A 57,671-nucleotide genomic window follows, 5' to 3' on the forward strand; every position below is an offset into this window, starting at 1 on the left:
TCTATTAACCGTAAGGAATATCCATGCGTCATTACGAAATCGTATTCATGGTTCACCCTGATCAGAGTGAGCAAGTATCTGGTATGATCGAACGTTATACTGGTTCTATCACTGAAGCTGGTGGTACTATCCACCGTCTTGAAGACTGGGGCCGTCGTCAACTGGCTTACCCAATCAACAAGCTTCATAAAGCTCATTATGTTCTTATGAACGTTGAAGCACCAACTGAAGTAATCAGCGAGCTAGAAACTACTTTCCGCTACAACGATGCAGTGCTTCGTAACTTAGTTATGCGTACTAAAAACGCTGTAACTGAAGCGTCTCCTCTTGTAAGAGAAGAGAAGAAAGAAGCACCAGCTGCTTAATTGTTTTGAGTCCTAGCATGGCACGTAGTCAGCAGTTACTATAATGGTTAGCCCATATACGAATCAGCTGGTTATATCGGGGGTTGTTTGTAAAACACCCAAGTTTAGCCAAAGCCCCGCGGGCATACCGCATTGTATTTTTGTTGTAGAACATAAATCAATGCAAGTTGAAGCAGATCTTAACCGTAATAGTTATGTGAGGCTTCAGGTAGTTGCCAGTGGTAAGCAAATGCAACAACAGACTCAACATTTGCACGTTGGGCAGGCATTGCAAGTGAGTGGTTTTTTAAATCGCCACGAAGGTCGTAACGGCCTTAGCCAATTGGTTTTGCATGCTCAGCATATAGAAAGAATTATTTGAGGAATTAATCTCATGGCACGTTATTTCAGACGTCGTAAGTTCTGCCGCTTTAAAGCGGAAGGCGTACAACAAATCGATTACAAAGATCTAGCTACTCTTAGAAACTATGTTACAGAAAGTGGCAAAATCGTACCTAGCCGTATCACAGGTACTAGCGCTAAATACCAGCGCCAGCTAGCAACTGCTATTAAGCGTGCTCGCTACTTAGCCCTTCTTCCATACACTGACTTACATAAGTAAGCAGCGGATTAACACGTTTTTAAAAGGTGTAGAAACATGCAAGTTATTCTACTAGATAAGATCGCTAACCTAGGTGGCCTAGGTGACCAGGTTGTTGTTAAATCTGGCTTCGCACGTAACTTCCTTTTCCCACAAGGTAAGGCAGTTCCTGCAACTAAAGCAAACATTGAAACGTTTGACGCACGTCGCGCAGAACTAGAAGCAAAAATCGCTGAACAGTTAACTGCAGCACAAGCACGCGCTGACAAACTTGAAGCATTAGCAGAAGTTACATTAGTATCTAAAGCTGGTGATGAAGGTAAATTATTCGGTTCAATCGGTACTCGTGACATCGCTGACGCTATCTCAGCTGTTGGTGTTGAAGTTGCTAAATCAGAAGTTCGTTTACCTCTAGGTACTATCCGTGAGACTGGCGAATTTGACGTTGCAATCGCAGTACACTCAGACGTAACAGCTACTATTAAAGTAATCGTTATTGCTGAAGCTTAATTTTTAAAATTAAGTTAAAAAAAACCGTGCTTTGCACGGTTTTTTTGTATCTAAAATTTATAACCCAAAGTAATAAATTGTTTGTTGTGGATTAAATCAAACACTTTTCTAAGTTAAACCTTTATTTTCAAAAAAAATTTTATTTCATTTAAACCTTTCTATTTCTCCTCGCGTCTAATAAGTTAAATTGCAATTATATAATTATAAACAGGAAAAATTTGCGATGTTAATGGACGCTAATCAGCCAATAACTGATCAAGTGCAGCAAATGCTTATTGATCAAGTTAAAAACGGCGACCAGTTAGCCTATAAAGCGCTCTATGACATGCATAAAGCAAAAGTTTATGGCTTATGCCTGAGGCTAATTGCCGATGAGGGGCATGCGCAAGATGCAACTCAAGAAGTATTTGTACAGGTATGGCACAAAATAGCGCAATTTGATGGGCGTTCGCAATTTTCTACCTGGCTTTACAGTGTCACCAGTAATATTGCTATTAGCTATGTGCGTAAGCAAAAACATTGGCTTAATAAAGTTATTAGCTTTGAACAAAGCGGTATGGATGAGCAATCTGCAAATGACTGCAATGGCTTAAATAGCTTAGATAAATTAATCGTTAGGCTGCCTGAGCGCGCAAGAATGGTATTTGTACTGTATGCCGTTGAAGGTTATAGGCATGAAGAAATAGCAACCTTGCTAGGCATGGCTGTAGGCTCTAGTAAGGCGCAATATCATCGTGCAAGGCAATTATTAAAACAGTGGTACGAAAATGAGTAAAACAAATTTTGATGACTACTTAAATGAGTCGCTAACACAATTAAATAAAAATATAACACCCGATAAAGAGCTCTGGGATGGGATTGAGCGCGCCATAATGACTAATAAGCAGGCAAGTACAGTTAAGAGTGTAGTTTGGCCGAAGCTAACTGCTATTGCGGCATGTTGTGTGGCTGCTTTGGTTAGCACTATGGTGTTTTTTACATCTCCAGAGACAAATACCGCTGTGGCGATGAGTGATTTTTTTACTAAGCAAAAACAAAGTTTACTTGTTCAATACCAAAGCCAAGCGGCACTAACAGATAACTGGCAAGTGCAGCTACAAGAACTTGAAGATGCTGAGCAGGCTATAAAGCAAACACTTGAAAATGAACCACAAAATAAGGCGCTACTGTCTATGTTAGCGCAAGTATATCAACAACAGCTCGACTTAATTAACAAGGTGCATGCACCGCGTTGGCAACAAATCTAGGAGAAATAAATGAAAGCAATAATACTTGGAATCGCTTTATTACCAATGGCTGTATTTGCCGGTGAAAAAATAGAACAACAAATTGAAGTACCAAACGGTGGCGTTATTCATATAGAAAATCAGCGCGGCAATGTAAATATTATGGGCTGGGAGAAAAATCAATTTAAAGTGAGCGGCGAGCTTGATGATAAAGCACAAGGCTACACTCTTAAAACACAGGGTAATAAAACTCAGTTTATTGTAAAAATGCCTGATCTTTCAAACTGGGATAATAACAATAATGGCTCAACGCTAACTATTTTCATGCCGCAAAGCAGTGCGCTGGAGTATGTTGGGGTTAACGCTTCGGTAACTGCAAAAGAGTTAAAAAGAGGCACTGAAATTGATGTAGTCAATGGCGCCATTACAGTAAATGATCTTAACGGCGATATTAAGCTTACTAGTGTTAACGGTGACATCAACGCAAAAAACCTCAGTGGTAAAGTGCAATTTGAAACTGTAAATGGCGCAATTGATGATCAGCAATCTAACGGAGAAGTTCGTTTTAATGCGGTTAATGGGAATATAAAATCAAACTCGACTGCCAATGATATTCGCTTAGAAAACGTAAACGGTGATATCAATCTTACCTTCGATGCAATCAAAGAGTTACAAATAAGCACTGTAAATGGCGAAGTTGAAGTGCGTATTAATCGCCTTTTAAGTGATGCTGATGTAAGTTTTGAATCTGTAAGTGGCAATGCTGAGTTTTACTTTCCAGCTGATTTATCGGCACAATTTGAAGTGCAAGCCCATGCCGGCGGTAAAATTGACAACCAGCTAACGAGCGACCAAGTGCAAAAAGCCAAATATGGCCCAGCAAGTGGAATTAAGTTTAATACTAATGGCACCGATGCCAGTGTAGAAATGAATACCATAAGTGGGACGATTGGACTTAAGCGTCAATAATCATCCATTTTATTTTAAGTTACAAAAAGCAGGAAAGATTTCCTGCTTTGCTATTTGCACAGCCCCGCCAAGTCGATAGAATAGAGCCATTCAATTTTAGTACTGTGAAGTTATGGCCAAACCAGATAAGCAAGTCGACACTCTTAAAGTTCCTCCCCATTCAATAGAAGCTGAACAATCTGTTTTAGGTGGTTTAATGCTTGATAATCAAGCATTTGATCGCGTAGCTGAACTTGTTGTGTCACAGGACTTTTATACCCGTACCCATAAGCTTATTTTTGAGGCAATGACAGCACTGGCTGAAATTGGCGATCCGATTGATTTAATTACTATTTCTGAAAGTTTAGAAAAAAATAATCAGCTTTCAGGGATTGGTGGCTTTGCGTATTTAGCCGAAATAGCTAAAAACACCCCAAGTGCTGCTAATATTGATGCTTACGCTAGCATTGTACGCGAGCGTGCAGTTGTGCGTGAAATGATTGGTGTCGCCAATGAAATTGCTGAGGCAGGCTTTAACCCAGAAGGGCGCACAAGTCACGATTTACTCGACTTTGCTGAGAGCAAAGTATTTAAAATTGCTGAGCAACGTACAAAAAGTAGTGATGGCCCGCAAAGCATTCACAACATACTTGAAAAAACCGTTGATAAAATAGAAGAGCTTTATCAATCGCCACAAGATGGTGTTACCGGTGTAAGCACAGGTTACGCTGATTTAGATAAAATGACGACTGGTCTGCAGCCCTCAGATTTAATTATTGTAGCAGCACGTCCATCGATGGGTAAAACTACCTTTGCGATGAACCTTGCTGAGCATGCAGCAATGACCCAAGACAAGCCTGTACTTATCTACTCACTAGAGATGCCCTCTGAACAAATTATGATGAGGATGCTGGCGTCCCTTGGCCGAATTAACCAAACCAAAGTACGTACTGGTCAGCTAGATGACGATGACTGGGCGCGCCTTTCATCAACCATGGGGTTACTCATGGAAAAAGGCAAAATGTATGTTGATGACGCCTCAGGCTTAACACCCACTGATGTACGTTCACGTGCACGTCGTATTGCCCGCGATCATGGTGGTATTAGTATGATCATGGTCGATTACCTACAATTAATGCGCGTACCTAGCTTGTCAGATAATCGTACCTTAGAAATTGCCGAAATTTCACGTTCACTTAAAGCATTAGCAAAAGAATTACAGTGTCCGGTTGTTGCACTATCGCAGCTTAACCGTACCCTAGAGCAACGTGCTGATAAACGCCCAATTAACTCAGATTTGCGTGAGTCGGGCTCTATTGAGCAAGATGCCGATTTAATCATGTTTATTTATCGTGACGAAGTATACAACGAAGACAGTACTGATAAAGGTGTTGCAGAAATTATCATCGGTAAACAGCGTAACGGTCCGATTGGTAAAGTGCGCCTAACCTTCCAAGGTCAATTCTCTCGCTTTGATAATTACGCGGGGCCTGCTGTAGATGATGATTACTAATGCGCTTAGCTATTGCCGAAATTAACTTACAAGCACTTGCTCATAATTTAGCGCAAGTGCGACAGTTTGCGCCTAACAGTAAAGTTATGGCGGTATTAAAAGCCAATGCTTATGGCCATGGTTTAGTTAAAATAGCGCAGCACCTTAATGATGCCGACGCATTTGCAGTGGCACGAATAGATGAAGCGCTCGCACTTCGAGCAGGCGGGCTGACCAAGCCTATTGTGTTGTTGGAAGGTTTTTTCCATCAAGATGACTTGCCGATTTTATTAGCCAATAACTTTCAAACCATAATCCATGATGAAAACCAGCTCAGAGCACTTGAAAATGCAAAGCTCGATGCACCAATCAGTTGCTGGTTAAAAATCAATACGGGTATGCATCGTTTAGGGGTTGCACCAACGCAATTGAATGATTTTTATCAGCGCTTGCAAGCGACTAATAACGCTAAAGATACAATCAATTTAATGACGCACTTTTCCAGTGCCGATGATGTTAATGATCCCAAAACAGCTGAGCAAATTGCTTTGTTTGATTCATTAGTGCAAGGCAAACAACAAGCACATTGTTTAGCAAATTCGGCCGGTATTATTGCTTGGCCTGCCGGTCATGGCGAGTGGGTGCGTCCAGGCTTGATGATGTATGGTGTATCACCAATGCTTAACACTTCAGGCAAAGATCATCAGCTTAAGCCGGTGATGCGCTTAACCACTAAGGTTATTGCAATTCGCGATGTTGATGCTGCGCAAGGTGTTGGTTATGGTGGTAGTTGGCAAAGTGCTCAGCCGACTAAGCTTGCAGTGGTTGCTATGGGCTATGGTGATGGTTATCCGCGTCATGCTAAACATGGTACCCCAGTAGTGATTGCTGGCAAACGTTATGGTATTGCTGGCAACATCTCTATGGATATGATCAGTGTTGATATTGGTGAAAATGCTGATGGCATCAAAGTCGGCGATGAGGTAGTAATGTGGGGCCCTGAGTTGCCGGTAGAAGAAATTGCACAATGTGCTGATACTATATCTTACGAGTTATTGTGTAATATTACACCGCGCGTAAGTTATGAGTACCAGCGCTAATATTTATTTTAAAAATACCCATTAAGTTTACATTGCTAGAATGATCGTGATGCTCACTTAATCGGTATCGTTACTCTTTTATAAAGTAAATATCGCTAAAGCCCATGCGAGCAAATTCTTGATCACGAAAGTTACGCACTGCCGATGACCCTTTAGAGGTCATTTCAATTTGGCGTACCATGTTTAAGTAGTTAGTTAAATCGATACCTTCGGCAGCCGCAATAGCCTGATACATATCGTGGTATTTATCTTTGGCGAAGTTAATTTCGCGCGGTTGATTTTTAAAAGTGTAGGTAATTCTGCGTGCCATAATGAGCTCATTTAAGTTGAGTGTTAGTGTAATTTTACACTGTATTTAAGTTGCGTTGAATGATTAGTTGAAATCAAATAATTAAAAAGGTGAGTTTGAAATGAAGTTATCAGTAGAGATCAGTAAATACCCGCTCCACCAAGATTACATTCCTTTTATTAAAGGCTTTATCGACAGAGTTAATGCCTACGAAGAACTCAAAGTGATCACTAATACGATGTCGACCCAAATATTTGGTGATTATGATCTAGTTATGCAAGTGATCAGCACAGAAATTAAACATTCATATGAGCAATTTGGTAAAGCTATATTTGTGTGTAAATTTATTTCGGGCGATTTATCTCCCGAATAACCTCTTAACAAACACGGTCGTTTTATAATGATGGATTTTGTAACGCAAATACTCAGTGGTTTTACTGCTATGTCGCATTGGGAATATATTGCGGTTGCTTTGTCGATGGCGTATTTATTACTGGCCATTAAAGAGAACTTATGGTGCTGGCCTGCGGCTTTTTTTAGTACGCTTATTTATACCATTATGTATTGGAATGGCGCGCTGCTAATGGAGTCGTTACTAAACTTTTATTATATGTATATGGCGGTGTTTGGTTGGGTCGTGTGGCGCAAAGGCAAGGCTAATCAAGCGCAGCGACTAATTACATCCTGGCCGGTAAACCGACATATTATTTTAATTGTACTGACTACATTAGTGTCATTAGCAATTGGCTATGTAATGCAAAACTATACGCATGCAGATTTTGCGTATCTTGATAGTTTCACAACTTGCTTTGCTGTGGTTACTACGTATCTGGTAGCTAAAAAAGTACTAGAAAATTGGCTCTATTGGATAGTCATTGATGCGGCCTCTATGTATTTGTACTATGAAAAAGGCTATTACCCAACCCTTGTTTTATTTGTATTTTATACCGTTATGGCAGCATGGGGATTTAAAACGTGGTACGAAGAATACGAGCAAAGCCAAGCCAAGCCCATGGCGCAACTTTAATCTATGAACCCGCACTCTCAGTTAGTTAATATTTGTAGCGCGTTTTTAGTACCGAGCACAATAACCTCAACAGAGTATTTGGTTAACGGTTTAAGCAACGATAACTTTTTGATCCGTACTGACAGCCAAGCTTATTTATTAAAGTGTTATAAAGCGTATTGGCCACAAGTAGGGTTACATGCCCAATATGAGCTCAGTAAACAACAAGTTTGCTCTGCTCCCATCTGGCTTGATAAGCAAAATAAGCGCGCAGCTTTTAACTATATTGATGGCGACGTCGCTCAGTCTTATTTGGCGATGCCGCTACTGACTAAACTTGTTAAGCTTCATGCGTATACAACTAATAATGAGGCAATGAATATAGCTTTGGAATTGCAAGCCTATCAGCATTTATTAGTGTTTAAACAGTATGAAAAGCTCATAAACAAGACATTAAAAAGCATAGCCAACATGCCCGTAGATAGCGGCTTTTGCCATAACGACTTAGTCAAAGAAAATATCGTGGTAAACCCGCAAGGCGTTTATTTAATCGATTTTGAGTATGCTCAAACAAATGATGTGTATTTTGATCTTGCTGCGTTAGCGGTTAGTTTTAAATTAGATGCTTCAGGCAAGCAGGCTCTGCTTAACAATTACAAAACGCACACCCTATCAGAACAATTTTATTTATCTATGCATAAACTCAATTGCTATCAGTTAGTTTACTTACTGTTATGTATAGGTTGGTATGAGCAACGCGCTATAAACAATCAGGTTGTTGTATTGCGCGCGCAACTGGACGAGCTTATTGCTTTAATGGAGGGTTAAAGTCCGCCAAAGCGTTCCGCAAGCTCTTTGTATTTTGCTACTTCATCAGCGTCAAATTGCATTTCGCCGTTATCATCTTCTGATTTAGCGATTAATAGGCTTTCTCGAGCAAGGCGTTTAACGCGCTCTGCTTTTACACCTAAAAATTCAGCAACTTGCTCTGTTGACATTAACTTCATAATTACTTCCTCGTGTTTAATCTTTCCGTTCAGTGACAATAATAGATAATATGTGTCTAAAGCGTTACTGTTTTTTTATAGAATATAAACAAATAGCGCTTTTTTTACCTTTTGTGAAGTGATTAGTTTAAATTATAGACATGTAAACTAATCATGCTGGCATTTATACAAAGATGCCTTTATTATTGCGCATGCTAAAGCATTGATATCGCGAGTTGATGTGGCGGCAACAAATGTGCTCTCGTGGTGAAATGGATATCACGTGGCCCTCCGGAGGCTGAGTTGTAGGTTCGATCCCTACCGAGAGCGCCATTTGCGTTTAAAGTATCATTTCCTGTTTCTTCCTCAAAATACCTACAATTATTTAAATTAGTCCGCTGCCTTACATTATTTAATTTTCGATAATAAAATATGTAGCAATCTATTTTATACCTTTAGGCGTATATTCATTGCTGAGCTTATGGTTTATTCTTGCTAGTGCGTATAATTATTGATGTTAATCATTTATTATTACCCTGAACTCAAAAGCTAGACTTTTATAGCTAAATAATGCTATTTAAAGTATATATTCATTAATTATAGAAACCCTCATTTTTATGCTAATCACCTTACCTATATCAGAACTCGTTCCAGGCATGTACGTAAATAGCGTTACTAAGCAGCAGGAGAGTGTGGATGGCATAAAAATTAAAACCAGTGGTTTGGTTCGTGATAAATCAATCATTCAGCGTTTAATTACCGAAGGGGTGCTTGAGCTTCTCATCGACTTTACAAAAAGTGATGTCGCCGTACCAGCTAAATACAAAGAAAAACAAAAACCACAAGCTCCTGTAGCTAAGCAAGATAAGCCAGTTAAGGCAAAGGTTGCTATAAGCTTAGAGCAAGAGTTTGCAAAAGCCAGTGTGAGTTATGATGCGCACAACAGAAAACTACAAAGTATTTTTGGTGACTTAACATCAGGTTTGTCACTTAATATTGAAGCGCTCAATGAAATAAGTAATGAAATAGTGAGCTCTGTATTTCGTAATGAACACGCTATGACTATTTTAACTCGGATCAAAGATAAGCACAGTTACAACTGGCGTCATATGATCAACTGCACCATTTTTACAGCGGTGTTTGCTAAATACTTAGGTTATAAACGCGCTGTTGTGCAAGAGCTTGCAATGGGGGCTTTAATGCATGACTTAGGTCAGGCTAAGTTACCGCAAGGGATATTTTCCAAACCTGGAAAAGTCACGGGTAACGAAATGACGGCAATAAAAAAGCATGTCGCACAAAGCTTAGGATTGTTAAAAGGCGGAAAAGGTATTACGCCTTTAATGCTTGATATGATTGTAAATCATCATGAGCGTCTTGATGGTTCAGGCTATCCAAGAGGTGTAGATGGAAGCAAATTAAGCCGCCCAGCTCGGATCATTGCTATTGTAGACGTATACGATGCATTGACAGCAGATAGACCGCATCAAGAGGGTGATGAGCCAATTAATGCGCTTCGCTATTTGTTGGCTAACAAACAGCTGTTTGATGCAGAGTTAGTACAGTTATTTATTAAGTGTTTAGGTGTACACCCAGTAGGAACTATTGTTAAGTTAACTAATGAGCGTTTGGCGTTGGTGCTAGAGGGCAATCATTCAAACCCTATCAAACCTAAAGTGAAGCTTTTTTACAACGCTAAGCATAACCATCATGTTACCGCAAAAGATATAGATTTAAGCTTAAATAATAACGAGATAAAAATACAGGCAAGTGTTAAACCCGCTGATTATAAGATTAATTTGCCTCGGCTTTTAAAAGAGCATTTACTGCTTTAGCGTTGCATCTTCTTTTTTCGTTTGTTTTAACAGAAATATACCCACCCAAAAAGCAACTCCCCATCAGCGTTAACCACAATAGTGTGCCTAATTCTACATGTAATGCTAAGCAGCAAAAACCTAAAGCAATAAGCGCCATGGCAATGGCTGCGAGCCAATATTGATTGACTGGATTGTCACATTTTCCAGCACGCGTACACGCGCAATAATTTGCCTTATAAAAGAAATAGACACTAATGCCGCAAAAAATAAGCCCAGCAAGAATAAGCAAAATGATCACAGTTTTCTCCCTTTGTGATTTTATTTGCAGTGTAAATTGCAAAGTATTTCAAGTCAATGCAAATAAGAATTAATCTCATTAGAGTATATACTCTAATACCACACTTCTTGTCCGATGAGTTTTAAATAGTTGTTAAATTGTCGTTAAAAAACGTGTTTTTTGGCCTTTTTTAACGTTTTAGTAAGGTTTTTTATAAAAAATTAAGGTAGGGTACGCAGGTTTGAAACTCTAATAACAACACACATAGCTATCCAAACAGTAAGTTTGGCTAAGGACACAACAATGAAATTTACTAAAACTCTTATTGCGGCATCGCTGGCATTTGTTTCAGCTGATACTTTTGCAGCGGCTTTTCAGCTTGCTGAGCAAAACGTATCTGGTTTAGGTCGTGCATACGCAGGTGAAGCATCTGTAGCAGACGATGCGTCTGTGGTTGCACGTAACCCAGCATTAATGACGTTGTTTAAAGAGAAGCAACTTAGTGTTGCAGCTATGGCTGTCATTCCTGATGTGAGCCTTGAAGGTACAGGTACAAATAACGGCATACCTGCTAGTGCATTAAACGATGACAGCATCGCACCAAGCGCGATTATTCCAGCGGGTTATTTCACTATGCCAGTAAACGATAAAGTATCGGTTGGTTTTGGTGCTTTTTCTAACTTTGGTCTAGCGACTGAATTTAATGATGATTACGTAGCTGGCCAAATTGCCGGTGAAACTGAAATTGTTACTGTAAACATGAACGCAAGTGTTGCATATAAAGTATCAGAGCAGTTTAGCTTTGGTATTGGTTTAAACTACATTTATGCTGATGCGACGATAGTACGTAAAGTGGGTGTAAATACACAAATTCCATTCTCAACAAACGTAGTTGACCTAGAGGGTGATGATACTGGTTACGGCTTAAACGTCGGCCTAATGTATCAATTAGATGAAAATAGCCGTTTTGGTTTTAACTACCGTACAGAAACAGATATTACTTTTGAAGGAACATTCTCAAGTCCGGCTCAGTCTATACCAGTTCTTCCTGGGTCAGTAGAAATTACATTACCAGCAATTGCTGAGTTCTCAGGCTCTCATCAGTTAGACGAGAAACTAGGCGTTCACTACAGCGTATTATGGACAGGTTGGAGCAGCTTTGATTCATTAGAAGCACAAGTAACAATGCCTACAGGTGACAAGTTTATTGCATTTGAAAAAACAGAAGACTTCTCTGATGCAATGCGTTACTCAATCGGTGCTGATTACCAGTACAGCGAAAACTTAATGCTTCGTGCCGGGTTTGCGTTTGATGAGTCGCCAGTATCACAACAGCATTTATCAATTTCTATTCCTGATACAGACCGTTTTTGGTTCTCGTTCGGTGGTAACTACGTGATTGATAAAAACTCAAACGTTGATTTAGGTGTGAGTGTATTACGTGGTAAGACACAAAACTTTACTGAAACTGATGATTCAGGCAGCGCGTGGTCTTTTGAATCAAAAGGTCATGCCGTACTTATTGGTGCTCAGTATAACTACACGTTCTAATTCTGCCTAGAGTCTAGAGTCTAGAGTCTAGAGTCTAGAGCCCAGAGCCTAGACACAAAAAAGCCGCTTACTTCAAATGAAGTAAGCAGCTTTTTTTATACTTATAAATTAACTGTTTACGAATGGTATAAGCCATCCGTAACGGTTTAATTATAAGCTTTCAATCTTAGTTTTTTGCTCAAGTAGCTTAGTTTTAGCATCTGTAAATTCAGCAAGTTTAGCATTTTCTTTAGCCAGTACTGCTTCAGGTGCGTTGTTAACAAACTTTTCGTTAGCGAGTTTGTTTTGCACTTGGGCTAGCCCTTTTTCTGCTTTTTCAAGTTGCTTGTTAATTCGTGCAAGCTCGGCTTCAACGTCAATTAAGCCCGCCATTGGGATCATAATCTCAAGGTTGCCAACATAAGAGGTCGTACACGCTGGAGCATCGTCTTTGTTTTCAAGCAGGGTAAACGCTTCAAGCTTAGCTAATGACGCTAGGAATGATTCATTCTCGTTTATACGGCGCACATCATCGCTTGATGCGTTAGCCAGTAAAACGCTAAGTGGTTTACTTGGGCTGATATCCATTTCACCACGGATATTACGAATTGCTAAAATGAATTGCTTAACCCACTCTAAATCGTCCATTGCTTGTGCATCAACATTGGCTTGGTTATAAACAGGGAAACCCTGAACCATAATACTGGTACCCGCTGTTTCAAGGCCAGCAAGTGGTGCAACACGTTGCCAAATCGTTTCAGTGATGTAAGGCATCATTGGGTGCATTAAGCGTAATAAGCTTTCAAGTACGGTAATAAGGGTATGACGTGTACCGCGCTGCTGTGCTTCATTGCCTTTAAATAATACCGGCTTAGTCAGCTCTAAGTACCAATCACAGAACTGATTCCAGGTGAATTCATAAAGCGTGTTCGCCGCTAAATCAAAACGGTAGTTATCAAGGTGCTCGGTGTAGGTTTTAACCGTTGCTTCATATTGGCCTAAAATCCAACGATCAGCTAACGAGTACTGTTTTTCACTGTCGTTAAAGCCACAGTCTTGCTCTTCTGTGTTCATTAATACGTAACGGCTTGCGTTCCATAATTTATTACAGAAGTTACGGTAACCTTCAAGACGGTTCATATCCCAGTTGATATCACGACCGGTTGATGCCATTGCAGCTAAGGTAAAGCGTAGTGCGTCGGTACCGTGTGCTTCAATACCGTTTGCAAATACTTTGCGGGTATCTTTTTCAATTTTAGCGGCAAGTTTAGGCTGCATCATGTTACCAGTACGCTTTTGTACTAAGTCTTCAAGGCCAATGCCGTCAATCATGTCTAGTGGGTCAAGTACGTTACCTTTTGACTTCGACATTTTATCGCCATTATCGTCACGTATTAGGCCAGTTACATAAACCGTTTTGAATGGCACTTGTGGTTTGCCATTTTCATCTTTTATAAAATGCAGCGTCATCATGATCATACGCGCGACCCAGAAGAAAATAATATCAAAACCGGTTACCAACACGTCAGACGGGTGGAAGGTTTTTAAGTCATCAGTATTCTCTGGCCAACCTTGAGTTGAGAATGTCCAAAGTGCAGATGAAAACCAGGTATCAAGAACGTCTTCGTCTTGGCTAAGTGCTACGCTATCTGCAATGTTGTTATCGCGGCGAACTTCCGCTTCATCACGGCCTACGTATACGTTACCTTCGCTGTCGTACCAAGCTGGAATACGGTGACCCCACCAAAGCTGACGTGAAATACACCAATCTTGTACGTCGTTCATCCACGAAAAGTACATGTTTTCGTATTGCTTAGGTACAAACTGAATGTCACCATTTTTAACTGCGTCTTTTGCAGGCTCTGCAAGTGGTGCAACACGTACATACCATTGGTCAGTAAGTAGTGGTTCAATAACAACACCTGAGCGATCTCCGTAAGGAACGGTTAAGCCATGGTCTTCAATTTTTTCAAGTAGGCCTAGCTCTTCAAATTCAGCAACAATCACTTTACGTGCGTCAAAACGGTCAAGGCCATGCAGGCGCTCAGGAATAGGCGCGTCAAATTCAAGTTCTTTACCATCAAAGGTGTATGTTTCACCTTGAGTTAAAATAGCCGCGTCTTTATCGAAGATATTAATCATCGGCATTTGATGACGTTTACCTACTTCGTTATCGTTAAAGTCGTGCGCAGGGGTGATTTTTACACAGCCTGTACCTTTGTCTTTATCGGCATGTTCATCGGCAACAATTTTAATACGACGATTAACAATCGGTAGTAAAATCTCTTTACCGATTAGGTCTTGATAGCGCTCGTCATCTGGGTTTACTGCAACACCTGAGTCACCCAGCATGGTTTCTGGGCGCGTGGTTGCAACAACAATGTAGTCTTTACCGTCTTGTGTCGTTACACCATCAGCAAGTGGGTAACGTAAGTTCCACATGTGACCTTGCTTGTCTTTGTTTTCAACTTCAAGATCAGAAATCGCAGTGTGTAATTTTGGATCCCAGTTTACTAGGCGTTTACCACGGTAAATTAGGTTTTCTTTATGAAGGCGTACAAATACTTCTTTAACAGCTTCTGATAGGCCATCGTCCATGGTAAAGCGTTCACGGTCCCAATCAACAGAAGCACCAAGGCGACGAAGTTGTTTTGTAATCGTGCCACCAGACTCGTTTTTCCATTCCCAAATTTTATCGATGAATGCATCACGGCCTAAATCGTGGCGTGTTTTACCTTCTTCTGCCGCAAGCTTACGCTCTACTAGCATTTGTGTGGCAATACCTGCGTGGTCAGTACCTACTTGCCACAACGTATTGTTACCTTGCATACGTTTAAAGCGCGTTAAGGTATCCATGATAGTATCTTGGAAAGCGTGGCCCATGTGTAAGCTACCCGTGACATTTGGCGGCGGGATCATAATTGAATATGGGGTGCCTTGGCCAGATGGCTTAAAGTAGCCTTTTTGTTCCCAGTCTTGATAGAGAGACTGTTCAATATCTTGCGGATTGTAGGTTTTATCCATTACACAGAACCTTAAATAAGTACTTAAATGAGTTAGTTAGCTTTGTACGCAGTGAGCGTTAGCGATTAATATCTTGCGTGGTGATATTGGCACCGAGTTGGCGTAGTTTTTTAAAGCGCTCACGAGCGGCTTGTTTGGCTACGGGCTCTACGGGTACAAAATCAAAAACTTGGTTAAACCGACGAATAAAATCCGGTAAGTGATTGGCCAAGTTAATTAATACTTTACGATTACCAACGGGTGGTGTTGTGCCTATTTCTACAGGTGCGCCGCCTTTTGGGCCTTCGCCTTGTAAATTGTGAGGTACAAAACTGTCGGCATCAAATGTCCAAATAGTTTCGTCAATGCTGTTGGCGGTTTCTTCGCTATCTACAAAAATAAATACGCGTTGACCAAGCCGATACTGTTGCCCAGCTATTTGAGCTGCTAAAGCAAAGTGATCATCGGCTTTAGCTAATGACTCATCTTGTTGCTTTAAAATGAAAAACTGGGCATTCATGTTCATTGTATCGGGATTTCCCATGACATTGATTGTGCTGTTATTAAATACACACAAATTAAGAAGGGGATTTTGCCATATAACGGGGTTTGCTTCAATTAATACCCAATAAATAAGGCGCTTTAAAAGCGCCTTATTTTATACTCTACATTGAGCTGTGAAGCCCTGTGTTGGTTTGTTAGTCGTGAGTTGCTTCGCTAATACCAGCTCGGTTTAATAAATACTGAGTCAGCATAGGAACAGGACGACCTGTTGCGCCTTTTTTAGCGCCGCTGCGCCATGCAGTACCGGCAATATCTAAATGAGCCCAGTTATACTTTTTAGTAAATTTAGATAAGAAACAGGCCGCGGTAATAGTACCTGCAGCGCGCCCACCTAAATTAGTAAAGTCGGCAAACGGGCTTTCAAGTTGATCTTGATAATCATCCCATAATGGCAGTTGCCATGCACGATCGCCACTTTGCTCAGACGCTTTTAATAAATCATGCGCCAGTGGATTATGATTAGCTAATAAACCCGTAGCATGGGCACCTAAAGCGACAATACACGCACCGGTTAAGGTTGCAACATCAATCACGGTTTCAGGCTCAAAACGTTCAACATAGGTCAGCGCATCACATAATACTAAACGGCCTTCGGCATCGGTGTTAAGTACTTCTACCGTTTGCCCAGACATAGTTGTTAGTATGTCTCCTGGGCGATAGGCGTTTGAGCTTGGCATGTTTTCACAGCCGGCTAAAACACCAATTACGTTTATAGGTAGCTGCATTTGTGCAAGTGAGCGCATAGCGCCAATAACACCAGCTGCGCCCCCCATGTCGTATTTCATTTCATCCATGCCTTCGCCTGGTTTTAATGAAATACCGCCTGAGTCAAAGGTTAAGCCTTTACCAACGAGAACGATAGGCGCTTGGTCATCGCCTGCGCCTTTGTAGTTAATTACCGACATAACTGATTCGTTATCGCTGCCACGACCTACTGCTAGGTATGAGTTCATTCCTAGTTCGGCCATTTTATCTTCGCCAATTAGCTCAACAGTGATGTTATCAAAATTAGCTTCCAGTTCTTTGGCTTGCTCGCCAAGGTACGCTGGATTACAAATATTAGGCGGCATATTAGCAACGTCTTTACACAGCTTACTACCTGCTGCAATCGCTAAACCATGCTCAATGGCACTTTCGCCTATAGTAAGTTCACGGCGAGTAGGGACGTTAAATACCATTTTACGTAGTGGGCGGCGAGGGTCTACTTTTTTACTTTTCAGCTGATTAAAGGTGTAAAGGCAATCTTGTGTTGTTTCCACCGCTTGACGTACTTTCCAATAGGTATCACGCCCTTTAACATGTTGTTCAGTTAAAAAGCACACGGCCTCCATTGAACCCGTTTCGTTTAGCGTGTTGATAGTTTTAGAAATAATTTGCTTATATTGTTTATCGTCAAGCTCGCGTTCTTTACCGCAGCCAACAAGTAAAATACGTTCGCTTAAAATATTGGGCACATGATGCAATAGTAGTACTTGTCCTGGCTTACCTTCTAAGTCGCCACGGCGTAATAAATTAGAGATATAACCATCGCTAATTTTATCAAGTTGTTCACCAATGGGGGATAACCTGCGTGGTTCATATACACCCACAACAATACACGCACTGCGTTGTTTTTCTGGGCTACCACTTTTTACGTTGAATTCCATTGTCACTCCTGATTTTGAGTCATCTATAGAAGCTAAATTGGGACTAAAAATGTGTTTTCTAGTCTTTTTACCTAAATTTTTAGGTCTAGCGCTAATATTAGTAGATTTTACTCGACTCTTACTGTGTATTTGAACTTTATATGCTTAAGGGTAACTAATGCAACATTATATCGTGATGTTAGGTAGGATAATTAATATTGATGGCTTATAATATGTGCTTAATACTCATTTAAAATGAGTGAATTAACTAGTTCACTCATCGTTTTTTATTATTATATTGAAATTCCATGTTTAACAGGGGCGAATGTTGCTAATTTTCCGTTATTTGACCACTGAGGTTTTAAAATCGCAGGTCGCCGTATTTTTAACTTTGATGACCATATTTTTGTCGCAAAAGTTTGTTGTTATTCTTGGTGATGCCTCAGAGGGGAGTATCCCAGCAAAACTCGTGTTCTCAATGATTGCGCTTAAGTTGCCACAGTTAGCATCATTAATTTTACCCCTGAGTTTATTTTTAGGAATTATTTTAGCTTACAGCCGTATTTACGCTGACAGTGAAATGACAGTACTTAAAGCTTGTGGCGTGAGTGAGTGGTATGTGGTGCGCATTACGCTTATTTCTAGTGTCATCTTAGCGTTACTCGCCGCGGTACTTACCTTGTATGTTGCACCTTGGGCTAGCGAGCAAGAATATCAATTAAAAGAGCAAGCAAAGGCGGATGCTGGATTATCGGCGCTTAGAGCTGGGCGTTTTCAACAAACCGGTAACGAAAAAGCCGTGGTATTTATTCATAATATTGAAAATGGCGGCAAAGAACTTAATAAAGTATTTGTTGCGCAGTTACCAGATAGTGAAAAAGGCGATTTAGCGCGTTTAGTATACGCTGAGCAAGGCGTTGTAATTGAAGCACAAAATGGTGAGCAGCAGTTAGTACTTACTGATGGTAAACGCTACGAAACTGATGGCGAAGCGCCTTCGCTTAACTTAACTGAGTTTGATGGTTACAGCGTACAAATTCGCGAACAAGAAATAGAGCATCAACGTCGTAAATTAGAAGCTGTGCCAACCCGTGAACTTATGTCAATTAATACTCCCGAAGCAATTGCACAGTGGCAGTGGCGTTTAGCGATCCCACTTTCCATTCCGTTATTAACTTTGCTGGCCGTGCCTTTGAGTGTAGTAAACCCTCGCCAAGGTAAATTTGCAAAATTGGTACCCGCTATCAGCTTGTATTTAGGCTATTTTATTTTACTTAATGCGGCCAAATTTGCAGTAGAGGATGGCAAAATTCCGCCATCAATTGGACTGTGGTGGATTCATTTAAGTGCATTATTTATTGGTAGCTTATTAATTATTAGAGGTCGTCCATTGGGTGCTTGGCTTAAAGCTGTCGTCACTAAGCGGGAGCAAAACCTATGATGAAGACACTTGATTGGTACTTAGGTCGTAGCATTTTGCAAACCACAGGGTTTGCGTTAATGGTGCTCGTGGGTATTAGTACATTAATAAAGTTTATTGAGCAGCTTAAATCTGTAGGGCGCGGGAGCTACGATATAATGACTGCCATGCTGTACACTATTTACAGTATTCCAGATGATTTAGTGGTGTTTTTTCCTATGGCTGCACTTATTGGTGGCTTAACTGGATTAGGAGCGCTTGCCTCAAATAGTGAGTTGGTAGTAATGCAAGCGGCGGGGATGTCGCGTTTACAAATTATTGGCTCAGTAATGAAAACAGCTATTTTTATGGCATTGTGCGTAATGGCTTTAGGCGAGTGGGGCGCTCCTGCTGCACAGCTGCACGCTAAGGAAATGCGTAATCAAGCGATTCATGGTGGTGATGTGTTTAATGCGCAAAAAGGAGTATGGGCTAAAGATGGTAATAACTTCATTAACATTGAAGATGTTGACCAAAATGGCATGCTGCGCGGCGTTAACATGTATCATTTTGATAAATCGTTATCACTAACACAAATCACCAAAGCAAAAGAAGCCGTAGGGCGAGATAGTGGTTGGCTATTGCGCGATGTAAATAAAGTGATGATCAGCGAAGAGTTAATTACCACTGAACAAGTTTCTGAAGAGTTTTACCCTTCGCAGCTTACCGCCGAAAAGCTAGGCGTGGTATCGGTAAAACCAGAATCACTGTCGTTTTCAGGGCTATGGTCATATTTAGCTTACTTACAACAAAATGAGCAAGACACCAGCACCTATGATTTAGCGCTCTGGCGTAAATTAATGCAGCCCGTGTCTATTGCCGTAATGTTGTTGGTTGCCTTGTCGTTTATATTTGGTCCGCTGCGAACTGTAACTATGGGGGCACGAATTATTATGGGGGTGGTAACCGGTATTGTGTTTCATCTAACCAATGAGATATTTGGGCCTGTGGTAATGGTATATCAAATTCCTGCAATTATAGGCGCCGTTTTGCCGAGCATCTTATTTACAGGGTTTGCAGCTTATTTAATGAATAAGCGGGTATAACTAAATTTAAAGCTTAAATAAAAAACGCGGCCTTTGTAAAAAGCGCCGCGTTTTTTATTCTTTAGATTGAGATTATACCAATTCGCTTAATTAAGTATTATTGCGGATTGATATCATAGTTCGCGATAAACGCGTTTATTTTCTTCTTTGGTGAGCGTAACCACTTCGGTTTTTGATAGGTAATCTTGTAGTGCTTTTTTATTTTTAAAATCCACTAATACCACTAAATTACCTAAACCCAGCAATGCGCTGATACTGCGGATAATGGCTTGTGGCCAGCTAATTAAGTTTCCCTGATGGGTTTGTACTTTTAATCGCCACGCACGCATACCAATTGTTTGCCCGCTTTTAGTCCAAAAATAACCAAAAAACACCAAACCAACCAGAACTAACAGTGAGCTGCGAATCCCTGAAAGTAACAGTGAGTCCTGAATACGTGCTGAGACATCTTCAGCGCCATTAAGAGCAATAACATCAAGGGAAATAAGCCCTTGAATAGCAAATAAATACAATACCACCGTTAGCATCGCAAAAGCGATAATAGCTAATGTATCGTACACCAATGACGCAAAACGGCGCCAAAATCCTGCCCGTGGAAACTCAGCCAACATAAATATACTCTCAATGTTAATGTGCGCGATAGTTTAGCAAATAAGCCGTCAAATACTACCTATTACGCTACGTGCTTAACTCGATATTGGCTCAAATGTTAATGGTTGCCTAAATGTTAAGCGGTTGATCATGCTTAATACATAAAACGCTTGCCGCTTTGCTTATTGTTTGTATAATGCTTAGCAATGAGATGGAAGAGGGTACATAATCTTTCACTCTAAAGTGGTTTTTCTTTATCTTCTCTTGTTTAGAAGGTTAAAGAAAAATGATGCCAGCGTGATGAAATTGGTATACATGGGGGATTCAAAATCCCCTGCCGCAAGGCGTGCCGGTTCAAGTCCGGCCGCTGGTACCACTTTTTATAGCCCCTGCTAGATTTAGCAGGGGTTTTTTTATGCCTCAAATTTGAGTGGCTGAACTTGAGCGGCACGTGAGGTGCCGCTGTTATAAGTAAAAGTCCGGCCGCTGGGTGAGAGTGAACCGAAACGTAGTTTCGCAGTGACTCGAAGTGAGTTCATGGATGAACGATGGATGCAGCTTCAGGGATGAATTATTTATTCAGCTATATACGTTATAGCCCCGACCAAATTGGTTGGGGTTTTTTTATGCCTTAAATTTGAGTGGCTGAACTTGAGCGGCACGTGAGGTGCCGCTGTTATAAGTAAAAGTCCGGCCACTGTGTGAGAGTGAACCGAAACGTAGTTTCGCAGTGACTCGAAGTGAGTTCATGGATGAACGATGGATGCAGCTTCAGGGATGAATTATTTATTCAGCTATATACGTTATAGCCCCGACCAAATTAGTTGGGTTTTTTTTATGCCTTAAATTTGAATAGCCTAAAGCCGCCAGAAATGAGAACACTTATTCCTTATGCTGTTCTTTGCTTCCATTAAGAATGTAATTAACCTAAGCTCAACTATAAAGTTTATTAAGAAGTGCCATTGTTAATGTTTGCAAGTTACCGTAGTCCAAACAGTTTATCTAAAAAAATGATGCGCGTTATTTTCTCTATCTACTTGTTTGTAACCTGCCTCATAACAAGCATGCAGTTTTTAACTGAATACTTAAAAACACAAAACTCAATCTCCTATGAATTAAAACAGTTGCAAGAAACTGTTCAGGGTCCTGTTTCGACGAGTTTGTGGCAATATGACCAAACTCAGTTAGGTGTACTCGTTGATGGGCTTATTAAAATGCCGGTTATTGAGGGAGTTGATGTTTTTGACAAACATGGCAAAAGCATGATTTCTAAACGTTCTTACACTCAAGCCTCACTTCCTCTCTCAATTTTTGAAACTAAATCTGAGTTGTATTGGACGCTTAATGGTACACGGGTTTTTCTTGGCACATTGGTGCTCTATTCATCGTCTGAGGTGGTTTTAGATCGTGTTTTATTTGGTTTTTTCTTAATTGCTATTACGGCAATGATAAAATTATCAATTTTGTTTGGGTTATTTATTTGGGCTTTCGATCGTTACCTAGCCAGGCCTTTAAAAGAATTGATGCAACAAGTTAATGAGGTCCAATCAAGTAAAAATGTACGTAAACGGATCAATCTTTCACATATTGAAAACAACGAGCTCAGCCAGCTCCAAGATCATATGAATACGATGCTCTTTAGTATGGAAAGGGATCGGGAGCGATTACTCGAGGATGAAAAATCTAAACGAGATTGGCTGGAAGAAGCCGTTACAAAACGTACAAAAGATCTACAAGTATTAAATGAAAAACTTAAAACGCTTGCAACAAGAGACTCTCTAACGGGTACTTTAAATCGGGGGAGCTTTTTTGATACAGCAAATCATTTGCTAGAACTTTCTCAGCGACAGAAATTACCCGCATCTTTTATTTTAATTGACTTAGACTACTTTAAAAACATTAACGATACGTATGGACATTTTGTTGGTGATAAGGTGCTTATTCATTTTACCGACACAGTTCAGAGCATGATAAGAGAGTCTGACCTTATTGGTAGAGTGGGTGGAGAGGAGTTTGCACTATTTCTTCCAAACACAGGGCTTGATAACGCATTCAAACTCGCTAGTAAAATAAGAAAGGCTGTGGTTGATTCAACCTTAGAAGTTGATGGTGAGACTGTAATCTATACTGTAAGCCAAGGCGTTGCCTCATCCGAGCTAAAAGACTGCTCAGTTATTGAGTTATTCAAAGTCGCTGACTTGAAGCTTTACTGCGCTAAAGATAAAGGACGTGATCGTGTTGAAAAATAGAATGTTTAAAGGTAAAAAAAAGATCTCTCAAGTGCTGCTTATATCCTTATTGTTAGCATTGGGTATAGGTAACTTTAGTCATGCCAATACATTAAAAGTTTGCTACGACCAATGGCCTCCTATGACCATATTTCCGTCAGAGGGTTTTCCTGCCCGCGGCTTTGTGATTGATATGCTAGAGAAAATATATACATCAAAAGGCTATCAATTAGAATATTACGAAGTGCCTTTGGCAAGGGGACTCGATATGGTTGCGGATGGTCTTTGCGATATGTTGCCAGAATATTTATTTTCGCAAGACACCGAAGTGGGTTTCGAGTACGCCACAGAGGCAACATTTGCATATCCAACTGCTTTTGTTGTTAGGCAGGATGAATCCTGGCGCTATGATGGAATTCAATCCATACAAGGAAAGCGTGTTGCAACAGGGCCTGGGTGGGATTACAGCTCGGTAAGTGTTGATTATCAAAATTATATTGATGATCCAAATAATTCTGATTTAGTGGAAGTAATCGCGGGCTCTAGCGATGTGGTAGAACGGATTTTTCAGATGATTAAAGCGGGAAGAATCGATCTATATGCAGATAATATGTTGGTTTTACAGTACATGTTGAATCGATTTGATTGGAACAATGGATTAAAAATAGTGCGTCCAGGCTTAGAAAGTAAATTGGTTGAAATACCTATTTTTTCAAATAAAATGCCCGCTGAAAGAAGGAAAACGCTAATAAATATATGGAACAGTGGCCGTTTATCTATCAAAGGAGATAAACAAAAAATGCTTCTTAAAAAGTATAATGTGGCTTTATAAGTGCTTTAAAATGCCCCAATAGCACGTGCTAAGAAAGTGAGATATTTAATTTGATTATGATCTTATACTTTTTTTCCCCGTAAATTAATTAGTATTAAATTACTTTGTACTGAGTTTTTTACTCGGATATTATATACTTCAACCTCTTGTTGCGAATAAAACATCATGACTCAATTGACCGCAAAACAGAATATTCAAGCCATTGTTAAAGCGATTAAGGCTGAAGAAGCGCTGCTTCGTCAGAAACATCCATTGTTAATGCATCAAAACACCTTGGGAATGGCTATCTTATTGCTCTCGCTAAGTGCGTTAATTGGGGTGGGTACTTTGTATTACTTTGCCATTATCCCTGCTTGGCTTTGTATTGTATTGGCCGCTATAGCCACCTCTATTTCGCACGAGCTTGAGCACGATCTTATTCATAAGCAGTACTTTAGCAACCAGCCTTTTTTACACAATTTTATGATGTTTACCGTGTGGTTGATGCGCCCTAATACGATTAGCCCGTGGTATCGTCGCAAGATGCATTTGCATCACCACAAAACGTCGGGCACTGAGCAAGATTTAGAAGAACGGTTGGTAGGTAATGGTATTAAAAACCCGTTTTTACGTGCATTGGTGATTGTTGATGGATTGCTTGGTTTATTAATTAACGCAAAACGTTTTAGTAAAGAAATTAAAGGGTTTAGCTTTTTTAAAGTGTTTAACGCAGGTTTTCCAATTACTACTGCTTATTTTGCTATTTTATACAGTGTGATAGGGTTTCATTTAATTAATCTATTTACCCCAATTGCGGCTAACTCACCGGCATTATTGCTCGATGTAATGAATGTGTTCGAGTTTTTAATGGTGGTGCTGATAGTGCCTAACATTGTACGTTCGAGCTCACTTAATTTTGTTACCTCCAGTATGCATTATTACGGCGGTGTTAATAATATGCTTGAGCAAACTCACGTAATTACTAGCCGTTTGTTTATGCCGTTTAATTTGTTTTGCTTTAACTTTGGCCACACCCACACAATTCATCATTTTGTGCCGAATCAGCCGTTTTATTTACGTCAAATGATTAGCAAAAAAATTCTTAAAGTGATGCGCCAGCACGGTGTGCGTTTTAACGATTTTGCTAGCATAAAAAAAGCTAATTTGTATCAATCATAAAGCTTGTTTTTACTCAATCTTCGAGATTGCTGCTTTAGTAACCTTGCCTAGCTTAAGGCTAGGCAATACCCCTAGTAAAGTCAGATAAAGCTTATAAAACTTCCCTTTAATACCAACTTAATCTATTACTCAGACCTTTTTAAATTTAGTCCTTAATTGATCCCACTTAGCGCTTTGTTATGTAATTGAATACTAAGTTTAATTTTTTGATTTTAATTGATTGTTTTTAAAGTTATGGCTTGCCTTATACTCAATTTTTCACCCTTATTTTTTTATGTTATGAATAAAAAAGCACGTTAATCGAATTGAAATATTTCTGTAATATTTAGGTGTTCTAATGCGCTCTGAAACAAAAACGTCATCAAAATGCCATAATCGGTAAGACAAAACTGAGATTTAAACATGAGTGAATCAAAGCGCAATACGCTATTAATAAAAACGCTTAACTGGGCTGCTATCGCCTTTTTAGTCTATTTAGTCCTTGTAGCCGTTGGCACTGTCAGTGGTGGTTTTAAATTAGCGTCGGGCGGTACTGAGGGAGCGAAAGAGATTTTTGCATTCGCAACCAACCCGTTTATCGCATTATTATTAGGTGCTTTAGCAACCGCTTTAGTGCAATCATCATCAACGGTTACCTCAGTTATAGTGGGACTAGTTGCTGGCGGTTTACCGTTAAGTATTGCTATTCCAATGGTGATGGGTGCAAATATTGGTACCACTATTACTAACACCTTAGTGTCTATTGGCCATATTCGCTCTAAAGAAGAATTCCAGCGTGCATTTGCGGCATCAACTGTTCATGATTTCTTTAATTTATTTGCCGTTATTATATTTTTACCGCTAGAAATAATGTTTGGTTTGCTGCAAAAAATGTCTGCTGCTTTATCGCACTTATTTATTGGTGATGCCGACTTATCATTAAAGAGCTACAACTTTATTAAACCACTCGTAAAACCAGCTGTGGGCGTAATAAAAGATGCATTTAGTTTTTTAGATACAAAAATGCTAGGTGCAGCGATGGTTATTGCAGGTATTTGTTTGATTTTATTTGCCGTAACTACATTAGGTAAATTACTTAAAAAAGCGCTGGTTGGCACTGCAAAAGATATACTGCATGGAGCCATTGGGCGCGGGCCTATCGCGGGTATCACATCAGGTGCGGCAGTAACAATTATGGTTCAGTCATCATCAACGACAACCAGTTTGATGATCCCACTTGCTGGAAGTGGTGTGTTTACTACGCGTCAAATTTACCCATTCACACTGGGAGCTAACATTGGTACAACCATTACTGCTTTATTAGCGGCCACATCAATTACAGGGCCTATGGCTGAGGTTGCGCTAACAATTGCATTGGTACACGTTATGTTTAATGTATTTGCAGTTGCACTTATTTACGGCGTTCCTGTGCTGCGTGAAATACCGCTTAAACTTGCTGAAAAGCTAGCCGAAATTGGTACAAATAATAAATCAGCAGCATTAGGCTATATACTAGGATCGTTCTTTGTGGTGCCTGGTTTAATTGTACTGGCCGTTCGATAAGCAGAAATAAACGTATAAAAGGAATGCGCTATATAATTTATATAGCGCATTTTTTGTTTTACCACTGGTAACTTACAGACAACATGGCATTACGTGGTTTACCTGGGAAGTAACGATCCCCAGTAAAGCTGGTGTAATCGGCGCGCTCAGCGTAGGCTGTGTTAGTTAAGTTTATAATTCGGGCACTCAGTAATAGCTGTGGACTAATTTGCCACTGGCCGCGCAAGCTTAAAATATCGTGGCCTTGATATTCATGTAAGTTTTCAGGGTCGGAAAAGTAGCGGCTCACATAGTGCCATTGCAGCGCAAGGCTAATACTCTCGTTGGCTTGCCAGTTAAAATCGATATTAGCAACCTTTCGAGGTGCGGTATCAATATCGTTACCTTTAATATTAATGCTGCCAATAACTTGCTCATTCGAGTACGTATGCTTGGCATAGGTGCCTGCAAAATTAACAGATAAGTGCTGATTAAAGCTATGCGCTAATTCAAGCTCAATACCGCGATGCCGAGTTTGGCCGTCATTAACAGTAAAAAAGTCACTGTCGCGGTAGATGGTATTGTGCTTGCTCATCGCATACATCGATAAGCCATAGCGAGTATTGTTGTACACCCCTTTAATACCCAGCTCAGCATTATTAGCTATTTCTGCGTCTAAGTCGGCAGTACTTTGCTCGCGTTGTAATTGATAGAGCTCAGCCGCTTGGGGGGCTCGATAGCCTCTTGAAAAATTAGCGTATAATGTATTGTTAGTATTAAGCTGATAGCTCACCCCGAGTTTTGGCGAAAGATTACTAAAGCTATTTTTAGTGCTTTCGGGGCGGCTATAACGACAGCCACCAAAACCACATTCGTTGCCATCCTCTTTTGTACGCCCTGCAAGCATATTATTTTGATAGTCATATTGCATGTGCTCATAACGCAGCCCAGCGCTAATAAGCCAGTCATTAAGCTGCCAATCAATAGCGGCAAATGGAGCGTATAAGGTGGCATCGACTTGGTAATCGTAATGTTTACCTTGCGGCACAGTGGCCACTAAAAACGCAGAGCCTTGGGTGGGGTTATCTTGGGTTTGTAAAAAATCGGCTTGGGTAAACTCACCATCAAAGCCAAGCTTTAAGTTCGTATTGTCGTTCACATAATGTTGATAAAGCGATTGTAGACCAAACCCCGTTTGACTGTTTTTTTCGAGCGGAGTACCGGGTAAAAAGTGTTTAAAAAAGTCCACGCTTTGGTCACGAATATAAGGAGTAACAACAAGCGTGTTCTCACCTAATTGCCAGCTTGCTTTACTCCAAGCCCTAAGCGAGCGGGCTTTTCTAAAGGCGTCAGGATCAAAATTTTGCTGTGCAATATCTTCATCTTTATAGCTTTGAAAGCCGCTAATATATCCTGCGGTTTGTTGGTCTAAGTCGGTATAGGTCAACCCCGATATTAAACTTAAGTTGTTGTTAGCGTATCGATGTCGCACATTTATTTTTTGTTGTTTAACGCTTTCATCATCTCGGTAACCGCCATCATCGGTAAAGCTGGCATTAATACCGAACCCTGAATTATCCATAGCATGGCCTGCACGCAATTTATAGCGAGCATAACCGTAAGAGCCATAATCAACACCCAGCAAACCACCACCTTGGGTCGTGTCTGGTGTAATGACGTTAATTACGCCATGCACTGCATTTGAGCCATACAGTGCAGAGCCTGGGCCTTTTAATACTTCAATACGCTGTGCCATCTCACTATGTGCTTCAAACAGCTCATTAATATTACAAAACCCAGCTGCACGAAGTGCAATACCATCTTCAGCAGTTAAAATCCCTCCACAAGCCCCCGTACCAGAAAGCACCTGCGAGCGCAGGGCGGGTAAATATTCTTGACCATTACCACGTTGTACATTGGCACCTGCAACGCGTTGCAGTGCTTCTTCTACATGGGTAGGGGCAATAAGCTCAAGCTGTGATTCACTTAATACACTGATCACCAAAGGTAATGGGGTGGAAAGCGCTTCACTACGTGATGCTGTGGTGGTGATACGTTCAATTGATTGCGCGGTATCTTCAGCACTCGCACTATTAATTAAACCTAACTGACTGCATAACAATAACGGGGGTAAATAGTAATATTTCATAAATTTCAGCACAATGGCAAGTTGATAAGTTTAGGGTAGGGGATTTTGTGAATTGGTTAAAGCACACTCAACCGATAAACCCGATAAGTAATCGATAAAACAATACAAAAAATGCCGGGCACAACTAAAGTCAGCACTGAGTAATGTTTAAATAGCAATACGCCTACCACTCCGCCGGTTAAAAAACCGGCAATAATTAATACAAAAACAATGCACTTTCTAGTATCGAATGTTTGTTCTTTTAGGGCTTTTCCAAACATTAACCCTAGGTCGGTAAATATACCGGTTAAATGAGTGGTACGCACTACAGCGCCGCTGTAGTTAGTGGCTAAAGCATTTTGTAAGCCGCAGGCAGCAGAGGCAAGTGTAAGTGCGTAAGGGTAAGAATATTGAAGTAGCTGTGCGCTTAACAGCAGTAAAATACCCTCAATAAATAAGAGCGTATCGTAATGGCGGCCTAGCTTAAGTGAACCGCCTGAAAGCATTAAGCCTGTTAATGCCGAGCCAAATATAAAACTCAGTACAATCGCAACTAAAAATAACGCCGCCTTGATGTTGGTAGTAAGTTCAATAGCTAATGAAGTCACTGACCCTGAAACGTGAGAAATTGCTTGCTGTTCAAACCCTAATAAACCTACTGCGTTTACCATACCGGCAATAAAAGCGAGGGTAAATGCACCATATTCAACCCACTTAGGTAGTTTTGTAAACATCCTTTAAGCCCCAGTTTCAGTATGTAGGTTTATCATACACTTAATTAAAGTTAATAAATAAAAAGAGGTTATATTTTTAACATCACAAGCAAGTGATGATCGCTAAATTTAACTTTTGCGTATTAACCCAATTTGGAATAAATATGTTTAACCAAGAACAGCAATCACGGATTATAGAAATGGCATGGGAAGATAGAACACCGTTTGAAGCCATTGAAAATCTTTATGGGCTAAATTACTCTCAGTTAGTTAATTTCATGCGTGACCACATATCTAGCGGCTCATTTAAAGTGTGGCGTAAGCGCCATGCCGGGCGTAAAACTAAACACCTAAAGTTGCGCGACCCCGCGATTATGCGCAGTCATTGTAAAACACAGTACAAACAGCGCTAACTTTAGGGTTTCATGTGTTGTTCAGGCTTAAGCGTTAATAATCTTCAGTAATAACCACACTGGAGAACAGCCATGAAAACACTAATAAGTATTTTATTAATGGTTTTTACGCTAACGGCAACAAACGCATTTGCAGTGCCACACAAAGACAAACATGAAAATAAGCATGCGAATAAACACCACTGGAAAAAGCATAAATATAACCAATACCATGACAAAAAACGAATCTCTAAAAAACAAGCAAGGCATTTAATTCGCCAAGGGTGGACTCCACCAGGATGGCACACCCGTTATCATCAAGGCGATATCCTCGAGCATGATATTTATAAGCGTGCTAGAGTAATAGACCGAGAAAGAGACACAGTGCGAATAGAAGTTGATCGCACTATTATTCATCTAGTGCACGACACTCGTGAAATTCTCTCTATTTTACAGCGCCATTAGGTACCATATAAGGACTTATAAATGCTCATAGTGTTGGCGGTAATTACTGGCTTTTTGTTGTTAATAACCTTATTGCCGCTGTCATACAGTCAGCATTATTTAGTCCGTAGCTGCGATTTTGTGCGCTTGCAGGTGTGTTACCTAGCAAGCGCTGTAATTATCGTTGCACTAATAGGTATGTGGCAAATCGACTTTATTGCATACTCATTAATAGCGGCTGTTGCTTTAATTATTTGTGCGCTTCAAGCTAAGTGGATTTATCCTTATACATGGCTTGCTAAAAAAGAGGTGCAAAGCGCACCGGAAAATATCAACCACAGCATTCGTATTATGTCGGCTAATGTACTTATGTCGAACCACAATAGTGAGCAGCTCATTAGCCTTGTTAATACCTATGAACCCGACCTACTCATCACTCTAGAAAGCGATAGCTGGTGGCAAGATAAGTTATCTGTGCTTAAAAAAAACTACCCTTATCAAGTACAGTGCCCAAAAGATAACCGCTACGGCATGCATGTCTTTAGTAAATTTAACATACTCGATGCACAAATTTGTGAACTCATAGAAGATAATATTCCCTCTATTCATATTTTGTTTGAAAATCATCAAGGGCTAAAAATGCAAGGCCACTTTATTCATCCTGCCCCACCAAGCCCAACCGAAGAAGATTCATCGCGTCCGCGCGATAGCGAACTAATAATGGTGGCTAAAGCGCTTAAAAATCCAAGCCGCCCGACGATAGTCGCCGGCGATTTAAATGATGTAGCTTGGTCACGCAGCACCCGTTTATTTATGCAAATCAGTGGCTTTTTAGACCCACGTAAAGGACGGGGCTTTTATAACACTTTTCATGCTGGTTACTTTTTTATGCGCTGGCCGCTCGATCACTTATTCCACTCTACAGGTTTTACTGTAAAGCGTATCAAACGTCTTGCTAAATATGGCTCCGATCACTTTGCTCTGCTTACCGAACTTGTTTATGAAGATGCTAATCAGCAATCACTCGAAACAAAGCCCAGCGAGCTTAAACAGCAAGACATACAAGAGCTTGCTATGAGCAAAGCCGATAAACGTAAAGTGCCTAGGTTTGAAAAAGGCTAGATGAAGTACAGGTATTAGGTTAAAGGCTTTAGGCGAAAGGCAAAATTAATACATTAGGGGCGTGCTTTTAAATTTGCGGGATTTTATATAGCGAGCTATTTAGTTGAGTGTTAATTAGCAAAGAGATTCATTATGTTTAATAAAATTATCTACTTTTGGTTTACAGAGCTTGAGCCTAAGCAGTGGTGGCAAAAAGATGAGGCGTTTGATTTGATGATTCAGGCTCGTTTTGGCCAATTACACCAGCAAGCGAGTGCGAGTGAGTTATTTCAATGGCGTGAGAGTGCATTAGGCAACCTAGCTGAAATTATCGTGCTTGATCAGTTCTCGCGCAATATTTATCGTGACAAGCCAGCATCATTCGCCTGTGATTCAATGGCTTTAGCGTTAGCACAATCGGCCATTACAAAAGGGTTTGATAAGAAGTTGACGGATGAGCAGCGAGTATTTTTGTATATGCCTTTTATGCACAGCGAATCGAAGTTAATTCATAAGGAAGCGGTTAAGTTATATAAGGGATTAGGTATTCAAAATAACTTAGACTTTGAGTATCAACATAAAGCGATTATCGATAAATTTAATCGTTACCCGCATCGTAATAAAATACTGGGGCGGGAGTCTACAGAAGAAGAACGCGAGTTTTTAAAACAGCCCAATTCAGGTTTTTAGATTCATCAGACAAAAAAACACCGCGCTTATTACAAGCGCGGTGTTTAGTTTTATTAACCAGATACCTGATATTAGCTATTAATCATGATGCTTTTAACATTCACAAACTCGCGAATACCAAAGCCGCCATGTTCTCTGCCATAGCCACTGTCTTTAACACCGCCAAATGGTAAGTTCGGTTGTGCCAGTCCGTAACCGTTTATGTTGATCATACCGGTATCAAAATGCTTTTTAGCCAGCTCAATGGCTTTTTTCTCATCTTTTGAAAAGATACCGCCGCCTAGTCCATAACGGGAGTCGTTGGCAATACGCATAGCGTCATCATTATCTTTGGCTTTAATCAAAGATGCGACAGGGCCAAATAATTCGTCATCATATGCAGGCATCCCTGGTGATAAATTTTCTAACACGGTAGGCGGGTAGTAATAGCCTGTTTGCTGCGGAATTTCGCCGCCTACAATTACTTTTGCGCCTGCATTTACCGAGTCTTGCACTTGCTGATGAATTTTGTCGCGTAAATCTTCGCGTGCCATAGGACCCAGTTCCGTATCTTTATCCATAGGGTCGCCCATTTTAATTGCTTTAAATTGCTGGCTCAGCGCTTCTTTAAAGTCATTGTATAATGAGTCAACTACCACAAAGCGCTTGGCAGCCACACAGGTTTGCCCATTGTTAATAATGCGGCCCTGCAAACAGGTTTTAACTGCCAGTGCGAGGTCGGCATCATCAAGTACAACATAAGCATCGTTACTGCCAAGCTCCAATACCGTTTTTTTAACGTGCTTACCGGCCTGCTCAGCTACTTTTTTACCTGTGCCATCACTTCCTGTGAAGGTAACGCCACTAATGTGTTTATGAGAGATAAGTGCGCTGGCTGTTTTTCCGTCAATTAGTAAGTTACTAAAGCAATGCTCAGGGAACCCAGCTTGTTTAAATAAGGTATCTATTTTTTCTGCCATACCAAATACATTGCCCGCGTGTTTTAATACCGTGGTATTACCCGCCATAATATTTGCGGCACTGTATCTAATAACTTGATAAAGTGGGAAGTTCCATGGCTGAATACCTAGCAACACGCCAGTGGGGCGATAACTTATAATTGCACGACCGCCTTGCATATCGCGTTCTTCGTCGCTCAGCATATCGGCGCCATGTTCTGCGGTATAACGGCAAATGTCTGCACAAAGCTGCACTTCTTGAAAGCCTTGTTCGTACACTTTACCCATTTCTTCGGTCATCAGTTTAGCAAGCGCTTCTTTTTGCTCTTCAAATAAAGAGGCTAGCTTATTCAGGTATTTAGCGCGCTCAGTAAACGAGGTTAATCGCCATGTTAAGTATGTTTCATGAGACTTTTCGATCACTTGTTCTGCTTGAGCTTGAGAAAACAGCGTATAGCTATTGATGACTTGCTCGGTTGCGGGATTGATCGTATCTACTGTGTTACTCATTTTACCTCCTAACAAATTATGTAATAGGGTAGGTGCAAAACCAAAGCCAGTTGGGCAATAGTTTATAAAAATTCATAACTTTTTGTTAATAATGCTTTTTATATTACTTTATACAAAAATCTAGATTTTGTTTGTTCGTTGTTTTTGCTATGGTTCTGTAAATACTGCAAGTTGTTGAAAAAGTTACAGGGAGTAGTTAGATGATACAGTCATTGTTTAATATCGATTTACCTCTTATTCAAGCGCCTATGGCGGGCGTACAAAACGTTGAATTGGCTGCAAGCGTTTGTGAAGCTGGCGGGCTAGGGTCGTTGCCTTGCGCTATGTTATCGCCAGCACAGTTAGTTGAACAGCTCGACTTACTTACTCAAAAAACAGATAAACCATTTAATCTAAACTTTTTTTGTCACACGGTTACTGATTACACCAGCCAACAAAAGCAGCAATGGCATAATATGCTAACCCCTTATTTTGCAGAGTATGAAATTGACCCGCAAAGTTTAACCGCAGGGGCATCCCGTCAGCCTATAAACCAAGCCGTTGTTGATATTATTGCACCCTATAAACCGGCGGTTGTGAGTTTTCATTTTGGTTTACCTAAGCACGCTATTGTGGCGCAAATAAAAAGCTGGGGCACTAAAGTAATTTCAACGGCGACCACTTTAGATGAAGCTATTTGGCTCAGTGAAAATGGCGCTGATGCTGTTATTGCTCAGGGTTTAGAAGCTGGAGGGCATCGAGGGCATTTTTTATCAATGGATTTAAGCTTGCAACAAACCACTGAGCAGTTAGTTAAGCGTTGTGTTGAGCATTTATCATTACCGATTATTGCTGCAGGAGGTATTGCAACGCCAGATGATGTAAAGCATATGAAAGCGCTGGGAGCCAGTGGAGTTCAAGTTGGTAGCGCTTATTTATTATGTAAAGAGGCAAAAACATCTGCTTTACATCAGCAAGCTATTTTAGAGCAGGCTCAAGATAGCACCGCACTAACTACTTTGTTTTCAGGTCGAGCCGCGCGGGGTATTCAAAACCGCGTCATGCTCGAGTTAGGTACTATGCCAAATGGGGTTCCTGCGTTTCCACACGCTAGCAGTGCAATAACAGCTTTAAGAAACCGAGCTGAAAAAAGTGCTAAAAGTGATTTTTCGCCTTTATGGTGTGGTCAAAAGTATGTGCCTCGGGTGGGGGTATCAGCTGCGGATATTACGCATATTTTAATGGAAAAATGGTAATGTTTAATGTCTGACAACCCACTTTTATCGCTTGGCGATAGTTACGAAGTGCTTATAAATAAGCTTAAAATGCAATTGGCAGATATTTACCCTCAACAGCTTGTCGCGCGCAATACCGTGTTATTGCCCCAAGGCGATGTACAGCGTTATGGCTATTTAATTGTGGAGGGGGTTTTAGGTGCTATTCATGATGATATTGATGGCGGGCAAAAATGCAAAGAGTTTTATTTTAAAAATGAGTTTGCATTGCTGTTTGCCAATTGGATGACCTCAAGCCCCGCTTTTTACCAATTAAAAGTAATTAATGAGGCAAGTGTAATTAAAGTACCGCTAACACTATTTGAGCAAGCACAGTACCAACTCATTAAGCAGCAACTCATTGCGCAGCAACTAATATTTAAAGAAGCCAAAGAAGCATTTTTATTACTCAACAGCCCCGAGCAGCGATACTGTTACTTGCTTAAACATAAACCGCATTGGTTGGCGCAGTTAAGCTTAAGCCAAGTGGCTATGTATATAGGTATTTCGGCCATTTCGTTATCACGAATTCGTAAGCGACTTAACTTAAGTTAAGTGCTGTTTATATAAAGCACTATACACTCCTCATTTTTATGCCTTAAGTGCCTTGGAGTGTTATGTTTTTAATTGCCCAATCATTGGTTGCCGTCGCGACTTTACTCGACTTAGCTTCATTTCAGTTTAAGTCCCGACGCATTATCTTATGTTGTTTATTTACCTCTGTGTTATTAACCTCAGTCCACTTTTTTATTTTGGGTTATAACAGTGCCGGCTGCTTAATGCTTATTGCCGCGTTACGTTATTTTTACTGCATATACTTTAAGCATACTTGGGCCATGTTTGGATTTATGGCAGTGAGTTGTTTAGCCGTTTATTTAACATGGCAAGATTGGTTTAGTGGCTTTGCGCTGGTGGCGACATTAATACAAACCATTGCTTCATTTCAAAATAGAGACTTGCACTTGAGGTTATGTATGGTGGTGGGAACCTCTTTTTGGATAACGCATAATATTTTTGCTGGCTCCCCTGTGGCAATAATTATGGAAAGCCTATTTTTAAGTAGTAACTTATTTGGTTTATATCGATTTTATATTAGTAAAAAAGTCTTGCTGAACCTCAAGTAGGAACGTAAAATGCAGCAATGTAAACTTATTAAAAGAACTGTTTGGCAATTTCTTTTAATAAAAAGGTTTCTCGAATAATCGACAATCCTTGTTTATCGCTATTAGCTAATGTGCGTTCGTTGTGAGCTATCGCCTCAAAAATATTTACCCATTTAGCTTGCATACCATTTTGTTGCTCATAGTGCTCAAGCTGTGCTTGGCCGAGTTGTTCGTTAATTTCGCATACATAACAGTATGACTTTATATGAATAATATCAAAGTCATCTTTGTACCAAGGACGATATTCTTCATAGAGGCCAAACTCACTGCAGATTTTTATATTTTGCGCGCCAGTTTCTTCATTAAGCTCTCTGATAAGTCCTTGTTCAATGCTTTCGTGTAAGTCTACGCCACCACCGGGTAAACTAAAATCGTCATAGCGCTGAGTGTACATTAATAAAATGTACTGCTGTTTAAATACAATTGCGCGAGCAGTAGGGCGAGTAAACTGACGACCATGAGTAATATTAATAGTGGGGTGAATAGTGGTTTTTAATAGGCGCATAACGACTCCAGCAATAAAGGTAAATTATATCAGTTGGTTGTATTAATTACTTCATTGTTAAAAAGTAATTAACTGAAAAGATTGTTAATTTAAGCGTTTATACATATATCTGTAGTTATAATGGCGAACTATTAAAAAATAAAATGTCATTGTTTTAGTCCTGCTCTGAATACCTTTCATTTGTTTAAAGGGGTGAGTAGAATAATAAAAAAGCATAGGGATTAATCATGTTAAATATACTTTTAGTTGATGACGACATCGAATTTAGTGATGTTATTTGTCATATTGTTGAGTTTCTTGGGCATAATATTCAAACTGCAACCAGTTTAGAAGAAGCGCATCAGTGGTTTGAGAATAATTCCTTTGATCATGTATTACTGGATTTCATGTTACCCGATGGTAGCGGCTTGCATTTATTAGATCATTTAAAAATGATTGGTCAATCTCCTAAAGTCACTCTTATTTCAGGGCACCCATCGGTTAAGGGGATTTTAGCCGATATGTGTGAGCCCAATGTAACGCATTTATTAAAGCCGCTGCAGCGAGAAGATTTAGAACTGGTTTTAAATGGTCCTAAAAAAACTGTTAAAAAAGCTAAGAAAAACGCTATCACCCATCATTTTGATACCTTAATTGGTGAATCTGAGGCAATGCAAAAGCTCTATACTATGATAGAGCGCGTAGCTAAAACCAATGCTAACGTTATGCTTATGGGTGAAAGCGGAGCAGGTAAAGAGGTGGTAGCGCAAGCTATTCATAATGCCAGTCAATGCGAAGGACCTTTAGTTGCTAGCAACTGTGGCGCCCTTTCAAAAGAGCTTATTGGCAGTGAATTATTTGGTCACGAAAAAGGCGCATTTACCGGTGCCATTGCCCGTAAAGAGGGCGTGTTTGAACAAGCCGATGGCGGAACGTTATTTCTTGATGAAGTCACTGAAATGCCGATTGATATGCAGCCTAATTTACTGCGTGTACTTGAAACTAAAAAAGTAACACGGGTTGGCGGTAATCGTGAGTTACCAGTAAATTGCCGTGTTATTTCAGCGACTAATCGCTCCCTTACCGATTTAGCGCAGAATAATATTTTACGTGAAGATATTTACTTTAGGCTCGCTGTTTTTCCAATTGATATACCGCCACTACGAGAGCGAAAAGAAGATATTCCATTACTCTCAAAAGCATTTTTAGAGCAGTTGAACGATGAAAATGGTACAGCGTTTGCTTGGGCTAACGAGCAACTTAAAGAGCTGCAAACGTACGACTGGCCAGGTAATGTACGTGAACTTCGTCATGCAATTCATCGCGCTTTTATTATGAGCGATCCACAAACAAGCGATGTGGCACTGCCTGATAACCTAGAGTCACCTTTTTCACGAGTAAATAATCAAGCTCAGGAAAATCAGGTTTCTGCAGGACAAACCATTGAAGAAGTTGAAAAAGAGCTTATTCATGCAACACTCGATAAAGTACAAGGTAATAAAACATTGGCTGCACAAATGTTAGGTATAAGTACTAAAACGCTTTATAACCGCCTTAACGCATATGGTGGCATTGGCGAATATAAATAAAATAACATGAGGATAGTATGGCATTAACTAAACAAATAAAGCCTTTAAACGAATTAGTACATGATGCGCGGGCACCGTTAAATCGTATTTCAATGAATGCTGAGCTTATCAAGCTAGTACTTGAAAACGATATGCCCGTCGAAAAAGCACTCGCCGCACTCGATAAAATAATTGTTAATTGCCAAGCATGTAGTGACAGTTTACAGCTTATTTCAGACTCAAAATAATAAAAACCAGGACGATAAATGATTAAACGCAAACAGCAAGGCAAAGCAAATGTAGTATGGGCGTTATTTATCTCCATAATACTATGCATTATTGTAGGTAATGCATTTTTAGCGGTTAATACCATACAAGGCTTAACGCGTACTCAGCAAAGTTTAGATAACACTAATATGTTAAGCACGGCGATAGAGCAATTGCACCTTTCGGTAGTGCAAGCTGAGTCGGGGCAGCGTGGGTATTTATTAACTCAAACGGATGATTATTTAGTGCCTTACTACGATGCTATCGCACAAATAAAGTCTCAAACGAACCATGTGAGCGCCTTACATTCTGAAATTGACGGGCAGGCTGAGCGTATTGCACAGCTGTTACTCTTGGTTGAAGCTAAAATAGCTGAGCTTAAAAAAACGGTTAAATTAGCATTACATGATAAAGAGCAGCGCGCCTTACTAATACTTAATTCACATGAAGGACGCGACTTATATAGAGAAATTCGTGAGCGAGTTAATGATATTCAAGAGCGCGAACTACTGTTTAAAGTCAGTCACTTTTCGAAATTAGCGCAAATTAAAAAAGAAGCAAAGATCACTTTTGGTATTACTGCAGTTACCAGCGCATTATTGATTTTGGGTATGTTTTTATTGGCGAGGCTGAATTTAAAAAATGCGGCCGTGTATCGCGCCGAGCTGGAAATGCAAAATGAAACCTTAGCGAGTAAAGTAACTGAACGTACCCAAGAGCTTACCTTGTATTCTGATGAATTAAGTCGCAGTAACCGAGAGTTAGAAGAGTTTGCCTTTGTTGCCAGCCATGACTTGCAAGAGCCGCTAAGAAAAATCCAAGCATTTAGTGATCGGCTTGAAAGCATGTTTAAAGACGAGTTGGGCGAAAAAGGCGCAGATTACATTGCCCGCATGAAAAATGCCGCACAAAGGATGTCTAATTTAATTAATGATTTATTAGAGTTCTCTCGAGTAACAACTCGAGGTAAAGATTTTACCGACACCAATCTAAATAGCATACTTAATGATATTTTAAGCGATTTAGAAATAGCCATTAATGAGTCTAATGCGCAAGTGATAACGGTTGATATGCCAATCATTCAGGCTGATCCGAGTCAAATGCATCAGCTGTTTTTAAACTTAATTTCAAATGCAGTGAAGTTTAGAGCGCCTAACGTAAACCCTGTTATTGATATTAGCTTTGAACGAATTAGCGAGTTTAGTGAAGACCATAATAGTAAAGTAAGTTGGCATGTCATTACCGTAAAAGATAATGGTATCGGCTTCTCTGATGAGTACGCGGATAAAATATTTGTGCCATTTCAGCGTTTACATGGCCGTTCAGAATATAAAGGAACCGGCATTGGATTATCTGTGTGTCGCAGAATTGTAGAGCGACATGGCGGAACTATTACAGCAATAAGCACCCCTAACGAAGGCGCAACCTTCATTATTAAACTACCTGTGGATGCAGAGTTATTCACATTACAAGGAGAGGCATAATATGCCATTAACAAACGTAAAACCCATTACCATTTTAATGGCAGACGATGATGAAGATGATCGTTTATTAACCCAAGATGCGCTTGCTGAAAGCCGCGTTTTAAATGAATTACATTTTGTTGAAGACGGTGTTGAACTTTTAGAGTACCTAGAGCGCAAAGGCAAGTTTGTAGATAAAAGCATCTCGCCAAGACCAGGCTTAATTTTACTTGATTTAAACATGCCGAGAATGGATGGTCGTGAAGCGCTTGAAGCTATTAAGGCAAATCCAAACCTAAAGGGCATCCCAGTGGTTATTTTAACTACTTCTAAGCAAGAAGAAGACATGGTTAAAGGTTATAACCTAGGCGCTGCGTCTTACATAACTAAGCCGGTTACGTTTGACGGGTTAGTTGAGTTGATGAAAACGCTGGGTAAATACTGGGTTGAATTTGTAGAGCTACCAAGCACGTTTAACGATTAAGCATATAATTAAAATAGGAGACGCTATGTTAGCAAAGGCAACGAAACTGCTATTGGTTGAAGATGATGAAGATGATTACATTCTTACTCGTGACTATTTAGAGCAGCTCAGTTCCCATGTGTTTGACATAGACTGGATAAGCTCTCCTGAGCAGGCAATACATGTACTAAGTAAAAATGAGCATGATATTTGCCTGCTTGACTATCGCTTAGGTGCCTCAGATGGCTTAAGTGTTTTAAAGCAAGCGATTAAGAATGGCTTTTGTGGGCCTATTATCATGTTAACGGGGCAATCTAACGATGCGCTAGATTCGGCTGCGCTTGATGCTGGTGCGGTTGATTACTTAGTTAAAAGTGAAATGAGTGGTAGCCGGTTTGCCCGTTCTATTCGTTATGCATTAGCGCGCCGCGATGTAGAAGATGAGCGAGTTGAGCGTTTAAAAGCAGAGGCCGAAAACCGTTCAAAAGACCGCTTTTTAGCGCATTTAAGCCACGAACTGCGAACTCCCTTGTCGTCTATTTTAGGCTATACCGAACTACTTATGCTCAGTGATTTTAGCAAGCAAGCTGAAAATGAGTTGGGTGTTATTTATCGTAATGGCAAACACTTATTGAGCTTACTGAATGATGTTTTAGATTTATCTAAAATTGCAGTCGATAAGCTTGAGCTAAGCTTGGGGGATGTTAATCTTGATAGCCTAATGGCCGACGTGTTTACGCTAATGCGTGTATCAGCCCTTGATAAAGGTTTATCATTAAAATTTGAATCACTGGAGCCTTTGCCATTAGTTATTCGTGTAGATGCTACTCGGGTTCGACAAATTCTCATTAACCTGATAAATAATGCGATAAAATTTACCGAGCAAGGCGAAATTATCGTTAACGCATGGACAGAGACGGTGGCTGATCGTGAAATGCTCTTTTTTAGCATTAAAGATTCAGGCTTGGGTATTGCTCCAGAAAAACAAGCACTCATCTTTAAGCCTTTTGAGCAAATTGCCGATGTAGAGTCGCGCTCAGTAGGTGGTGCGGGCTTGGGATTAGCTATTTGTTCGGAGCTACTTAGTCGTATGCAGGGTACTATTTCATTAGATTCTTATGTAGGTGAGGGCTCAACGTTTACCATTTCCTTATACCCTGGTGATATCAGACAGGTAGAGCGCAATTTATTAAAACTTGATTTAACCCCCAACATGCAGCAAAAAGTAGCGCCATGCGAAGTAAGTGGCAAAGTGTTGGTGGTGGATGACTTACGCGATTTACGCGTGTTAGTTGGCCATTTAATTGGCTCAGCGGGTGCAGATGTAGATTATGCCGATAATGGCAAACAAGCGCTTGATAAGGTTAAAAAGCAACTTGCAGAGGGGCGCGCCGCTTACGATATTATATTTTTAGATATTCATATGCCGGTTATGGGCGGAAAAGAAGCAGCGATTGAACTTAGAAAGTTAGGGTTTAAAGGGGCGATTATTGCTTTAACCGCGGCCACCATGAAAGGCATTCATAACGAACTAACCGCGCTAGGGTTTGACGATATGATTGCTAAACCTGTGGATTCCAACTTACTTTACCAATGCTTAGAGTCAGCGCTGGGGAAAAAAACACAACGTGTTTCATCGATACAGCCAACGCCAAAACATAATACTAATATAAAGCGATTTTTATTAGTGGAAGACGATGCTGATGCCGGACAAATTACTCAGTTATTATTAGAAAGTTTGGATGTAGACACGGATATAGCAACAAGTGTCAAAGACTGTAAGGCGACGCTTGAGCATAACAGTAATTACGACAAAGTATTACTCGATATGCATTTACCCGATGGTTCAGGTTTAGAGCTTGCTGGGTTTATTAAAGAACACTATCCTGATATTCAACGAGTTATTATTAGTGGAATGGAGCCTGATGCCGTACACATTAGGCAGCTAGAAATAGAGCAAGTTTTGCTTAAACCAATAAACTTGGCGCTATTAAGTAAACTTGTTTAACGCCACTATTTGCCAATTTATATAATAATTAGCTAGGTAATATTAACGACCGATTGGCGTATGACTAATTCGGGCTGAAATAAAGTTTGAATAGGCTGTACGCTTTTTTGATATACATGGCTCAGTACCCACTGTGCAGCTACTTTACCCATTTCATCTATTGGGTAATTAATAGTGCTTAAAGGGGGGTATACATGGCGGGTAAAGAACACGTTATCGTAGCCTATTATTGAAAGTTGTGCGGGTAGTTCAATGCCATGCTCTCTGGCACTGACCATTGCACCCGTTGCCATTTCGTCATTGGCGCACACTAAGGCAGTAATCGCGGGGTTATTTTTATAAAGAGCAGTAAATCCTTCGTAGCCGCTGTCCTCTATAAAGTCACCTTCATACAAACTGTTTTCATCAAACTCAATGTCGTGTTCAGCAAGTGCTTGTTTATGTCCGTTTAAACGCTCTTGGGCGTCTTTTTTCCATAAAGGGCCGCTAATGTAAGCAATGTTTTTGTGACCAGACTCAAGAATGTATTTAGTCGCTAAATAGCCCCCTTTAATATTATCAAGAATAATACAGCGATCGGCGAGCTCAGGAATATGGCGATTGAGTAAAACAAATGGTGTTTTACCTTTGCTCAGCTTTATTAAATATTCATCGCTAACCGCTTCAACATGCAAAATAAGTGCATCACAATTACGGCTAATTAAAAACTCTATGCCTTGTTGTTCTCGCTCTGCGTCACTGTGCCCTGCGGTAATAATAACGTGTTTACCTTGTTTTCTGAGGGTGTTTTCTATGCCGCTCATCATAGGGCCATAAAAAGGACCTTTTAACTCAGAAACCAATAAGCCAGCACTATTAGAGCAATTAGAGGCCAGTGATTGCGCAATAGAATTTGGGCGGTAGCCTAATTCTTCCATCGCTAAAGTCACTTTTTTTCTGGTTGCATCACTTACGTTTGCATTGTTGTTCATTACTCTTGAAACAGTGGCAAGTGATACCCCTGCAAGCTTTGACACCTCATAAATGGTGGCCATACTATTCCTTGTTACAAATTACTTTTTTGTGTTAAATCGGCGGTGATTTTTTTTATGGTTTTGTTATCTAAGTTGTATTTAGTCATTATTAAAGCCACAAGTATACTGCCAATAGCAGGATAGAGTGTAAATGAGGTTAAAATACCGCTTTTAGTTGCTTCGCTTAATTCTACATTGGCTTGATACTGATAATACGCAAGTAACCAACCCGCTATAGCGCCGCCTAATGCGAGCCCCAATTTGATAAAAAATACCACGCTTGCATAAACCAAACCTGTGAGTCGTTGACCATTTTGCCAAACTCCGTAGTCAATAGCATCTGCCATTTTTGCCCACAATAAAGGTGTCGCCATTTGAGTGAAAAAGCACCATAAAAAATACATTAAAAAGGCGAGTAAAACTTGCTCATTAGGGACAAAAAAAGCAAAACAGCTCAATATGGCAGAAATATATTGCAGATAAATATAAGCCGTTTTTTTATCTAAGCGTTTACTTAAAGGTTGCGCACACGCACAGCCTATAATATTACCGACCATACCTAAAGTCACAAATTCGGTGATTAAATCTTCTTTTCCAAGAACATACTTTACATAGTAAATAGCTAATGTCGTGCGCAGCACCATACTGGTCAATAATATCAGTGCTGCCATACACAATATTTTAAACGGCTGATTTTGCCATAAAACGTGAAGTTGTGTTTTTAAAGATAATTTATGTGGTGGATTGATCACCCGCTCTTTGGTGTAACGAAAACAAATTAGAAATAACACTACACCAAGGCAACTCATAACCAGCATGGTGAGTTGATAGCCCAACTCGTTATTACCCTCCCCAAACCACTTTACTAAAGGTAAAGTGCAGCTCGTAACCAATAACCCCCCCAGCATGCCAAACACAAATCGATATGATTGAATAGAAACCCGTTCGTTAGGATTGCTACTGAGTACGCCGCCAAGTGCCGAATAAGGAATGTTAATTGCGGTATAAACCAACATTAGCAAGGTGTAGGTAACGAACGCGTAAATAATTTTGTTGCCGTCATCCATCGCGGGGGTAGTAAAGGTAATCACGCTTATAACAGCAAAGGGGATGGCAAGCCAAAGTAGGTACGGTCGGTAGCTACCGTATTTTGTATGAGTGGCATCGGTCAGGGCGCCCATTATTGGGTCTGTAACTGCATCAATGACTCTGACGACTAAAAAAAGGGTACCAACAACAGCAGGCGAAATACCAAAAATGTCGGTGTAAAAAAAGGTTAAAAATAGCATTACGGTTTGAAAAATAATATTACTTGCCGTGTCACCTAGGCCATAAGCTATTTTTTCTTTTTTACTCAGCATAAAAGCCACTCATTATTATTTTTGGCGCTGTTTAAGAAAATCACGATACGCAATTGCGCTTTGTTTTAAGGTGCGTTGTTGAGTTTGGTAATCAACATAGACTAGCCCAAAGCGTTTTTCATAGCCATAGGCCCATTCAAAATTATCCATTAAACTCCATGCAAAGTAGCCTTGCACATTAACGCCTTGCTCAACGGCATTATGAACGGCATTAAGGTGTGTATGGTAGTAATTGATACGATGTATGTCATCTACTTTTCCATCTATTAATACATCGGCCATCGCTGCACCGTTCTCAGTTATATATACTTTGGGTAGCGTGTAACGATCATTTAATGCAAGTAGGAGTTCACACAATCCCTGTGGGTATATTTCCCAGCCCATATCAGTGGTGGCAATATTTTCTAAAGGAGCTTCGCTAAACCAATGATCTGGCGTATTTTTGTAATGGATACGAGTATAGTAATTAACCCCTAAAAAATCGATTTTTTGGCTAATAATTGCCATGTCGCCATTTGCAACATCAGGTTTTGCATCATTTGCAAGCTCCTTAATCACTTCAGGGTAGCGGCCTTCCAGCACTGCTTGAATATACCATTGGTTATGATAGTCATCAGCTAATTTAGCAGCGCGTTCATCGTCAGGAGTAAATGGATAGGCAGGGCTAAAATTAAGCACAATACCGGCCTCTATCTTAGGGCAGTTTTTGCGTATCACTTGCATCGCAAGTCCATGGGCGAGTAATAAGTGGTGCGCCGCTTGGCGTCCTGCTTTTTGACTTTTTATGCCTGGTGCATGTACCCCTATTTCATAGCCTAGGTAGGCACTACAAAACGGTTCGTTTAAGGTCGCATAAGAATCCACTAAGCCCTCTAGTTGCTGAGTTACTATATGAGCGTAATGAGCAAATTGATACGCGGTATCGCGATTTAGCCAACCACCGTTGTCTTCTAAATGTTGTGGCAAATCCCAGTGATATAAAGTGACATAAGTTTTAATATTGCGTGCTTTAAGAGCTTGTAGTAATGACTTATAGAACGCCATGCCCTGAATGTTTAAACTTCCATCTTCGTGTAAAACGCGGGGCCAAGAAATAGAAAGTCGATAGGCATCAACGGCTAAATCGGCAATCATTTGAACGTCTTGTTGCCAATATTTTACATGCTCACAGGCGTGATTGCCGTTACTGTTATCTGCAATGGTGTTTGGTTTGCTACAAAAAGTATCCCAAATACATGGTAGGCGCGTGTTGTGGCTTCCCTCTATTTGAAAAGAGGCCGTGGCAACACCAAAAATAAACGGCGATTTTAAAAGGGCTGACGTGCCTGGCAAAGAAATTGTTTTAAACACAATGAGATACGTCCTTAAGCTTGCAATAATAATGCGCTTTACCGTAATTAGCTAAGCAATAGAAATTGTATAATACAGCAATGTAAGCGCTTACAATATTATTTGTAAATAAATTGATAAATTTTCTCTGTATGCTATAAATGTAAGCGCTTACATTTGGTGTTGCAACTATTATCTGCTTTTTAAGTTTTACTAAACGCAATTAAATAGAGGTAACAATCTGATAATTATAAATAATTAGAGATTATACTATGGCACATATCACACAGCCACTACCGGCAGCAGAAAACAGCCAAAAACCAGGGTCTACACACACCTTTGCGTTAACATCGCTTACGACCTTGTTTTTTATGTGGGGTTTTCTTACCTGCCTGAACGATATTTTAATTCCGTATTTAAAGGGAATGTTCTCCCTTAATTACACCCAAGCAATGTTGGTACAATTTTGTTTTTTTGGTGCCTACTTTGTTATGTCAATTCCTGCAGGAAAACTCGTTAGTAAAATAGGTTACCAATTTGGTATTGTTGTTGGTTTGGTTGTTGCTTCGATAGGGTGTGCATTATTTTACCCCGCTGCAGAGGCACATGTTTACGAACTATTTTTACTTGCTTTATTTGTGCTTGCTTCAGGGATCACTATTTTACAAGTCTCTGCTAACCCTTATGTAAGCGTATTAGGGCCTGCAAAAACAGCGTCTTCGCGTTTAACCATGACCCAAGCTTTTAACTCTTTAGGAACAACGGTTGCGCCATTATTTGGTAGTTGGTTGATTTTGTCTGAAATTAGTCAAGCTACAGCCGAAGAAGTTAAGTTCCCTTACTTAATGCTCAGTGCAAGTTTACTAACACTGGCTATTATTTTTGCTTTTTTGAAGTTACCTAAACTCGGTAAAGCGATTGATAGTGAAGCTGAAAATCAAGGTGACACTGAGTTTGTTGACTTAGGCAGTGTTTGGAAATATCGCCATCTTATTTTGGGCGCTATTGGTATTTTTGTTTATGTAGGTGCTGAAGTTGCGATTGGTAGCTTTTTAGTCGGCTTTTTAACCCTTGACCATATTGCAGGTTTACCAGAGCAACAAGCTGCACATTATATTAGCTATTATTTTGCAGGTGCAATGATAGGGCGATTTGCTGGCGCTGCGATTATGCAAAAATTAAATGCAGCCAAGGTGTTAGCTTGTCATGGTATTTTGGCCGGTGTGTTAGTGTTAATTGCAATGACAGGTCAAGGGTCACTCGCTATGTGGGCTATTTTATTGGTTGGTCTGTGTAACTCTATTATGTTCCCTACTATTTTTAGTTTAGCGCTTCAAGGCTTGGGTAAATACACCTCACAGGGGTCGGGTATTTTATGCTTAGCGATTGTAGGTGGAGCTATTATTCCATTACTACAAGGTATGCTGGCTGACAATATCGGTGTGCAACTAGCGCTTATACTGCCTATTGGCTGCTATTTATATATTACTTACTTCGCGCTGTTTGGTGCAAAAAAAACAACGTCAACTCGTCTTTGAGTTTTAGGTGAATGCTATGATTATTAAACGAACTTTTTCAGTCACTGCACTGATGCTAGCAGCAATAGCCAGCAGCGGTTGTTCGCAACCCTCTAACAGTGCTAGCGATGCGACAAATCAAAAAGAAATTTGGCCAACAATAGAAACCGGTATTAAAAGCGATGCTCAAATGGAGCAAAAAATCGCAGATATGCTAAAGACCATGACACTAGAGCAAAAAATAGCGCAAATGATCCAACCTGAAATTCGTCATATTACGGTTGAAGATATGCGTAAATATGGCTTTGGCTCCTATTTAAACGGCGGTGGCTCGTTTCCAAATAACAATAAACATGCAACCCCCGAAGACTGGGTTGATTTAGCTGAAAAGATGTATCAAGCGTCTATTGATGATTCCCTCGATGGCAGCACGATTCCTACAATGTGGGGCACTGATGCGGTACATGGACACAACAATGTGATTGGTGCGACTTTATTTCCGCATAATATTGGTTTAGGGGCGGCGAACAACCCTGAACTTATTGAAAAAATTGCCGCAGCAACGGCGCGTGAAGTTATGGTTACCGGTATTGACTGGGTATTTGCACCTACGGTTGCCGTAGTGCGAGATGATCGTTGGGGTCGTACTTACGAGGGGTATTCTGAAGACCCTGAAATAGTAAAAGCATATTCAGCCTCAATTGTTAAAGGCTTACAAGGCGCTGTTGATGAAGACTTTTTATCAGATACGCGGGTAGTCAGTACGGTTAAGCATTTTTTAGGTGATGGCGGTACTGTGAATGGCGATGATCAAGGTAATAATATCGCCTCTGAAGAAGAATTATTTGCGCTTCATGCTCAAGGTTATGTTGGTGGTTTGGGTGCAGGTGCACAAACGGTAATGGCCTCGTTTAATAGCTGGCATGGTGAAAAAATTCACGGCAGTAAATATTTACTGACCGATGTGCTTAAAGATAAGATGGGTTTTGATGGCTTTGTTGTCGGTGACTGGAATGGCCACGGGCAGGTTAAAGGCTGTTCTAATAGTAACTGTGCTCAAGCGGCTAATGCGGGCTTAGACGTATACATGGCACCGGATGAGTGGAAACCATTATTTAGCAACTTGGTTAACCAAGCTAATAGCGGTGAAATCCCACTCAGTAGAATTAATGATGCAGTAACGCGTATTTTACGCGTTAAAATGCGTGCAGGGTTATTTGATAAACCAAGCCCTGCGAAGCGTCCCCTGTCTGGAAAAACTGAAATTATTGGTAGTAGCGATCACCGTGCAGTGGCTAAACAGGCTGTACGCGAGTCTTTAGTATTACTTAAAAATAAGCAGCAGTTACTGCCATTATCACGTAAAATCAACGTATTAGTCGCAGGCATAGGGGCTGATAACATAGGTATGCAGTCGGGTGGTTGGAGCGTTACGTGGCAAGGTACAGGTAATAAAAACAGTGATTTTCCTGGTGGCAGCTCTATTTATGCAGGTATTAAAGATACTGTAGAGCAAGCTGGTGGCAGTGCAGCGCTGAGCGTTGAAGGGGAATATACTGCACGCCCTGATGTTGCCATTGTGGTGTTTGGTGAGCAACCATACGCAGAGGGTAATGGTGATGTTGATAACCTCGAATACCAGCGCGGTAATAAAAGCGACTTAGCGTTACTACGTAAGTTTAAAGATGCGGGAATCCCTGTTGTTTCATTATTTATAAGCGGTCGCCCTATGTGGGTTAATGCTGAGCTTAACGCCAGTGATGCGTTCGTTGCTATTTGGCTTCCAGGTAGTGAAGGCGATGCTATTAGCGATGTCTTGTTTAAAAATGCAGACGGCTCTATTAATCATGACTTTAAAGGCAAGCTATCGTTTTCCTGGCCTAATAATCCAATTGATAATGAAAACCGTAACGACGAAGCTTACAGCCCATTACTTCCTTATGGTTTTGGTTTAACTTACAACGATAGTAATGTCTTAAAAGATGACTTGGTGGAGCAAACTCAACAGACTGAAAAACTGGATGATTTAGTATTGTTTGAGCGTGCAATTAAAGCACCGTGGTCACTGGTTTTAAAAAGTGGTGAGCAACAAAAAACGGTGGCGAGCAGTCGCGAGTCATTAGGTGCGGTGAGCATCCAAACATTTGATAAAGAGGTGCAAGAAGATGCGCGCGCTATTCGTTTTAATGGCCAAGCAATGGCTGGGGTTAATTTAGCCGCTGCGTTTCCATCTGACTTACGCTCATACGTTGAGAGTAATGGCCAACTGCAAATGCAAATTAAAGTAGATAAAGCCGCGGCTAGTCCGTTATGGGTTGGTATGGGGTGTGGTGAGAGTTGTCAGGGTAAGTTTGATATTACTGATAACCTTGAGCAATCAGGTCAATGGCAAACATTAAACATCAACTTAAGTTGTTTTGCAGAGCAAGGTGTTGATTTAGCACAAGTGTTCACCCCTTGGCAGTTAAGCACGCAAGGTGATTGGCATGTATCTATTGCTAAGCTGGCTATTACAGCAAATGCTGTCGAGCAAAGTAGTGTTACTTGTAAGTAGTCAATAACCTATTAACAAACATCAATAAGCAGGTACTAAATGTACCTGCTTATTGCTTTAAAACCGCGTATACAAAAACCTACCAAATTAGTCCTTTCTTACTTTCATTCCATTCTATGTGATTGATTATATTCAGCTCAATAGTTATCATAAAAACATAATAAAACTGCATTCGCTTTTGCGTTAATTATTTGAGAGTATGCCGAAATATTAAAAGCGTTATGTAATTAACAGGTAAGAGAATGAATCAAATAAAGCTGGCTTCGCAGAACATACAGCCTTCAAAAATAGTCTGTGTGGGGCGCAATTACAGTGCGCATATTGCTGAATTAAACAACGAACACCCTGAGCAAATGGTAATTTTTAATAAGCCTAATAGCGCGATCACTAATACCTTACTCTCTTCCCATAACGGTGATACGTTGCATTATGAAACTGAATTATGCTTTGTGGTTAAAAATAAACAACTTGTGGGCGTAGGGGTTGGACTTGATTTGACTAAGCGAGCTTTGCAAAGCAGTTTAAAAGAAAAGGGCTTGCCGTGGGAACGTGCTAAAGCATTCGATGGCTCAGCATTATTTAGTGATTTTATTGAGTTAACGCCAGAAATGACATCGTTTATATTTGAATTACATATTGATGGCAAGCCGGTTCAACATGGTGATAGCCAACTTATGTTGTACCAACCTGCACAAATATTGGCTGAGGTTAGTCAGTTTATGAGCCTCGAAGAAGGCGACATTATTATGACTGGCACGCCTGCTGGCGTAGGGATGGTTAGTACTGGACGAGAGTTCAACGTTGCTCTTTATTCTGGTCAGCAGTGTTTATTGGAGCATCATTGGTCTGTGAGTCAAAGTTAAGGACATACTGAGTATAGGTTTTATTAAAGTCCTCAAAGTGTTCATTTAACCAGTATTTTTGGTTATTTTTGTATTGTTCAGAGACTAGAATGTTATTTTTTAGTGTGTGGTTAATTTTTTTAATTGCTTGTGATGCAAAGTCATTAGGGGCATTGGTGGCACAGCCAACCGCTATGGGGACTAATTTATTCTTATTTTGTGCAATTGCTAGGTTTACGATATTTGATTGATTACCTTTATTGAAGTAACTAGTTATAAATAGGTAATCAAGCGAATAATCTAAAGACCCATGCTTTAAGCGCTCCATTACAACACCGCTTTCATTATCACTACTCCAACTCATAGAAACATTGGAGTGAGTTAGTGAATTTTCAATAATATTGTTAATCTGCACAGAAAATCTGCGAGCATCAGCTTGACCGTAAGTAAAGTTCTCATCAGTAAGCAAACTAACTAAGTTTATAGGGATTCCATGTTTTGTGGTTAATTCAGGTGCTTTTGCTGCGGTAGTAATGATATTAAATGGGGGGTAAATAGACGTAGGTATTGAATATATAAACTGTTTATTTGCACTGTGCTTATAAATAGCGCATGGGAAACAGACGTTTTTACCTTCATCTATATATTTATTAATACGCTTTTGCGGTAAAACTAAGCGAGTATGTTTAACGCCTTTAATGGTTGAGATGAGTTGCTCAGTTAAATTATCACATAAGCCGGATTGGGAATCATCAGCATCTAAATGAAATGGAGGGGTTTTACTTTGTAGCCATAAAATTTCCTCTACCGGTTTAGCTATTAGAGTGTGACTATAAAGAGAAAAAATAACTAAAGTGCTCAGGCATAAAAAACGAAGAGGCAACATAACAAATAGATCGTCCTTGAAAATTTGCTGCGCATTATACCGATAATGTTTAAAAAATAAACATAAAGAATAGCAAAGAATCAACATTATTGAATAACATTTACCCTTTGCTTAATTTCATTAGTAAGGCATTGGATTATTTCTAAATATGATATCAATCGCTGATAACACGTCATCGCTCAGTGTTAGGTCAAACGCATCAATGTCTTCCTTTAATTGCGCCATAGTAGTGGCACCAATAATAGATGATGTCACTCCATCAACTTGATTACACCAAGCCAGCGCTAATTGAGCTGGGGTGATAGCGTGTGCATGGGCAAGTTCAACATACTCTTTGGTCGCCTGTTGTGATTGTGGCGTATCACGAAAAATACCGTTACGCTGCATAAATGTCCAGCGGGAGTCTTCAGGGCGTGCTCCATTTAGGTATTTACCGGTTAATAGCCCTGCGGCCAATGGTGACCAAGGTAAATAAGCAATATCTTCATGTACACATTGTTCTATTAAATAAGGCCAATCTTTGGCATGTACTAGGCTAAACTCGTTTTGGATTGACACCATTTTTGGCAAGTTATGCTCTTTTGATAAATTTAAAAATTGGCTAATTCCCCAAGGCGTATCATCAGAAAGCCCACAATGCTTAATTTTTCCTGCTTTAACACACGCATCTAACCCCTCTAAAATATCAAGCATATCAGCGGTGTGTTGTTCTGCATCGACATCAGTAAATTTAAGCATGCCAGGCCATTGCCTTGCAAAATGAGGAGTGCAACGATTTGGCCAATGTAATTGGTATAAGTCAATATAATCTGTTTGTAAGCGCTTTAGAGACTGATCAACGGCATCAATAACAGCTTGGCGAGTAATATCACCGCCATCACGGATCCATGAAAGCCCATTACCGGCAATTTTAGTTGCAATAACAATGTCTTTTCGTTTTTGTGAATTACGTGCTATCCAATTGCCTATAATTTCTTCTGTTTTACCGTAGGTATCGGGAGAGGGAGGAACAGCATACATTTCTGCTGTATCAATAAAGTTCACACCCTGCTCAAGCGCATAGGCTATCTGTTGGTCGGCATCATGCTGAGTGTTTTGTACTCCCCAGGTCATGCTACCTAAACACACTCTTGAAACGCTAACACCACTACTGCCTAATTGACTATATTGCATTGCTAATCCTAATTATTCGGTTTGAGAGTTTGCTTTTAAAGCCGATAACAATGGCTCAGTGATCGTGGCTTTTTGGCCTGTTTTAAAGTCAAACATCACCACTTTTGACATGCCGGTGGTTGTTATCGCGTTTTGCGCATGACTAAACACACTGTAGTTCATTACAAATCGGTCAGATTTAATATCACTAATGGTAATACCTACGCTCAATGTGTCGGGAAAGGTAACGGGACGCTTATAGCGAATATTATTTTCACTGATCACAGGCCCCGTGGCTTTAGCATTAATAGTATCAAATAAATTTAATTTATTTAAAAAATCGATTCTGGCTATTTCAAAATAACGCAGGTAAACACAGTTATTAACATGCTGTAGGGCATCCATATCGCCCCATGCTACAGTGATATCGGTATGAATAGGGTGTTGTTGTTTAAACGTTTCCATGTATTTATTGCTCTTAGTTTTAAAGCATTTAGATTAGCAATATGGTCGGATGAGCTCAAGGGAATTATAACTAGGGATGGAGCTACTCTGTATTGCCCTCATGGATATAAATAAGGGACGTAAGCAGGACATGGAAGCTTTGCGCTTTTTTTATTTAAACAATTAGGCTATAAACCTCGCGCCGTGAGTAAACTGCCTCAGATTGAACAAACCTTAACCTTAAAAGAACAACAGTACTAAATAAAAACCCTTGAGTAAAAATTGTACCTCTTTAAATTCATGGCTATAGTAACTATTAACACACAAGGAGATAACTATGCAGAATATAATTAATTGGTTATTGGCATGCACCGTTTTTATAGCGTCGTTTACTTGTTACGCTATGGGTAATGAGGCTGGGGCAATTGTTTTGATTTTATTAGGCTTTTCTTTAGAAATTTTATTTTGGATGTATTGTTTTAATAAGCCAAAGAAAAGTAAACGCTCTTTTTAAGCAATAACATGCTTGCTAATTAAAAGTGATTCCACAATAATGGCTGTATAAATAAACAGTTGTTATTGTGTGATGAAAAAGTTTATTCATATAGATATGGACTGCTTTTATGCGGCCGTAGAAATGCGCGACAATCCTAAGCTTGCAAGCGTACCGCTGGCAATTGGCGGAAATAGTCGCCGTGGAGTGATCTCTACCGCTAACTATATTGCTAGAGAGTATGGGGTGCGCTCTGCTATGTCTAACTATCATGCCAAACAGCTTTGCCCTGACTTAGTTATTGTGCCTGGCAGAATGGCTGTTTATAAACAAGTATCGACACAGATCCGCGCCATTTTTAACCGCTATACTGACCTTGTAGAACCTCTTTCGCTTGATGAAGCATATTTAGATGTGAGCCATAGTACTGCTTTTAAAGGTAGTGCAACGTTAATTGCTGAGCAAATTCGTACCGATATTTTTAATACCACAGGACTGACTGCATCTGCAGGGATTGCCCCAATTAAATTTATAGCCAAAATTGCTAGTGATGAAAATAAGCCCAATGGCCAATTTGTAGTATTGCCTGAGCAGGTTGACTCGTTTTTAGCCCAATTGCCATTAGGTAAAATTCCAGGGGTGGGTAAAGTAACTCTAGAAAAGCTTAATTTAAAAGGGTTATACACGGGGCAAGATGTGCGCGAAAAAGGGGCTAATTGGATGCAACAGCATGTGGGTAATTTTGGTGTGTCGTTATATCAAAAGTGCATGGGTGAGCATATAGGGCGCGTTTCCACCGAGCGGGTACGTAAGTCATTGAGTGTGGAACATACTTATGAATACAACAAAAACAGCCTAGATGAATGCCTTGAACAATTACCGCAACTGTTAGATGAACTCGTGGTTCGATTAAATAAACAGCAACTACAACATAAAATTAATAAATTAAGTGTTAAAGTTAAATTTGCTAATTTTGTAGTGACCTCAGCAGATCAAGCTGCGCATCAATTAAACACGGCTATTTTTAAAGAGTTACTCGCCAAAGCCTATCAACGTGGATTACAACAACCGGTGCGCTTATTAGGAATTGGCGTGGGTATTAAAAATCAACCAGAGCATAATTTACAGCTCAGTATTTTAAATGTGTAAAACGTGTAACTCCAAGTTGCCAGTAAATATGCAGGTTATCGCAGTTCACTGGTTATAAATTGCTAAATAAATAATAATAGGGACTACGTTTTCTAACAGGATCCTTTTTTATGGCATATCCAAAAGCAGTACTGGCTAAGCCGGTAAGTGCAAGCCTAGATTGTACATCGCATGATGCACTTATTATTATCAGCAACGACTTTTCTCATTTACCAAATACGCCACTGCGTGATGCAATTTTAGACCAAGCCCAAGTAGACTCTCGCATAGGCAATCAAGTCACCTTGTTAGTGATTGCCGGTAAACGTGTCGTGTTAGCGCCAACAGGCCCTTTAAACAGAGATTATGACGACGTTCGTCGTTATTTTGATGCAGCCAAATTAGCCATTAATGAGGCAAAAGCATCAGGTAGTGTTAACCCTGCTATTTATTTACCCGCTTTAAATACGGATAGCCGTTATCAACATGCTCTTGAAGTGGCTTACTTAGGCGCATGCCAAGCATTATGGCAACCCCTAGAAGCGCGTGAGTTTCATGGTCAAGGTATTGAACCTATTACTCAAATAGGCTTAATTGATGCCAATGAGCAAACAATCAAAGCAGTCAATGCGTTAGCTGCGGGGCAATATGCCGCACGTGATTTATGTGGCACCGAGCCTGAACGCATGGCCCCCCCACGTTTTGCTGATTATTGTACTGAGTTATTTGAAAACAGTGCGGTGAGCGTTGATGTGATTGATGATTTAGCTGCCATTGATAAGCATTACCCCATGCTAAGTACCGTTGCTCGCGCATCGTATGCGGTAGAGCGCCATCATCCACGCGTTGTTAAACTTGAATACGTGCCTGAGGGCGAAGTAACCCGAACACTGATGTTTGTTGGTAAAGGTTTAGTCTATGACACGGGCGGTGCAGATTTAAAAGTCGGTGGTTTTATGGCGGGCATGAGCCGCGATAAAGGCGGTGCGGCCTCGGTTGCTGGATTTATGAAAGCAGTAGCCGATTATCAGCCTAAAGGGGTTAAAGTGATTGCCTTTTTAGCGGTTGTACGTAACTCCATTGGTTCAGATTGTTTTGTCCCTGATGAAATAATTACTAGCCGTGAAGGTGTGCGAGTACGTATTGGTAATACCGATGCCGAAGGGCGTTTAGCTATGGGGGATTTACTTAGTGAAATGAAAGATTTAGCTAAAAATGAAATAAATCCAACGTTGTTTACAGTGGCAACCTTAACAGGGCACGCTGCGCGCGCGATGGGGCCTTATGGCGCATATGTTGAGAATGGGCCCGCGCGTAGTGCTAATATTTCACGCCAATTAGCCGATTGTGGTGATTTATGGGCTGACGGTGCTGAAGTGTCGCGTTCACGCCGTGAAGATTATGATTTTATAAAACCACGCACTTTAGCTGACGATGTGCTTTCTAGTAATAATGTGGCTTCTGCTGTCACTGCGCGCGGCCATCAATTCCCTATGGCATTTTTAGCTGTGGTAGGTGGATTAGATAAGCATGGCAGTGAATCTACTTTACCACTTCCTTATGTACATATGGATATTGCTGGTAGTGGCGTTGAAGGCGGCGACTGGCAACATGGTAAACCAACTGCAGCGGCAGTTAGCAGTTTATTTGCCCGCTATTGTTTATAATTTTCTATAAATAATCCTAAAAAGCCCTGAAAATCAGGGCTTTTTAATTGGTGGAAGATATTTATTACCCGGAGTTAAGGTTAACTAAGCTTAAAGCGCGATACCACGCTTGATAACTCAACACTGCTTTGTTTGAGTTTGTCGCTAGCGCGAGTTAAATCTTTGGTGTTACCCAATGATTGCTCAGTAGATTGTGATAAATCGTTAATTCTTAAATTCACCTCGTCTGCGGCTGATGTTTGCTGCTCTGTGGCGCGAGCAATTTGGCCGTTCATATCGGTGATCACCGATACCAGCCTGTCTATTTCATCAAGTGATTCATTAGCTGAAGAGGCTTGTTCAACCGTAGAAATAGAAATCTCTTGGCTAGATTTTACCGCTTCAACTGCAGCTTTAGCCCCTTCTTGCAGCTTAGCTATCATAGCTTGAATCTCATCAGTGCTTTTACCTGTCCGGCTGGCAAGTGTTCTTACTTCGTCGGCTACAACTGCAAAGCCTCTTCCATGTTCACCTGCTCTTGCTGCTTCAATAGCTGCGTTTAGCGCTAACAGATTGGTTTGTTCAGCAATGCTTCTAATAACATCAAGTACCGAGCCAATATTATTACTCTCTTGAGCAAGGTCGGCGGTCACTTTGCTCACGGTTTCTATATTACTAGAGAGGGTTTCAATGGCGGTAATGGTTTTCGACACTACATTTTTACCCGTTGATGCATTACTAGCAGCATCATTTGCGGCTTGCTCAGCAGCTTCGGCATTACGGCTAACATCATGAATTTGATGAGTCATTTGCTCCATTGCCGCGGCTACTTGGGTGCTACTGTCGTTTTGAAGCTCAATAAACGACTGGCTGGTTTTGCTAGAATCATCGACTGCATGGGCATGCTCGTTTACATCGTTTGCGCTTTTGGCAACCAGCACCAAAGACTCCCTAATTTTAGAGACAAACAAGTTAAATGACCGCGACAGCTGAGATATTTCATCATTGCCATTTTCGTTGAGAGTACGGGTTAAATCCCCCTCACCTTGAGAGATATCTTTCATCATTTCTGCTGCTAAACGAGTCGGCGTTAAAATACTGCGACCAATAAAGTAGCTAAAAAGTACGACAACGACGATCATAATCATTACATTGATAACGATAATAGTACGTTGCTGCGAAAAGGTGTTGTCTATGGTATCAAGGTAAACGCCCGAGCCGATGATCCATTGCCATTGATTAAAGCCTTTTACATACGCAATTTTATCTACGGGTTTGTCGCTGCTGGGTTTTGGCCACTTGTAAGGCACATAGCCTTCGCCGGATTTTTTAACAACATCAACCATTTCAACAAATAAAGGGGTGCCATCAGGGTCTTTATTATTCGTTAAATCTTTCCCTTCAAGGGCTGGTTTAATTGGGTGCATTACCATGGCTGGCTGATAATTGTTGATCCAAAAATAGTTAGTATCATCGTAACGCAATGAGCGTATTGAGGCCATCGCTTGAGATTGTGCTTGTGCACGAGTGAGTGTTTGACTTTGTTCAAGCGCTGCGTAGTGTGTAAT

The 57,671-nt window shown here is 40.3% G+C and carries 56 protein-coding genes and 2 tRNA genes (1 of these 58 running past the window's edge); 40 read left to right on the forward strand and 18 right to left on the reverse strand.

Annotation, left to right across the window (positions count from 1 at the left end; translation table 11 throughout):
- The first annotated feature begins 23 nt into the window (after window positions 1-23).
- The 9 genes from rpsF to alr all read left to right on the forward strand — a co-directional run bounded on the left by rpsF (window position 24) and on the right by alr (window position 6,221).
- A complete protein-coding gene (gene rpsF / locus L641_RS0106965) occupies window positions 24-365 on the forward strand; it encodes a 30S ribosomal protein S6 (protein ID WP_008110420.1) in 342 nt (113 codons plus the stop codon).
- Between the two features lie 43 nt (window positions 366-408).
- Complete coding sequence (priB, locus tag L641_RS0106970) at window positions 409-726, forward strand: primosomal replication protein N (protein WP_008466122.1); 318 nt, start codon at window positions 409-411, stop codon at window positions 724-726.
- 12 nt (window positions 727-738) lie between these two features.
- The gene (gene rpsR / locus L641_RS0106975) at window positions 739-966 is read left to right on the forward strand and encodes a 30S ribosomal protein S18 (protein WP_002962753.1); all 228 of its coding nucleotides are present in this window, start codon (window positions 739-741) and stop codon (window positions 964-966) included.
- 36 nt (window positions 967-1,002) lie between these two features.
- The gene (gene rplI, locus L641_RS0106980; protein WP_008110407.1) at window positions 1,003-1,455 is read left to right on the forward strand and encodes a 50S ribosomal protein L9; all 453 of its coding nucleotides are present in this window, start codon (window positions 1,003-1,005) and stop codon (window positions 1,453-1,455) included.
- Between the two features lie 223 nt (window positions 1,456-1,678).
- Window positions 1,679-2,230: an RNA polymerase sigma factor gene (locus L641_RS0106985; protein ID WP_024601518.1), complete on the forward strand. Its 552-nt coding sequence runs from the start codon at window positions 1,679-1,681 to the stop codon at window positions 2,228-2,230.
- The gene (locus L641_RS0106990; protein WP_016900128.1) at window positions 2,223-2,702 is read left to right on the forward strand and encodes a hypothetical protein; all 480 of its coding nucleotides are present in this window, start codon (window positions 2,223-2,225) and stop codon (window positions 2,700-2,702) included. Before L641_RS0106985 ends, L641_RS0106990 begins: the two co-directional genes overlap by 8 nt.
- A gap of 9 nt (window positions 2,703-2,711) precedes the next feature.
- Complete coding sequence (locus L641_RS0106995) at window positions 2,712-3,650, forward strand: DUF4097 family beta strand repeat-containing protein (protein ID WP_024601519.1); 939 nt, start codon at window positions 2,712-2,714, stop codon at window positions 3,648-3,650.
- A gap of 112 nt (window positions 3,651-3,762) precedes the next feature.
- Complete coding sequence (dnaB, locus tag L641_RS0107000) at window positions 3,763-5,142, forward strand: replicative DNA helicase (RefSeq protein ID WP_016900130.1); 1,380 nt, start codon at window positions 3,763-3,765, stop codon at window positions 5,140-5,142.
- A complete protein-coding gene (gene alr / locus L641_RS0107005) occupies window positions 5,142-6,221 on the forward strand; it encodes an alanine racemase (RefSeq protein ID WP_016900131.1) in 1,080 nt (359 codons plus the stop codon). Before dnaB ends, alr begins: the two co-directional genes overlap by 1 nt.
- A gap of 70 nt (window positions 6,222-6,291) precedes the next feature.
- Here alr and L641_RS0107010 read toward each other — a convergent pair whose 3' ends face one another.
- Window positions 6,292-6,531, reverse strand: a complete 240-nt coding sequence (locus L641_RS0107010; RefSeq protein WP_004588463.1) for a DUF2960 domain-containing protein — start codon at window positions 6,529-6,531, stop codon at window positions 6,292-6,294.
- A 100-nt stretch (window positions 6,532-6,631) separates the two neighbouring features.
- Between L641_RS0107010 and L641_RS0107015 the strand changes: the two genes are divergently transcribed.
- From L641_RS0107015 to L641_RS0107025, 3 genes are read left to right on the forward strand one after another with little or no spacing between them, the layout of a single operon-like run.
- On the forward strand, window positions 6,632-6,883 hold the full coding sequence (locus L641_RS0107015) for a hypothetical protein (protein ID WP_008110382.1): 252 nt from the start codon (window positions 6,632-6,634) through the stop codon (window positions 6,881-6,883).
- Between the two features lie 30 nt (window positions 6,884-6,913).
- Window positions 6,914-7,537, forward strand: a complete 624-nt coding sequence (gene pnuC / locus L641_RS0107020) for a nicotinamide riboside transporter PnuC (RefSeq protein ID WP_013464158.1) — start codon at window positions 6,914-6,916, stop codon at window positions 7,535-7,537.
- 3 nt (window positions 7,538-7,540) lie between these two features.
- The gene (locus L641_RS0107025) at window positions 7,541-8,344 is read left to right on the forward strand and encodes a phosphotransferase (protein ID WP_024601520.1); all 804 of its coding nucleotides are present in this window, start codon (window positions 7,541-7,543) and stop codon (window positions 8,342-8,344) included.
- Here the strand turns inward: L641_RS0107025 and L641_RS0107030 are convergent.
- Window positions 8,341-8,523 (reverse strand): hypothetical protein, encoded by a 183-nt coding sequence (locus tag L641_RS0107030; protein WP_008110377.1) that lies wholly within the window; start codon window positions 8,521-8,523, stop codon window positions 8,341-8,343. The genes L641_RS0107025 and L641_RS0107030 overlap by 4 nt on opposite strands.
- Before the next feature lie 237 nt (window positions 8,524-8,760).
- Between L641_RS0107030 and L641_RS0107035 the strand changes: the two genes are divergently transcribed.
- A tRNA-Arg gene (locus tag L641_RS0107035) sits at window positions 8,761-8,835 on the forward strand.
- 284 nt (window positions 8,836-9,119) lie between these two features.
- On the forward strand, window positions 9,120-10,337 hold the full coding sequence (locus L641_RS0107040) for an HD domain-containing phosphohydrolase (protein WP_013464161.1): 1,218 nt from the start codon (window positions 9,120-9,122) through the stop codon (window positions 10,335-10,337).
- Here L641_RS0107040 and L641_RS23370 read toward each other — a convergent pair.
- Window positions 10,297-10,617: a hypothetical protein gene (locus tag L641_RS23370; RefSeq protein ID WP_076916059.1), complete on the reverse strand. Its 321-nt coding sequence runs from the start codon at window positions 10,615-10,617 to the stop codon at window positions 10,297-10,299. The genes L641_RS0107040 and L641_RS23370 overlap by 41 nt on opposite strands.
- A gap of 282 nt (window positions 10,618-10,899) precedes the next feature.
- On the opposite strand from L641_RS23370, the gene L641_RS0107050 reads away from it, so the two are divergent.
- Window positions 10,900-12,147: an outer membrane protein transport protein gene (locus L641_RS0107050; protein WP_024601521.1), complete on the forward strand. Its 1,248-nt coding sequence runs from the start codon at window positions 10,900-10,902 to the stop codon at window positions 12,145-12,147.
- Window positions 12,148-12,297: 150 nt separating this feature from the next.
- On the opposite strand, the gene L641_RS0107055 is transcribed toward L641_RS0107050, so the two are convergent.
- The 3 genes from L641_RS0107055 to pepA all read right to left on the reverse strand — a co-directional run bounded on the left by L641_RS0107055 (window position 12,298) and on the right by pepA (window position 17,339).
- Complete coding sequence (locus tag L641_RS0107055) at window positions 12,298-15,150, reverse strand: valine--tRNA ligase (protein WP_024601522.1); 2,853 nt, start codon at window positions 15,148-15,150, stop codon at window positions 12,298-12,300.
- A gap of 58 nt (window positions 15,151-15,208) precedes the next feature.
- Window positions 15,209-15,655, reverse strand: coding sequence for a DNA polymerase III subunit chi (locus L641_RS0107060; protein WP_013464165.1), 447 nt, complete (start codon window positions 15,653-15,655; stop codon window positions 15,209-15,211).
- Between the two features lie 172 nt (window positions 15,656-15,827).
- Window positions 15,828-17,339 (reverse strand): leucyl aminopeptidase, encoded by a 1,512-nt coding sequence (gene pepA, locus L641_RS0107065; RefSeq protein ID WP_016900137.1) that lies wholly within the window; start codon window positions 17,337-17,339, stop codon window positions 15,828-15,830.
- A gap of 307 nt (window positions 17,340-17,646) precedes the next feature.
- On the opposite strand from pepA, the gene lptF reads away from it, so the two are divergent.
- Window positions 17,647-18,759: an LPS export ABC transporter permease LptF gene (gene lptF, locus L641_RS0107070; RefSeq protein WP_024601523.1), complete on the forward strand. Its 1,113-nt coding sequence runs from the start codon at window positions 17,647-17,649 to the stop codon at window positions 18,757-18,759.
- Window positions 18,756-19,823: an LPS export ABC transporter permease LptG gene (gene lptG / locus L641_RS0107075; protein WP_016900139.1), complete on the forward strand. Its 1,068-nt coding sequence runs from the start codon at window positions 18,756-18,758 to the stop codon at window positions 19,821-19,823. The genes lptF and lptG overlap by 4 nt, the downstream gene beginning before the upstream one ends.
- A gap of 113 nt (window positions 19,824-19,936) precedes the next feature.
- On the opposite strand, the gene L641_RS0107080 is transcribed toward lptG, so the two are convergent.
- Entirely contained in the window at window positions 19,937-20,434 is a 498-nt protein-coding gene (locus L641_RS0107080; protein WP_024601524.1) for an RDD family protein, read from the reverse strand.
- A gap of 271 nt (window positions 20,435-20,705) precedes the next feature.
- On the opposite strand from L641_RS0107080, the gene L641_RS0107085 reads away from it, so the two are divergent.
- The 5 genes from L641_RS0107085 to L641_RS0107110 all read left to right on the forward strand — a co-directional run bounded on the left by L641_RS0107085 (window position 20,706) and on the right by L641_RS0107110 (window position 26,174).
- Window positions 20,706-20,790, forward strand: a tRNA-Leu gene (locus tag L641_RS0107085).
- 592 nt (window positions 20,791-21,382) lie between these two features.
- On the forward strand, window positions 21,383-22,663 hold the full coding sequence (locus tag L641_RS0107095) for a GGDEF domain-containing protein (RefSeq protein ID WP_024601525.1): 1,281 nt from the start codon (window positions 21,383-21,385) through the stop codon (window positions 22,661-22,663).
- A 1-nt stretch (window position 22,664) separates the two neighbouring features.
- A complete protein-coding gene (locus tag L641_RS0107100; RefSeq protein WP_024601526.1) occupies window positions 22,665-23,474 on the forward strand; it encodes a transporter substrate-binding domain-containing protein in 810 nt (269 codons plus the stop codon).
- Between the two features lie 165 nt (window positions 23,475-23,639).
- On the forward strand, window positions 23,640-24,632 hold the full coding sequence (locus L641_RS0107105) for a fatty acid desaturase (protein WP_024601527.1): 993 nt from the start codon (window positions 23,640-23,642) through the stop codon (window positions 24,630-24,632).
- 402 nt (window positions 24,633-25,034) lie between these two features.
- Window positions 25,035-26,174 carry a Na/Pi symporter gene (locus tag L641_RS0107110; protein WP_013464173.1) on the forward strand — a complete coding sequence of 380 codons (1,140 nt, stop codon included), beginning with the start codon at window positions 25,035-25,037 and terminating at the stop codon, window positions 26,172-26,174.
- 58 nt (window positions 26,175-26,232) lie between these two features.
- Here L641_RS0107110 and L641_RS0107115 read toward each other — a convergent pair whose 3' ends face one another.
- Complete coding sequence (locus L641_RS0107115) at window positions 26,233-28,302, reverse strand: TonB-dependent receptor (RefSeq protein ID WP_024601528.1); 2,070 nt, start codon at window positions 28,300-28,302, stop codon at window positions 26,233-26,235.
- A gap of 56 nt (window positions 28,303-28,358) precedes the next feature.
- Window positions 28,359-29,015, reverse strand: coding sequence for a YoaK family protein (locus L641_RS0107120; RefSeq protein WP_024601529.1), 657 nt, complete (start codon window positions 29,013-29,015; stop codon window positions 28,359-28,361).
- A gap of 143 nt (window positions 29,016-29,158) precedes the next feature.
- Here L641_RS0107120 and L641_RS0107125 point away from each other — a divergent pair, with 143 nt between their 5' ends.
- From L641_RS0107125 to L641_RS0107140, 4 genes are all read left to right on the forward strand, one after another.
- Complete coding sequence (locus L641_RS0107125) at window positions 29,159-29,407, forward strand: TIGR03643 family protein (protein WP_013464176.1); 249 nt, start codon at window positions 29,159-29,161, stop codon at window positions 29,405-29,407.
- A 72-nt stretch (window positions 29,408-29,479) separates the two neighbouring features.
- Window positions 29,480-29,851, forward strand: coding sequence for a hypothetical protein (locus L641_RS0107130; RefSeq protein WP_024601530.1), 372 nt, complete (start codon window positions 29,480-29,482; stop codon window positions 29,849-29,851).
- A gap of 21 nt (window positions 29,852-29,872) precedes the next feature.
- On the forward strand, window positions 29,873-30,952 hold the full coding sequence (locus L641_RS0107135; protein WP_024601531.1) for an endonuclease/exonuclease/phosphatase family protein: 1,080 nt from the start codon (window positions 29,873-29,875) through the stop codon (window positions 30,950-30,952).
- 132 nt (window positions 30,953-31,084) lie between these two features.
- Window positions 31,085-31,621 (forward strand): DUF924 family protein, encoded by a 537-nt coding sequence (locus L641_RS0107140; RefSeq protein WP_024601532.1) that lies wholly within the window; start codon window positions 31,085-31,087, stop codon window positions 31,619-31,621.
- A 71-nt stretch (window positions 31,622-31,692) separates the two neighbouring features.
- Here the strand turns inward: L641_RS0107140 and L641_RS0107145 are convergent, their stop codons facing one another.
- Window positions 31,693-33,069, reverse strand: a complete 1,377-nt coding sequence (locus tag L641_RS0107145) for an NAD-dependent succinate-semialdehyde dehydrogenase (protein WP_024601533.1) — start codon at window positions 33,067-33,069, stop codon at window positions 31,693-31,695.
- Between the two features lie 200 nt (window positions 33,070-33,269).
- Here L641_RS0107145 and L641_RS0107150 point away from each other — a divergent pair, with 200 nt between their 5' ends.
- The 3 genes from L641_RS0107150 to L641_RS0107160 all read left to right on the forward strand — a co-directional run bounded on the left by L641_RS0107150 (window position 33,270) and on the right by L641_RS0107160 (window position 35,446).
- Window positions 33,270-34,304: a nitronate monooxygenase gene (locus tag L641_RS0107150; RefSeq protein ID WP_024601534.1), complete on the forward strand. Its 1,035-nt coding sequence runs from the start codon at window positions 33,270-33,272 to the stop codon at window positions 34,302-34,304.
- Window positions 34,305-34,310: 6 nt separating this feature from the next.
- A complete protein-coding gene (locus L641_RS0107155) occupies window positions 34,311-34,877 on the forward strand; it encodes a Crp/Fnr family transcriptional regulator (protein WP_024601535.1) in 567 nt (188 codons plus the stop codon).
- Window positions 34,878-34,939: 62 nt separating this feature from the next.
- Window positions 34,940-35,446 carry a YgjV family protein gene (locus L641_RS0107160; RefSeq protein WP_024601536.1) on the forward strand — a complete coding sequence of 169 codons (507 nt, stop codon included), beginning with the start codon at window positions 34,940-34,942 and terminating at the stop codon, window positions 35,444-35,446.
- A gap of 28 nt (window positions 35,447-35,474) precedes the next feature.
- Here L641_RS0107160 and L641_RS0107165 read toward each other — a convergent pair whose 3' ends face one another.
- The gene (locus tag L641_RS0107165; protein ID WP_024601537.1) at window positions 35,475-35,990 is read right to left on the reverse strand and encodes an NUDIX hydrolase; all 516 of its coding nucleotides are present in this window, start codon (window positions 35,988-35,990) and stop codon (window positions 35,475-35,477) included.
- Between the two features lie 227 nt (window positions 35,991-36,217).
- Here L641_RS0107165 and L641_RS0107170 point away from each other — a divergent pair, with 227 nt between their 5' ends.
- The 5 genes from L641_RS0107170 to L641_RS0107190 are packed head-to-tail and all read left to right on the forward strand — an operon-like array spanning window position 36,218 to window position 41,738.
- On the forward strand, window positions 36,218-37,558 hold the full coding sequence (locus L641_RS0107170; RefSeq protein WP_016900152.1) for a sigma-54 dependent transcriptional regulator: 1,341 nt from the start codon (window positions 36,218-36,220) through the stop codon (window positions 37,556-37,558).
- A 17-nt stretch (window positions 37,559-37,575) separates the two neighbouring features.
- A complete protein-coding gene (locus tag L641_RS0107175) occupies window positions 37,576-37,785 on the forward strand; it encodes a hypothetical protein (RefSeq protein ID WP_024601538.1) in 210 nt (69 codons plus the stop codon).
- Window positions 37,786-37,803: 18 nt separating this feature from the next.
- Entirely contained in the window at window positions 37,804-39,288 is a 1,485-nt protein-coding gene (locus tag L641_RS0107180) for a sensor histidine kinase (protein WP_013464186.1), read from the forward strand.
- 1 nt (window position 39,289) lies between these two features.
- Window positions 39,290-39,751, forward strand: coding sequence for a response regulator (locus tag L641_RS0107185; protein ID WP_010390893.1), 462 nt, complete (start codon window positions 39,290-39,292; stop codon window positions 39,749-39,751).
- 25 nt (window positions 39,752-39,776) lie between these two features.
- Window positions 39,777-41,738 carry a response regulator gene (locus L641_RS0107190; protein WP_024601539.1) on the forward strand — a complete coding sequence of 654 codons (1,962 nt, stop codon included), beginning with the start codon at window positions 39,777-39,779 and terminating at the stop codon, window positions 41,736-41,738.
- 32 nt (window positions 41,739-41,770) lie between these two features.
- On the opposite strand, the gene L641_RS0107195 is transcribed toward L641_RS0107190, so the two are convergent.
- Genes L641_RS0107195 through L641_RS0107205 form a run of 3 tightly spaced genes read right to left on the reverse strand, consistent with a single transcriptional unit; the run spans window position 41,771 to window position 45,462 of the window.
- A complete protein-coding gene (locus L641_RS0107195; protein ID WP_024601540.1) occupies window positions 41,771-42,772 on the reverse strand; it encodes a LacI family DNA-binding transcriptional regulator in 1,002 nt (333 codons plus the stop codon).
- A gap of 11 nt (window positions 42,773-42,783) precedes the next feature.
- Window positions 42,784-44,112, reverse strand: coding sequence for a glycoside-pentoside-hexuronide (GPH):cation symporter (locus L641_RS0107200; RefSeq protein WP_024601541.1), 1,329 nt, complete (start codon window positions 44,110-44,112; stop codon window positions 42,784-42,786).
- A 15-nt stretch (window positions 44,113-44,127) separates the two neighbouring features.
- Complete coding sequence (locus L641_RS0107205; RefSeq protein WP_024601542.1) at window positions 44,128-45,462, reverse strand: GH1 family beta-glucosidase; 1,335 nt, start codon at window positions 45,460-45,462, stop codon at window positions 44,128-44,130.
- Window positions 45,463-45,713: 251 nt separating this feature from the next.
- On the opposite strand from L641_RS0107205, the gene L641_RS0107210 reads away from it, so the two are divergent.
- From L641_RS0107210 to L641_RS0107220, 3 genes are all read left to right on the forward strand, one after another.
- Entirely contained in the window at window positions 45,714-46,979 is a 1,266-nt protein-coding gene (locus L641_RS0107210; RefSeq protein WP_013464191.1) for a sugar MFS transporter, read from the forward strand.
- 16 nt (window positions 46,980-46,995) lie between these two features.
- Window positions 46,996-49,512 (forward strand): exo 1,3/1,4-beta-D-glucan glucohydrolase, encoded by a 2,517-nt coding sequence (locus tag L641_RS0107215; RefSeq protein ID WP_024601543.1) that lies wholly within the window; start codon window positions 46,996-46,998, stop codon window positions 49,510-49,512.
- A gap of 242 nt (window positions 49,513-49,754) precedes the next feature.
- Window positions 49,755-50,375 (forward strand): fumarylacetoacetate hydrolase family protein, encoded by a 621-nt coding sequence (locus L641_RS0107220; protein ID WP_024601544.1) that lies wholly within the window; start codon window positions 49,755-49,757, stop codon window positions 50,373-50,375.
- Here the strand turns inward: L641_RS0107220 and L641_RS0107225 are convergent.
- The 3 genes from L641_RS0107225 to L641_RS0107235 all read right to left on the reverse strand — a co-directional run bounded on the left by L641_RS0107225 (window position 50,308) and on the right by L641_RS0107235 (window position 52,857).
- Window positions 50,308-51,240 (reverse strand): ABC transporter substrate-binding protein, encoded by a 933-nt coding sequence (locus L641_RS0107225; RefSeq protein WP_024601545.1) that lies wholly within the window; start codon window positions 51,238-51,240, stop codon window positions 50,308-50,310. The genes L641_RS0107220 and L641_RS0107225 overlap by 68 nt on opposite strands.
- Before the next feature lie 120 nt (window positions 51,241-51,360).
- On the reverse strand, window positions 51,361-52,413 hold the full coding sequence (locus L641_RS0107230) for an aldo/keto reductase (RefSeq protein ID WP_024601546.1): 1,053 nt from the start codon (window positions 52,411-52,413) through the stop codon (window positions 51,361-51,363).
- A 12-nt stretch (window positions 52,414-52,425) separates the two neighbouring features.
- A complete protein-coding gene (locus L641_RS0107235; RefSeq protein WP_024601547.1) occupies window positions 52,426-52,857 on the reverse strand; it encodes a thioesterase family protein in 432 nt (143 codons plus the stop codon).
- Between the two features lie 316 nt (window positions 52,858-53,173).
- On the opposite strand from L641_RS0107235, the gene L641_RS23375 reads away from it, so the two are divergent.
- The 3 genes from L641_RS23375 to L641_RS0107250 all read left to right on the forward strand — a co-directional run bounded on the left by L641_RS23375 (window position 53,174) and on the right by L641_RS0107250 (window position 56,124).
- On the forward strand, window positions 53,174-53,350 hold the full coding sequence (locus L641_RS23375; RefSeq protein WP_013464196.1) for a hypothetical protein: 177 nt from the start codon (window positions 53,174-53,176) through the stop codon (window positions 53,348-53,350).
- Window positions 53,351-53,422: 72 nt separating this feature from the next.
- Window positions 53,423-54,478 carry a DNA polymerase IV gene (dinB, locus tag L641_RS0107245; protein WP_024601548.1) on the forward strand — a complete coding sequence of 352 codons (1,056 nt, stop codon included), beginning with the start codon at window positions 53,423-53,425 and terminating at the stop codon, window positions 54,476-54,478.
- A gap of 110 nt (window positions 54,479-54,588) precedes the next feature.
- A complete protein-coding gene (locus tag L641_RS0107250; RefSeq protein ID WP_024601549.1) occupies window positions 54,589-56,124 on the forward strand; it encodes a leucyl aminopeptidase family protein in 1,536 nt (511 codons plus the stop codon).
- An 80-nt stretch (window positions 56,125-56,204) separates the two neighbouring features.
- On the opposite strand, the gene L641_RS0107255 is transcribed toward L641_RS0107250, so the two are convergent.
- Window positions 56,205-57,671: the 3' portion of a methyl-accepting chemotaxis protein gene (locus L641_RS0107255; protein ID WP_024601550.1), read on the reverse strand. Its footprint extends 171 nt past the window's final position; only the last 1,467 of its 1,638 coding nucleotides appear in the window; its start codon lies off the right edge, out of view — the gene reads right to left on this strand; its stop codon occupies window positions 56,205-56,207.

This window comes from Pseudoalteromonas sp. TB41, assembly GCF_000497975.1.
Classification (GTDB): Bacteria; Pseudomonadota; Gammaproteobacteria; order Enterobacterales; family Alteromonadaceae; genus Pseudoalteromonas; species Pseudoalteromonas tetraodonis.

What these genes read in the sequence shown, in the direction of transcription:
- L641_RS0107185 (WP_010390893.1), top strand. Translation starts at nt 39,290, where the DNA reads ATGCCATTAACAAACGTAAAACCCATTACCATTTTAATGGCAGACGAT.
- L641_RS0107230 (WP_024601546.1), bottom strand. Translation starts at nt 52,413, where the DNA reads ATGCAATATAGTCAATTAGGCAGTAGTGGTGTTAGCGTTTCAAGAGTG.
- L641_RS0107080 (WP_024601524.1), bottom strand. Translation starts at nt 20,434, where the DNA reads ATGTTGGCTGAGTTTCCACGGGCAGGATTTTGGCGCCGTTTTGCGTCA.
- pnuC (WP_013464158.1), top strand. Translation starts at nt 6,914, where the DNA reads ATGGATTTTGTAACGCAAATACTCAGTGGTTTTACTGCTATGTCGCAT.
- L641_RS0107095 (WP_024601525.1), top strand. Translation starts at nt 21,383, where the DNA reads ATGTTTGCAAGTTACCGTAGTCCAAACAGTTTATCTAAAAAAATGATG.
- L641_RS0107195 (WP_024601540.1), bottom strand. Translation starts at nt 42,772, where the DNA reads ATGGCCACCATTTATGAGGTGTCAAAGCTTGCAGGGGTATCACTTGCC.
- alr (WP_016900131.1), top strand. Translation starts at nt 5,142, where the DNA reads ATGCGCTTAGCTATTGCCGAAATTAACTTACAAGCACTTGCTCATAAT.
- L641_RS0106990 (WP_016900128.1), top strand. Translation starts at nt 2,223, where the DNA reads ATGAGTAAAACAAATTTTGATGACTACTTAAATGAGTCGCTAACACAA.
- L641_RS0107155 (WP_024601535.1), top strand. Translation starts at nt 34,311, where the DNA reads ATGTCTGACAACCCACTTTTATCGCTTGGCGATAGTTACGAAGTGCTT.
- L641_RS0107125 (WP_013464176.1), top strand. Translation starts at nt 29,159, where the DNA reads ATGTTTAACCAAGAACAGCAATCACGGATTATAGAAATGGCATGGGAA.
- L641_RS0106985 (WP_024601518.1), top strand. Translation starts at nt 1,679, where the DNA reads ATGTTAATGGACGCTAATCAGCCAATAACTGATCAAGTGCAGCAAATG.
- L641_RS0107220 (WP_024601544.1), top strand. Translation starts at nt 49,755, where the DNA reads ATGAATCAAATAAAGCTGGCTTCGCAGAACATACAGCCTTCAAAAATA.
- L641_RS0107200 (WP_024601541.1), bottom strand. Translation starts at nt 44,112, where the DNA reads ATGCTGAGTAAAAAAGAAAAAATAGCTTATGGCCTAGGTGACACGGCA.
- L641_RS0107015 (WP_008110382.1), top strand. Translation starts at nt 6,632, where the DNA reads ATGAAGTTATCAGTAGAGATCAGTAAATACCCGCTCCACCAAGATTAC.
- rplI (WP_008110407.1), top strand. Translation starts at nt 1,003, where the DNA reads ATGCAAGTTATTCTACTAGATAAGATCGCTAACCTAGGTGGCCTAGGT.
- L641_RS0107140 (WP_024601532.1), top strand. Translation starts at nt 31,085, where the DNA reads ATGTTTAATAAAATTATCTACTTTTGGTTTACAGAGCTTGAGCCTAAG.
- L641_RS0107180 (WP_013464186.1), top strand. Translation starts at nt 37,804, where the DNA reads ATGATTAAACGCAAACAGCAAGGCAAAGCAAATGTAGTATGGGCGTTA.
- L641_RS0107055 (WP_024601522.1), bottom strand. Translation starts at nt 15,150, where the DNA reads ATGGATAAAACCTACAATCCGCAAGATATTGAACAGTCTCTCTATCAA.
- L641_RS0107190 (WP_024601539.1), top strand. Translation starts at nt 39,777, where the DNA reads ATGTTAGCAAAGGCAACGAAACTGCTATTGGTTGAAGATGATGAAGAT.
- L641_RS0107170 (WP_016900152.1), top strand. Translation starts at nt 36,218, where the DNA reads ATGTTAAATATACTTTTAGTTGATGACGACATCGAATTTAGTGATGTT.
- L641_RS0107025 (WP_024601520.1), top strand. Translation starts at nt 7,541, where the DNA reads ATGAACCCGCACTCTCAGTTAGTTAATATTTGTAGCGCGTTTTTAGTA.
- L641_RS0107040 (WP_013464161.1), top strand. Translation starts at nt 9,120, where the DNA reads ATGCTAATCACCTTACCTATATCAGAACTCGTTCCAGGCATGTACGTA.
- L641_RS0107150 (WP_024601534.1), top strand. Translation starts at nt 33,270, where the DNA reads ATGATACAGTCATTGTTTAATATCGATTTACCTCTTATTCAAGCGCCT.
- L641_RS0107030 (WP_008110377.1), bottom strand. Translation starts at nt 8,523, where the DNA reads ATGAAGTTAATGTCAACAGAGCAAGTTGCTGAATTTTTAGGTGTAAAA.
- dnaB (WP_016900130.1), top strand. Translation starts at nt 3,763, where the DNA reads ATGGCCAAACCAGATAAGCAAGTCGACACTCTTAAAGTTCCTCCCCAT.
- L641_RS0107105 (WP_024601527.1), top strand. Translation starts at nt 23,640, where the DNA reads ATGACTCAATTGACCGCAAAACAGAATATTCAAGCCATTGTTAAAGCG.
- L641_RS0107225 (WP_024601545.1), bottom strand. Translation starts at nt 51,240, where the DNA reads ATGTTGCCTCTTCGTTTTTTATGCCTGAGCACTTTAGTTATTTTTTCT.
- L641_RS0107175 (WP_024601538.1), top strand. Translation starts at nt 37,576, where the DNA reads ATGGCATTAACTAAACAAATAAAGCCTTTAAACGAATTAGTACATGAT.
- L641_RS23375 (WP_013464196.1), top strand. Translation starts at nt 53,174, where the DNA reads ATGCAGAATATAATTAATTGGTTATTGGCATGCACCGTTTTTATAGCG.
- L641_RS0107110 (WP_013464173.1), top strand. Translation starts at nt 25,035, where the DNA reads ATGAGTGAATCAAAGCGCAATACGCTATTAATAAAAACGCTTAACTGG.
- L641_RS0107010 (WP_004588463.1), bottom strand. Translation starts at nt 6,531, where the DNA reads ATGGCACGCAGAATTACCTACACTTTTAAAAATCAACCGCGCGAAATT.
- L641_RS0107250 (WP_024601549.1), top strand. Translation starts at nt 54,589, where the DNA reads ATGGCATATCCAAAAGCAGTACTGGCTAAGCCGGTAAGTGCAAGCCTA.
- L641_RS0106995 (WP_024601519.1), top strand. Translation starts at nt 2,712, where the DNA reads ATGAAAGCAATAATACTTGGAATCGCTTTATTACCAATGGCTGTATTT.
- L641_RS0107050 (WP_024601521.1), top strand. Translation starts at nt 10,900, where the DNA reads ATGAAATTTACTAAAACTCTTATTGCGGCATCGCTGGCATTTGTTTCA.
- L641_RS0107135 (WP_024601531.1), top strand. Translation starts at nt 29,873, where the DNA reads ATGCTCATAGTGTTGGCGGTAATTACTGGCTTTTTGTTGTTAATAACC.
- pepA (WP_016900137.1), bottom strand. Translation starts at nt 17,339, where the DNA reads ATGGAATTCAACGTAAAAAGTGGTAGCCCAGAAAAACAACGCAGTGCG.
- dinB (WP_024601548.1), top strand. Translation starts at nt 53,423, where the DNA reads ATGAAAAAGTTTATTCATATAGATATGGACTGCTTTTATGCGGCCGTA.
- L641_RS0107165 (WP_024601537.1), bottom strand. Translation starts at nt 35,990, where the DNA reads ATGCGCCTATTAAAAACCACTATTCACCCCACTATTAATATTACTCAT.
- L641_RS0107060 (WP_013464165.1), bottom strand. Translation starts at nt 15,655, where the DNA reads ATGAACATGAATGCCCAGTTTTTCATTTTAAAGCAACAAGATGAGTCA.
- L641_RS0107115 (WP_024601528.1), bottom strand. Translation starts at nt 28,302, where the DNA reads ATGAAATATTACTATTTACCCCCGTTATTGTTATGCAGTCAGTTAGGT.
- rpsF (WP_008110420.1), top strand. Translation starts at nt 24, where the DNA reads ATGCGTCATTACGAAATCGTATTCATGGTTCACCCTGATCAGAGTGAG.
- L641_RS0107215 (WP_024601543.1), top strand. Translation starts at nt 46,996, where the DNA reads ATGATTATTAAACGAACTTTTTCAGTCACTGCACTGATGCTAGCAGCA.
- L641_RS0107100 (WP_024601526.1), top strand. Translation starts at nt 22,665, where the DNA reads ATGTTTAAAGGTAAAAAAAAGATCTCTCAAGTGCTGCTTATATCCTTA.
- lptG (WP_016900139.1), top strand. Translation starts at nt 18,756, where the DNA reads ATGATGAAGACACTTGATTGGTACTTAGGTCGTAGCATTTTGCAAACC.
- L641_RS0107210 (WP_013464191.1), top strand. Translation starts at nt 45,714, where the DNA reads ATGGCACATATCACACAGCCACTACCGGCAGCAGAAAACAGCCAAAAA.
- rpsR (WP_002962753.1), top strand. Translation starts at nt 739, where the DNA reads ATGGCACGTTATTTCAGACGTCGTAAGTTCTGCCGCTTTAAAGCGGAA.
- L641_RS0107120 (WP_024601529.1), bottom strand. Translation starts at nt 29,015, where the DNA reads ATGTTTACAAAACTACCTAAGTGGGTTGAATATGGTGCATTTACCCTC.
- L641_RS0107130 (WP_024601530.1), top strand. Translation starts at nt 29,480, where the DNA reads ATGAAAACACTAATAAGTATTTTATTAATGGTTTTTACGCTAACGGCA.
- L641_RS0107235 (WP_024601547.1), bottom strand. Translation starts at nt 52,857, where the DNA reads ATGGAAACGTTTAAACAACAACACCCTATTCATACCGATATCACTGTA.
- L641_RS0107145 (WP_024601533.1), bottom strand. Translation starts at nt 33,069, where the DNA reads ATGAGTAACACAGTAGATACGATCAATCCCGCAACCGAGCAAGTCATC.
- priB (WP_008466122.1), top strand. Translation starts at nt 409, where the DNA reads ATGGTTAGCCCATATACGAATCAGCTGGTTATATCGGGGGTTGTTTGT.
- L641_RS0107160 (WP_024601536.1), top strand. Translation starts at nt 34,940, where the DNA reads ATGTTTTTAATTGCCCAATCATTGGTTGCCGTCGCGACTTTACTCGAC.